General features: G+C 66.0%; 49 protein-coding genes (1 of these 49 running past the window's edge). 19 read left to right on the plus strand and 30 right to left on the minus strand.

The window, feature by feature from the left end:
- Window positions 1-161 precede the first annotated feature (161 nt).
- Entirely contained in the window at window positions 162-833 is a 672-nt protein-coding gene (leuE, locus tag B447_RS14450) for a leucine efflux protein LeuE (protein ID WP_002941806.1), read from the plus strand.
- Window positions 834-864: 31 nt separating this feature from the next.
- On the opposite strand, the gene B447_RS14455 is transcribed toward leuE, so the two are convergent.
- The gene (locus tag B447_RS14455; protein WP_232431643.1) at window positions 865-3,882 is read right to left on the minus strand and encodes an EAL domain-containing protein; all 3,018 of its coding nucleotides are present in this window, start codon (window positions 3,880-3,882) and stop codon (window positions 865-867) included.
- Between the two features lie 208 nt (window positions 3,883-4,090).
- Here B447_RS14455 and B447_RS14460 point away from each other — a divergent pair, with 208 nt between their 5' ends.
- Together B447_RS14460 and B447_RS14465 are read left to right on the plus strand one after the other, a co-directional pair.
- The gene (locus B447_RS14460) at window positions 4,091-5,080 is read left to right on the plus strand and encodes an ABC transporter ATP-binding protein (RefSeq protein WP_002941813.1); all 990 of its coding nucleotides are present in this window, start codon (window positions 4,091-4,093) and stop codon (window positions 5,078-5,080) included.
- Window positions 5,077-5,838 (plus strand): ABC transporter permease, encoded by a 762-nt coding sequence (locus B447_RS14465; RefSeq protein ID WP_002941815.1) that lies wholly within the window; start codon window positions 5,077-5,079, stop codon window positions 5,836-5,838. The genes B447_RS14460 and B447_RS14465 overlap by 4 nt, the downstream gene beginning before the upstream one ends.
- A 138-nt stretch (window positions 5,839-5,976) precedes the next feature.
- Here the strand turns inward: B447_RS14465 and B447_RS14470 are convergent, their stop codons facing one another.
- Genes B447_RS14470 through ccoG form a run of 3 tightly spaced genes read right to left on the minus strand, consistent with a single transcriptional unit; the run spans window position 5,977 to window position 9,569 of the window.
- Complete coding sequence (locus B447_RS14470; protein ID WP_002941817.1) at window positions 5,977-6,504, minus strand: DUF934 domain-containing protein; 528 nt, start codon at window positions 6,502-6,504, stop codon at window positions 5,977-5,979.
- The gene (locus tag B447_RS14475) at window positions 6,488-8,158 is read right to left on the minus strand and encodes a nitrite/sulfite reductase (protein WP_002941822.1); all 1,671 of its coding nucleotides are present in this window, start codon (window positions 8,156-8,158) and stop codon (window positions 6,488-6,490) included. The genes B447_RS14470 and B447_RS14475 overlap by 17 nt, the downstream gene beginning before the upstream one ends.
- 13 nt (window positions 8,159-8,171) lie before the next feature.
- Complete coding sequence (ccoG, locus tag B447_RS14480) at window positions 8,172-9,569, minus strand: cytochrome c oxidase accessory protein CcoG (protein WP_002941825.1); 1,398 nt, start codon at window positions 9,567-9,569, stop codon at window positions 8,172-8,174.
- Window positions 9,570-9,782: 213 nt separating this feature from the next.
- Between ccoG and B447_RS14485 the strand changes: the two genes are divergently transcribed.
- Complete coding sequence (locus B447_RS14485) at window positions 9,783-10,373, plus strand: cytochrome c oxidase subunit 3 family protein (RefSeq protein ID WP_051018825.1); 591 nt, start codon at window positions 9,783-9,785, stop codon at window positions 10,371-10,373.
- A gap of 2 nt (window positions 10,374-10,375) precedes the next feature.
- On the plus strand, window positions 10,376-10,684 hold the full coding sequence (locus B447_RS14490; RefSeq protein WP_002941831.1) for a hypothetical protein: 309 nt from the start codon (window positions 10,376-10,378) through the stop codon (window positions 10,682-10,684).
- On the opposite strand, the gene B447_RS14495 is transcribed toward B447_RS14490, so the two are convergent.
- Window positions 10,679-12,091, minus strand: coding sequence for an aminotransferase-like domain-containing protein (locus B447_RS14495; protein WP_002941834.1), 1,413 nt, complete (start codon window positions 12,089-12,091; stop codon window positions 10,679-10,681). The two genes, B447_RS14490 and B447_RS14495, sit on opposite strands and share 6 nt — an antisense overlap.
- A gap of 198 nt (window positions 12,092-12,289) precedes the next feature.
- Between B447_RS14495 and acuR the strand changes: the two genes are divergently transcribed.
- Genes acuR through B447_RS14510 form a run of 3 tightly spaced genes read left to right on the plus strand, consistent with a single transcriptional unit; the run spans window position 12,290 to window position 14,589 of the window.
- On the plus strand, window positions 12,290-12,928 hold the full coding sequence (gene acuR / locus B447_RS14500) for an acrylate utilization transcriptional regulator AcuR (protein WP_443080985.1): 639 nt from the start codon (window positions 12,290-12,292) through the stop codon (window positions 12,926-12,928).
- Window positions 12,929-12,977: 49 nt separating this feature from the next.
- Entirely contained in the window at window positions 12,978-13,961 is a 984-nt protein-coding gene (acuI, locus tag B447_RS14505; RefSeq protein WP_002941836.1) for an acrylyl-CoA reductase (NADPH), read from the plus strand.
- A 49-nt stretch (window positions 13,962-14,010) separates the two neighbouring features.
- On the plus strand, window positions 14,011-14,589 hold the full coding sequence (locus tag B447_RS14510; RefSeq protein ID WP_002941838.1) for a peroxidase-related enzyme: 579 nt from the start codon (window positions 14,011-14,013) through the stop codon (window positions 14,587-14,589).
- A gap of 81 nt (window positions 14,590-14,670) precedes the next feature.
- On the opposite strand, the gene B447_RS14515 is transcribed toward B447_RS14510, so the two are convergent.
- The 7 genes from B447_RS14515 to uraH all read right to left on the minus strand — a co-directional run bounded on the left by B447_RS14515 (window position 14,671) and on the right by uraH (window position 20,847).
- On the minus strand, window positions 14,671-15,918 hold the full coding sequence (locus B447_RS14515) for a sensor domain-containing diguanylate cyclase (protein WP_002941839.1): 1,248 nt from the start codon (window positions 15,916-15,918) through the stop codon (window positions 14,671-14,673).
- 111 nt (window positions 15,919-16,029) lie between these two features.
- Window positions 16,030-16,542 (minus strand): ureidoglycolate lyase, encoded by a 513-nt coding sequence (locus tag B447_RS14520; RefSeq protein ID WP_002941840.1) that lies wholly within the window; start codon window positions 16,540-16,542, stop codon window positions 16,030-16,032.
- Between the two features lie 85 nt (window positions 16,543-16,627).
- Entirely contained in the window at window positions 16,628-17,674 is a 1,047-nt protein-coding gene (alc, locus tag B447_RS14525) for an allantoicase (RefSeq protein WP_002941842.1), read from the minus strand.
- Between the two features lie 63 nt (window positions 17,675-17,737).
- The gene (gene puuE / locus B447_RS14530) at window positions 17,738-18,688 is read right to left on the minus strand and encodes an allantoinase PuuE (RefSeq protein WP_002941845.1); all 951 of its coding nucleotides are present in this window, start codon (window positions 18,686-18,688) and stop codon (window positions 17,738-17,740) included.
- Window positions 18,689-18,704: 16 nt separating this feature from the next.
- Window positions 18,705-19,229: a 2-oxo-4-hydroxy-4-carboxy-5-ureidoimidazoline decarboxylase gene (uraD, locus tag B447_RS14535; RefSeq protein WP_002930235.1), complete on the minus strand. Its 525-nt coding sequence runs from the start codon at window positions 19,227-19,229 to the stop codon at window positions 18,705-18,707.
- Between the two features lie 37 nt (window positions 19,230-19,266).
- Entirely contained in the window at window positions 19,267-20,460 is a 1,194-nt protein-coding gene (locus tag B447_RS14540; RefSeq protein WP_002941853.1) for a urate hydroxylase PuuD, read from the minus strand.
- 36 nt (window positions 20,461-20,496) lie between these two features.
- Entirely contained in the window at window positions 20,497-20,847 is a 351-nt protein-coding gene (gene uraH, locus B447_RS14545) for a hydroxyisourate hydrolase (protein WP_002930226.1), read from the minus strand.
- 185 nt (window positions 20,848-21,032) lie between these two features.
- On the opposite strand from uraH, the gene B447_RS14550 reads away from it, so the two are divergent.
- Window positions 21,033-21,971 (plus strand): LysR family transcriptional regulator, encoded by a 939-nt coding sequence (locus tag B447_RS14550; protein ID WP_002941863.1) that lies wholly within the window; start codon window positions 21,033-21,035, stop codon window positions 21,969-21,971.
- Between the two features lie 46 nt (window positions 21,972-22,017).
- Here the strand turns inward: B447_RS14550 and B447_RS14555 are convergent, their stop codons facing one another.
- Window positions 22,018-22,491 (minus strand): universal stress protein, encoded by a 474-nt coding sequence (locus B447_RS14555; RefSeq protein ID WP_002930200.1) that lies wholly within the window; start codon window positions 22,489-22,491, stop codon window positions 22,018-22,020.
- A gap of 41 nt (window positions 22,492-22,532) precedes the next feature.
- Window positions 22,533-23,870, minus strand: coding sequence for a uracil-xanthine permease family protein (locus B447_RS14560; RefSeq protein WP_002930198.1), 1,338 nt, complete (start codon window positions 23,868-23,870; stop codon window positions 22,533-22,535).
- A 246-nt stretch (window positions 23,871-24,116) separates the two neighbouring features.
- Between B447_RS14560 and B447_RS14565 the strand changes: the two genes are divergently transcribed.
- Window positions 24,117-24,737: a glutathione S-transferase family protein gene (locus B447_RS14565; protein WP_002941873.1), complete on the plus strand. Its 621-nt coding sequence runs from the start codon at window positions 24,117-24,119 to the stop codon at window positions 24,735-24,737.
- 14 nt (window positions 24,738-24,751) lie between these two features.
- Here B447_RS14565 and B447_RS14570 read toward each other — a convergent pair whose 3' ends face one another.
- Genes B447_RS14570 through B447_RS14580 form a run of 3 tightly spaced genes read right to left on the minus strand, consistent with a single transcriptional unit; the run spans window position 24,752 to window position 28,350 of the window.
- The gene (locus tag B447_RS14570) at window positions 24,752-25,684 is read right to left on the minus strand and encodes an ABC transporter permease (RefSeq protein WP_002941875.1); all 933 of its coding nucleotides are present in this window, start codon (window positions 25,682-25,684) and stop codon (window positions 24,752-24,754) included.
- Window positions 25,685-25,697: 13 nt separating this feature from the next.
- Window positions 25,698-26,762, minus strand: coding sequence for an ABC transporter permease (locus B447_RS14575; protein ID WP_002930187.1), 1,065 nt, complete (start codon window positions 26,760-26,762; stop codon window positions 25,698-25,700).
- Window positions 26,755-28,350, minus strand: a complete 1,596-nt coding sequence (locus B447_RS14580) for an ABC transporter ATP-binding protein (RefSeq protein ID WP_198291817.1) — start codon at window positions 28,348-28,350, stop codon at window positions 26,755-26,757. The genes B447_RS14575 and B447_RS14580 overlap by 8 nt, the downstream gene beginning before the upstream one ends.
- 272 nt (window positions 28,351-28,622) lie before the next feature.
- On the opposite strand from B447_RS14580, the gene B447_RS14585 reads away from it, so the two are divergent.
- Window positions 28,623-28,970, plus strand: coding sequence for a hypothetical protein (locus B447_RS14585; RefSeq protein WP_002930182.1), 348 nt, complete (start codon window positions 28,623-28,625; stop codon window positions 28,968-28,970).
- Window positions 28,971-29,009: 39 nt separating this feature from the next.
- On the opposite strand, the gene B447_RS14590 is transcribed toward B447_RS14585, so the two are convergent.
- The 4 genes from B447_RS14590 to B447_RS14605 form a co-directional block, all read right to left on the minus strand.
- On the minus strand, window positions 29,010-29,828 hold the full coding sequence (locus B447_RS14590; RefSeq protein WP_002941881.1) for an SEL1-like repeat protein: 819 nt from the start codon (window positions 29,826-29,828) through the stop codon (window positions 29,010-29,012).
- 13 nt (window positions 29,829-29,841) lie between these two features.
- Entirely contained in the window at window positions 29,842-30,081 is a 240-nt protein-coding gene (locus B447_RS14595) for a hypothetical protein (protein WP_232431641.1), read from the minus strand.
- 114 nt (window positions 30,082-30,195) lie between these two features.
- On the minus strand, window positions 30,196-33,081 hold the full coding sequence (locus B447_RS14600) for an adenosylcobalamin-dependent ribonucleoside-diphosphate reductase (RefSeq protein ID WP_002930173.1): 2,886 nt from the start codon (window positions 33,079-33,081) through the stop codon (window positions 30,196-30,198).
- Between the two features lie 215 nt (window positions 33,082-33,296).
- Window positions 33,297-34,148 (minus strand): HDOD domain-containing protein, encoded by an 852-nt coding sequence (locus B447_RS14605; protein ID WP_002941886.1) that lies wholly within the window; start codon window positions 34,146-34,148, stop codon window positions 33,297-33,299.
- A gap of 498 nt (window positions 34,149-34,646) precedes the next feature.
- On the opposite strand from B447_RS14605, the gene dsrO reads away from it, so the two are divergent.
- From dsrO to B447_RS14620, 3 genes are read left to right on the plus strand one after another with little or no spacing between them, the layout of a single operon-like run.
- Window positions 34,647-35,405, plus strand: a complete 759-nt coding sequence (gene dsrO, locus B447_RS14610) for a sulfate reduction electron transfer complex DsrMKJOP subunit DsrO (protein WP_002941889.1) — start codon at window positions 34,647-34,649, stop codon at window positions 35,403-35,405.
- Window positions 35,406-35,427: 22 nt separating this feature from the next.
- Window positions 35,428-36,525, plus strand: a complete 1,098-nt coding sequence (gene nrfD, locus B447_RS14615) for an NrfD/PsrC family molybdoenzyme membrane anchor subunit (protein WP_002941892.1) — start codon at window positions 35,428-35,430, stop codon at window positions 36,523-36,525.
- 25 nt (window positions 36,526-36,550) lie between these two features.
- On the plus strand, window positions 36,551-39,646 hold the full coding sequence (locus tag B447_RS14620) for a molybdopterin dinucleotide binding domain-containing protein (RefSeq protein WP_002941895.1): 3,096 nt from the start codon (window positions 36,551-36,553) through the stop codon (window positions 39,644-39,646).
- Between the two features lie 106 nt (window positions 39,647-39,752).
- Here B447_RS14620 and B447_RS14625 read toward each other — a convergent pair whose 3' ends face one another.
- Entirely contained in the window at window positions 39,753-40,382 is a 630-nt protein-coding gene (locus B447_RS14625) for a response regulator transcription factor (protein ID WP_002941897.1), read from the minus strand.
- Window positions 40,379-42,142 carry a sensor histidine kinase gene (locus tag B447_RS14630; protein ID WP_002941899.1) on the minus strand — a complete coding sequence of 588 codons (1,764 nt, stop codon included), beginning with the start codon at window positions 42,140-42,142 and terminating at the stop codon, window positions 40,379-40,381. The genes B447_RS14625 and B447_RS14630 overlap by 4 nt, the downstream gene beginning before the upstream one ends.
- A gap of 125 nt (window positions 42,143-42,267) precedes the next feature.
- On the opposite strand from B447_RS14630, the gene B447_RS14635 reads away from it, so the two are divergent.
- Window positions 42,268-43,152 (plus strand): endonuclease/exonuclease/phosphatase family protein, encoded by an 885-nt coding sequence (locus tag B447_RS14635; RefSeq protein ID WP_002941901.1) that lies wholly within the window; start codon window positions 42,268-42,270, stop codon window positions 43,150-43,152.
- Here B447_RS14635 and B447_RS14640 read toward each other — a convergent pair.
- The 6 genes from B447_RS14640 to B447_RS14665 all read right to left on the minus strand — a co-directional run bounded on the left by B447_RS14640 (window position 43,131) and on the right by B447_RS14665 (window position 50,239).
- Window positions 43,131-43,913, minus strand: coding sequence for an alpha/beta fold hydrolase (locus B447_RS14640; protein ID WP_232431642.1), 783 nt, complete (start codon window positions 43,911-43,913; stop codon window positions 43,131-43,133). The genes B447_RS14635 and B447_RS14640 overlap by 22 nt on opposite strands.
- Before the next feature lie 125 nt (window positions 43,914-44,038).
- Complete coding sequence (locus B447_RS14645; protein ID WP_002930158.1) at window positions 44,039-44,254, minus strand: YdcH family protein; 216 nt, start codon at window positions 44,252-44,254, stop codon at window positions 44,039-44,041.
- A 149-nt stretch (window positions 44,255-44,403) separates the two neighbouring features.
- Window positions 44,404-46,038 (minus strand): methyl-accepting chemotaxis protein, encoded by a 1,635-nt coding sequence (locus tag B447_RS14650; RefSeq protein ID WP_002941903.1) that lies wholly within the window; start codon window positions 46,036-46,038, stop codon window positions 44,404-44,406.
- Window positions 46,039-46,180: 142 nt separating this feature from the next.
- Complete coding sequence (locus B447_RS14655; RefSeq protein WP_002941904.1) at window positions 46,181-47,182, minus strand: DUF6976 family protein; 1,002 nt, start codon at window positions 47,180-47,182, stop codon at window positions 46,181-46,183.
- 1 nt (window position 47,183) lies between these two features.
- On the minus strand, window positions 47,184-47,903 hold the full coding sequence (locus tag B447_RS14660) for a hypothetical protein (protein ID WP_002941905.1): 720 nt from the start codon (window positions 47,901-47,903) through the stop codon (window positions 47,184-47,186).
- Window positions 47,904-48,217: 314 nt separating this feature from the next.
- Window positions 48,218-50,239 (minus strand): methyl-accepting chemotaxis protein, encoded by a 2,022-nt coding sequence (locus B447_RS14665; RefSeq protein WP_002941906.1) that lies wholly within the window; start codon window positions 50,237-50,239, stop codon window positions 48,218-48,220.
- Between the two features lie 166 nt (window positions 50,240-50,405).
- Here B447_RS14665 and greB point away from each other — a divergent pair, with 166 nt between their 5' ends.
- The 3 genes from greB to htpG all read left to right on the plus strand — a co-directional run bounded on the left by greB (window position 50,406) and on the right by htpG (window position 54,805).
- Entirely contained in the window at window positions 50,406-50,963 is a 558-nt protein-coding gene (gene greB / locus B447_RS14670; RefSeq protein WP_002930147.1) for a transcription elongation factor GreB, read from the plus strand.
- A 171-nt stretch (window positions 50,964-51,134) separates the two neighbouring features.
- Window positions 51,135-52,766: a methyl-accepting chemotaxis protein gene (locus B447_RS14675; RefSeq protein ID WP_002941907.1), complete on the plus strand. Its 1,632-nt coding sequence runs from the start codon at window positions 51,135-51,137 to the stop codon at window positions 52,764-52,766.
- Between the two features lie 95 nt (window positions 52,767-52,861).
- Window positions 52,862-54,805 carry a molecular chaperone HtpG gene (gene htpG / locus B447_RS14680; protein WP_002941918.1) on the plus strand — a complete coding sequence of 648 codons (1,944 nt, stop codon included), beginning with the start codon at window positions 52,862-52,864 and terminating at the stop codon, window positions 54,803-54,805.
- A gap of 58 nt (window positions 54,806-54,863) precedes the next feature.
- Here htpG and B447_RS14685 read toward each other — a convergent pair whose 3' ends face one another.
- On the minus strand, window positions 54,864-56,414 hold the full coding sequence (locus B447_RS14685) for a chloride channel protein (protein WP_002941920.1): 1,551 nt from the start codon (window positions 56,412-56,414) through the stop codon (window positions 54,864-54,866).
- 201 nt (window positions 56,415-56,615) lie between these two features.
- On the opposite strand from B447_RS14685, the gene B447_RS14690 reads away from it, so the two are divergent.
- Window positions 56,616-56,684, plus strand: partial view of a MarR family winged helix-turn-helix transcriptional regulator gene (locus tag B447_RS14690; RefSeq protein ID WP_002941926.1) — the 5' end (the start) only. 393 nt of this gene lie beyond the right edge of the window; only the first 69 of its 462 coding nucleotides appear in the window; its start codon is at window positions 56,616-56,618; its stop codon lies off the right edge, out of view.

Here is a 56,684-nt window from a genome sequence, read left to right on the forward strand (position 1 = left end):
GGCTGGCGCCGCTCCTACGACGGGTGACGCGCGTGGTGGTTTTCGGTAGGAGCGGCGCCAGCCGCGAGCTTTTCGTCGGCCGACAGCCACCTGGACTCTGGCGGGGCGCCGGTCGGCGTGGCAAAGTGAGCACCGGTTCACACTTGCGTGCGAGTACCCAAATGTTCTACGGCATCACCGACCTCACCACCTTCATTCTCGGCACCATCTTCATCGTGCTGCTGCCCGGGCCCAACTCGCTCTACGTGATGGCAGCGGCCTCGCGCTGGGGTACGCGCGCCGGCTACCAGGGGGCGGCTGGCATCTTCGTCGGCGACACCATCCTGATGCTGCTGGCGGTGATGGGCATGGCCTCGGTGCTGCGTGCCACGCCCGAGCTGTTCATGGTGATCAAGTATGCAGGTGCGGCCTACCTGGCCTGGGTGGGCATCAGCCTGCTGCGCGGTGCACTTGCCACCTGGCGGCGCGGGGACGAGACGGCGGAGCAGGTTGGTGACGGTAAGCCGGATTACCCGCCGGTGCGCAGTACTCCGCACCCGTTCCGCACTGCGCTCGTCATCAGCCTGATGAACCCGAAGGCGATCCTGTTCTTCGTCTCCTTCTTCATCCAGTTCGTCGATCCGACCTACGCACACCCGGCGCTGTCCTTCGTGATCCTGGGCGTGATCGTGCAGGTGTGCAGCGTGCTCTACCTGTCGGTGCTGATCTTCGCCGGCGCGCGCCTGGCCGCGCAGTTCCGCCGCCATCGCCGCGTCGCTGCAGGGGCGACCGCGGGCGTGGGCGGGGTGTTCATCGGCTTCGGGGCAAAGCTGGCGACGGCGACGCTGGGCTGAAGGGTAGCGCTGCCGGCATTCCGCCGCGCGCTCAGCCCACCGGCCAGGCCTCGATCGGCACCGGTTTGCCGAACAGATAGCCCTGGAACATGACACAACCGCGTTGAAGCAGCCGTTCGTGCTGGGCACTGGTTTCCACGCCTTCAGCCACGACCTCCAGGTCGAGCGACTGGCTGATGGCCAGGATGGCACGCACGATCGCATCGCTGGAGTTGCCGTCGTCCATGTCGCGCACGAAGGCCTGGTCGATCTTGAGTTGGTCGAAGGGCAGACGTTTGAGGTAGGACAGGGACGAGTAGCCGGTGCCGAAATCGTCGAGTGCGAAGCGGACGCCGAGCGCCTTGATCTGCTTCATGCGTGCCACCGTTGTTTCGATGTCGCCGATCACCACGCTCTCGGTGAGTTCGATCTTGAGCAGGCCTGCATTGACGCGGTGGCGCTCGATTGCCGCGGTGACCTTGGCGACGAAATCCGGCTGGTGAAACTGTTTGGCGCTGACGTTGATGGACAGGCTCAGGTCGCCTGTCGCCACGTGTGCCTGCCAGACCCGCAGCTGCGCGCAGGCTGCCTGCAGCACCCAGTCGCCTATCGGTACGATCAGCCCCGTTTCCTCGGCCAGGGGGATGAAGCTGGCCGGCGAGATCATGCTGCCGTGCGTGTCGAAGCAGCGCAGCAGGGCCTCGGCGCCGATCAGGCGACCAGTGCTGTCGAGTTGCGGTTGGTAGAACAGGCGGAACCGGTTTTCGGCCAGGGCCGCGCGCAGCTTGAGCTCGAGGCTCGCACGTTCGGCAACGACGGCCTGCATTGCCTCGCTGAAGAAGCGGTGCAGGTTGCGTCCGTCGTGCTTGGCGCGATCGACGGCGACTTCGGCCTGCTTGAGAACGGCCTCGGCGGGGTTTGCGCGCCCATGAAAGAGGGTGAGGCCCAGGCTAGCCGTGCCATGGTAGGGGCCGCTCGGCAGGCCAAGGTCGAAGGGTTGTGCAATGCAGCCATGAAGGTGCTCGGCGATGCGACCGGCATGGGCAATGGCGTCGTCGCGTTCTGCGCCCAGACCCTCAACGACGATTGCGAAGTCGTCGTCGCCCAAGCGCGCAACCGTGTCCTCCTCGCGCAGCGCTGTGCGCAGGCGCTGCGCCACTTCACGCAGCAAGGCGTCGCCGGCCTTGTGCCCCTGCGTGTCGTTGAGCAGCTTGAAGTAGTCGATGTCCAGCAACAGCAGCATGCCGTGCATGCCGCTGCGCTCGCTGGCGACGATGGCGTGGCGCAGCCTGTCCCACATCAGACTGCGATTCGGCAGCCCGGTCAGAGAGTCGTAGTACGCCAGTTGCCTGATGCGCGCCTCTGCGGCACGCCGCTCGGTGATGTCTTCCTTGATCGCCACGTAGTGGCTGACGCTGCCGTCGGGCTGCTTGATGGGAGCGATCGTGGCAAGTTCGATATACGTGCTTTCGTCCTTGCGCGAGTTGATGAACTCGCCGCGCCAGACCTCTCCGCGCTCGAGCGTCGCCCACAGGTCGGCATAGGTGGCCGGCGGTGTCTTGCCGGCATTGAGCAGACGCGGATTCTGTCCCAGCACCTCGTCGGCGGCGTAGCCGGTGGTGCGGGTGAAGGATGCATTGACGTACTCGATCTGCGCCTGCGTGTTGGTGATGACGATGGTGTTGGGGCTTTGCTCGACTGCAAGTGCAAGCTGACGCAGGCGTAGTTCGTTTTCCTTCTGCGCGGTGATGTCCTGGCCGATGGAGCGGATTTCGACGCAGCGGCCCTCGCTATCGAGAACGGGCAGATCCACCCAGCGGATCCACCGTATGCTGCCGTCGATGTGGTGCATGCTGCGGTCGGTTGCGAGTGCGCCGGCTCCGCTGGTGAGGTGTTCGATTGCCGCGGCTGTTGCCGGGCGCTCGTGTTCGGGCAGGTAGTCGAGCCAGCGGTGACCTTCCAGTTCGCTGGGCGATCTACCTACAAGAGCAGCATAACGCGCGTTGCAGGACAACAGGGTGGTGTCTGGCTGCCAGGTGCAGCTTGCCTCGCGCCGACTCTCCACCAGCGCGTCGAAGTCCCGCTCGCTGCGTGCCAGGCGGGCGCGGCTGCGGCGCAGGCCGGCCTGCATCGCCAGCAACAGGGTCAGGGTGGCGGCTGCGATCGCCATCGCGGCCACGCCGGTTCGCCTCCAGACCGTGAATTGCTCATCCACCGAGCGTCCGACGATCACGAAGAAGGGGTAGTCCTGCAGTGCTTGGAAGGCGAAGATGCGGTCGACGTCATCCACTGCGCTTGCGTAACGCACGACACCGCGGCGTTTGCCGTCGAGGATCATCCGGTAGGGTGGAATCCACGGGTCGGCCGTGTTGATCCTGGCCGGTGCGGCGGGCCTGCGCATGACCAGGCGGCTGTCATCGCTGCGGCGCACGGCGACCACGCCTCGTTCGCCGGCATCGATGCGGTCCAGAAACGCGTCGAAGCTGGCGAGGTTCAGGCCGACGGCTACCACGCCGGCGAAGCTGCCGTCAGCGCGCAGGCGGGCGCGGTATGCGACCACGGTGGGGGTGGGGGCGGCCTTGCTGGTGAGGACGTTGGAGAACTGCAGGGCGGTGGTTGGGGCAGTGCGTGCGTGCTGGAAGTAGTCCCGATCGCCGATGCCCCAGGTGGGCAGTTCGTCATAGCTGCTCGCGATCACCCGTCCTTCGGTATCGGTGATGAGGATGACGAGCGCTTCGGGGAAGTGTCTCGTAAGCTGTGCGAGGTTGAGGTTCAGCGGCGCCACCGTGGCGGCCCAAGAGGCCGAACCGACGCGGTCGTGCGCACCGGGCTCTACGGCATTGTCGGCCGCGAAGGCCGCGCTCATGTCGACGCGGCGCAAAGCGCCTTCGATCTTGGTCGCCAGCACGCGCGCCTCGTTGCTGGAGGCGGTTGCAGTCGTGGCAACGGTGGAGCGGAAGGTGAATACCAGGAAGGCGACAAGCAGCCCAAGTACAAGCGCGGTGGCGAACAGGGCCTGTGCCAGCGGGTGCGCGAGCCAGGTGGATGCGTGCCTGCCGAGGCTGCTCACCTTGGCCAAGTGGACACGATGGGCATGCGTTGCCGTCGGCCAGGCATTGAAGCGGGGGCGCAGAGTGGGCTGTTCATGCGGGTCGTGATCGCAGGGTCCTGTGAGTGCCCATTATGGGGCGTTTCGGTATGGCTGCTCTGACATAGATCAGAATGAGCACACGTTCATCCGCGCTTGCCTGCGATCTCGATCTGTTATCTTCGACGCCATGGACTCCATCATCTCGATCTCGGCGCTCTCCAAGACCTATGCATCCGGATTCACTGCGCTGAAAGGTGTAGATCTCGACATCCGCCGCGGCGAGATCTTCGCGCTGCTTGGGCCGAACGGTGCGGGCAAGACCACGCTCATCAGCGTGGTCTGTGGACTGGTCAACGCGACGGCCGGCAGCGTGCGGGTCGATGGCAACGATATCGTGCGCGACTACCGTGCCGCACGCGCGCAGATCGGCCTGGTGCCCCAGGAGCTCACCACCGAGGCGTTCGAGACGGTGTGGAACACCGTCTGCTTCAGCCGCGGGCTGTTCGGCAAGCCGCCCGATCCGGCCTACCTCGAGCGTTTGCTCAAGGCGCTGTCGCTGTGGAGCCGGAAGGACAGCAGGATGCTGACCCTGTCCGGCGGCATGAAGCGCAGGGTGCTGATCGCCAAGGCCTTGTCGCATGAGCCCAAGGTGCTGTTCCTCGATGAGCCGACCGCGGGCGTCGACGTCGAGTTGAGGCGTGACATGTGGCAGCTCGTGCGCCGTTTGCGTGACGAGGGCGTGACGGTGATCCTGACCACCCACTACATCGAGGAAGCCGAAGAAATGGCCGACCGCATCGGCGTGATCGCCAAGGGCGAGCTCATCCTGGTCGAGGACAAGGCGGTGCTGATGGACAAGCTCGGCGGCAAGCAGCTCACCCTGCAGCTGGTGGCGCCGATCACCGAGATTCCGCCCGCGCTGGATCGTTACGGGCTGACGCTGGGCAAGGGGGGCAGCACGCTGGTGTATCGCTACGAGACGGGCCGGAACGGTGAGTCCGGCGACAGCGCGATCGCCGGCCTGCTGCAGGACCTTGCCGGCGCGGGCATTGCCTGCGCCGACCTGCACACCACCCAGCGCTCGCTCGAAGATATCTTCGTCAGCCTGGTCAACGAGCCTGCGCTTGCGGGCGAAAACGGCAGCGAGGCCCGGGCGGCCGCGGAGGGCGCACGATGAACTGGCACGCCGTTCGCGCGATATACCTGTTCGAGATGGCTCGCACCAAGCGCACCCTGCTGCAGAGCGTGCTGGCGCCGGTGATCACCACCACCCTGTACTTCGTCGTCTTCGGTTCGGCAATCGGCGCGCGTATCCCCGAGGTGGAGGGGGTGAGCTACGGCGCCTTCATCGTGCCCGGGCTCATCATGCTCAACCTGTTGACGCAGAGCGTGTCGAACGCCTCCTTCGGCATCTTCTTTCCGAAGTTCTCGCGCACGATCTACGAGATTCTGTCGGCCCCGGTTTCGCACTTCGAGATCGTGCTCAGTTTCGTCGGGGCTGCGGCGACCAAGGCGGTCATCCTGAGCGTGATCATCCTTGTCACCGCGACCCTGTTCGTTCCGCTGCGCATCGAACACCCGGTATGGATGATCGGCTTCCTGCTGCTCACCGCGGTCAGCTTCAGCCTGCTCGGCTTCATCCTCGGCATCTGGGCGGACAACTTCGAGAAGCTTCAGCTCGTCCCTTTGCTGATCATCACGCCGCTGACCTTCCTCGGCGGCAGCTTCTACTCCATCGACATGCTGCCTGCGGCGTGGCGCACGGTATCGCTGTTCAACCCGGTGGTGTACCTGGTCAGCGGTTTCCGCTGGAGCTTCTACGGCAGCGGCGACGTGCCGGTGGGCGTGAGCCTGGCGATGACGCTGCTCTTCCTCACGGTGTTCGTGGCGCTCGCGACGTGGATGCTGAGGACGGGATATCGGTTGAAGCCCTGAGCCGCCGGGCAGGCTGCGTCATCTGCCATCTTCGTGCAGGACACGGGCAAGGCAGACTGGGACAGCCCTGAGCGCCACTGGGGCGACAGCGGGTGGGTCCGCGAGCCGAGCCGCGTGCATTTGCGATGTCAACACCGATCACTTGTCTGCGGCAGGATCTCGAAGTGGGAGGGCGCCCTTCGGGGCGGTGCGAGGAAGAGCGCCGAAATCGGGCGCCCACGCGTAGTCGTCGAAGGCACTCAGTGCGGCGTTAACATCCTGGTCTGCGCGCAGCGAGAATGCATCGAAGCCGCAGCGGTGCAGGAAGTACAGCTGGTCGCGAAGGATGTCGCCGACCGCGCGTATTTCGGCTGAAAAGTTGAAGCGGACTCTCAACAGACGCGCCGTCGAATAGCCTCGCCCATCGGTGAAGCTCGGAAAATGGATGGCGACGAGAGCGATGTCCGCCAGATACGGCGCCACGGCGTCGGGTTCATCATCGGGGCCGAGCAGGATCGCGATGCGGTGCCCTTGCGTCCGCAGCACTTCGGCGTGCGTGCGGTAGTGCGCAAGCGGCACGATCTGCCGAGGGCCGGCGGGGGTCAGGTCGATGTCGTCGAGGGGCTCGTGCGAGAGCAGGCTCCATTCGTCGGCGACGATGCGCCCATCCTTAATGAGCGGCTTCATGGCGTTCTCCATAGACGGCAAGCTTGAAAGGAGTGAGGCCGATACGATCGAAGGTGTCGATGAAGCACTCTTCGGCGAGGCGCTCGCGCAAATAGGCTTGCAGGATTCGTTCGATGACGTCGGGAATGTCGCTGGCCGCGAAGGACGGCCCGATCACGCGCCCGAGGCGGGAGTGCTTGCCTTCGCTGCCGCCCAGCGTCACCTGGTACCACTCCTCGTTGTTCTTATCGACGCCGAGGATGCCGATGTGCCCGATGTGGTGATGGCCGCAGGCATTGACGCAGCCGGAGATGTTCAGCTCCAGCGGGCCGAGGTCGAACAGATAGTCGAGGTCGTCGAAGCGCGCCTGGATTGCGGCGGCGACCGGCAGGGATTTTGCGTTGGCCAGCGCGCAGAAGTCGCCCCCAGGGCAGCAGACAACGTCGGTCAGCAGGCCGATGTTTGGCGTTGCGAGCCCGCTTCTCCGCGCGAATTCCCACAACGGATACAGGTCACGCAGCGGCACGTTGGGCAGGATCAGGTTCTGCTCGTGGCTGACGCGGATCTCGCCGGCGCTGAAGCGCTCGGCCAACTCGGCGACCCGGTCCATCTGGTCGGCTGTCGCATCGCCTGGCGGCACCCCGGTCTTCTTCAGCGACAGGGTGACGATGCCGTACCCGGGGTGCCGATGCGGTGCCACGTTACGCTCGACCCAGCGCGCGAACGGGCGATTCTCGGCGCGAGGGGCAACGAAAGCCAGATCGGTTGCCCGCGCGTCGGCGTACGCAGGTGGCGTGAAGAACGCTTCCATCGTTGCGAAGGTGGATTCCGGGATCAGGCTTCCCGCGCCGCGCGTATGACGCCATTCCGCGTCCACCTCGCGTGCGAAACCTTCGACGCTCAGGTCCTTGACCAGGATCTTGATGCGCGCCTTGTACTTGTTGTCGCGACGTCCATAGCGGTTATAGACACGCAGGATCGCCTCGAAGTAGTTCAGCAGCTCGGCGCGTGGCAGGAAGGGCTTGATGCAGTGCCCCACCATCGGCGTGCGACCGAGACCGCCGCCGACGAAGATCTCGAAGCCGGGCTCGCCTTGGTCGCTCCGACACGCCTTTGCGCCAATGTCGTGGAATCGCACCGCCGCGCGGTCCTCCTCACCGCCGGCGATGGCGATCTTGAACTTGCGCGGCAGGAACTGGAACTCGGGCGCCAGCGCCGACCACTGACGGACGATTTCGCAATAGGGGCGAGGATCGAGGATCTCGTCGCGTGCAACGCCGGCGAACTGGTCGGTCGTGATGTTGCGGATGCAGTTGCCCGAAGTCTGGATTGCATGCATCTGGACCGTGGCTAGAAGGGCCAGGATGTCCGGCACGTCGGCAAAGCGGACCCAGTTGAACTGGATGTTGCTGCGCGTCGTGAAGTGCCCGTAGCCGCGGTCCCAGGTGCGTGCGATGTGTGCAAGCATGCGCAACTGCATGCTCGACAGCGTGCCGTAGGGGATGGCCACGCGCAGCATCGGCGCATGGCGCTGCAGGTACAGCCCGTTCTGCAGGCGAAGTGGGCGGAAGTCGTCCTCGCTGAGCTTGCCGTCGAGGTGGCGCTGCATCTGGTCGCGGAACTGGCGGACGCGGTCATCGACCAGGCGCTGATCGGTTTCGTTATAGCGGTACATGATGGCTGACTGTTCAGTGGGTGGGCAGGATGAAGGTGCTCTTCTCGCGCACGGCAAGGCTTTGGTCGTGCAGTGCCACCGTCTCGAACACGATCGGCTGCACGCCTGACGGCATGCCTTCGAGCGGGGACGACAGGGTGAGCGTGACGGTGCGGACGCGCCCCGGCCCGACCATGAACTCGCTGGTGCCTTCGATTCGCAGCCCCGGCAGGCCGCTCACACCGATCCGGAAATGGCGGGCCACCTCCTCCATGTTGATGAGCTTGAGGATGTAGTTGTTTTCGATTCTTCCCTCGGTGCTCTCCTGCATCAGTGCACCGCGATCGCGGTGCACTTCCACCCGCAGCAGCACGCGATCGTTCAGTGTCCACAACCCGAGCGCAGTGAACACGAGCAGCAGGCCGACATAGACCAGAGTCCGCGGCCGCCACCGGGCCGTTGCAGCCTGCGGTCGGCCGGCAAGTTCGCGCTCGCTCGTGAAGCGGATCAGGCCGCGCGGTGCACCGATCCGGTCCATGACCTCGTCGCAGCCGTCGATGCACAGGCCGCAGTTGATGCACTGGTATTGAAGTCCGTCGCGGATGTCGATGCCGGTCGGACACACCTGCACACAGATGCCACAGTCGATGCAGTCGCCCTTGTTGGTGGATTGCCGCAGGGCACCACGGGGTTCGCCGCGGCGGCTGTCATAGCTGACGTTTGCCGTATCCGGATCGATCATCACCCCCTGGAAGCGCGAGTACGGACACATGTGCTGGCAAACGGCCTCGCGTGCCAGCCCCGCCTGCAGATAGGTGAAGGTCGCGTAGAAGATCAGCCAGAAGGTCTCCCAGGGGCCGGTCTGGAAGCCGGCGATCGCCGGAAGCAGTTCCCGGATCGGGGTGAAGTAGCCGACGAAGGTGATCGCGGTCCACGCCGCCACCAGCGCCCAGATGCCATGCTTGACCGACTTGATCAGCAGCTTGCGCGCCGACATCGGGCTCTGGTCGAGGCGCAGGCGGGCAAGGTGGTCGCCCTCGACCTTGCCCTCGATCCACACGAAGATGGACGTATAGACCGTCTGCGGACAGGCAAAGCCGCAGAACAGGCGCCCCGCCATGGCGGTGGTGAAGAACAGCGCGGTGGCGGCCAGGATCAGGATGAAGGCGAGCAGCAGCGCATCCTGCGGCCACAGCACCAGGTCGAAGAGATAGAGCTTTTCGTCGACGATGTCGAACAGGATCGCCTGCCGCCTGCCTGCCGCCGTCGTCCATGGCAACCAGCACGCACCGTAGAACACGATCTGGGTAAGCCAGACCATTGCCCAGCGCAGGCCGTTGAAGCGGCCCTGCACCGCCTTGGCGTGGACCTTTCCCTTCTTGCGATAGAACTCCAGCCGGGCTTCGCGCGCCTTGCTGACGGGTGGGTTCATGGGTGTACTCCGGCTTCAAAGATGGCCGGCAGTACATCATCCCGGGTGGGATAGGTGCAGATTCAGATTGTTTGATTTAGAGCAGGTACAGATTCTGGCTGGCCGTCTTGCTGTGCCGGATGACTATCGGCCCGACTGTTCCTGTCTGCGCATCGGCAGGCGGTGACAATGAAGGTGTCGAGTCAGGAGTTGAGTACCGTGATTGCCAGTACGATGAGTCTTCCCAATGCAGCGGATCTGCCCCCCAGTGCGGGCAGGGTGCCCGGCAACAAGGGTATCTGGGTCGGGATCTGCTGCGAGTTTGTCGAGTTTCTGGTGCTGTTCATCGTGTACTTCGTCGCTCGCGCGCACTTCCCGGAGGATTTCCATGCGGGGGCCGAGCGTCTTTCGCAGACGGCGGGCGTGCTCATCACGCTGCTGATGGTGAGCAGTAGCTTCTTCATCGCCTGCTCGGTCACCCGCCTGCGTGCCGGGCGCAGGCGCGAATCGATCGCTTGGCTGATTGCGGGCCTGGTCGCCGCACTCGGCTATCCGGTGGTCAAGTACTTCGAGATCCAGTGGAATCTTGCGCAAGGGATCGATGGACAGTCGGGGATTTTCTTCACCGTCTATTACTACCTGACCTTCACCCACATGGTGCACGCCTTCTGGGGCATCCTCGGCATCCTCTGGGTCCTCACCCGACACGGGTTCGGGATCTACACTGAGGAAGAACACAGCGGCCTGGAGGCGCTTGCCAGCTACTGGCATGCCACCGACATCATCTGGCTGGTCATTTTCCCCTTCTGTTACGTTCTGGCCTGATCATGGATACCTCCGCACGCAAGCCCGCCACCTCGCTGCAACCCCTGGTCCTGGCCTGGCTGGGGCTTGTCGGCCTTACCTTCGTCAGCCCGCAGCTCGGCGCCGGCCTCGGTGGGCAGGACACCGTGCAGCTCATCGTCGCCGCGATCATCTGGATCAAGGGCCAGCTGGTCGCACGCTACTTCATCGAGGCTGGGCTGGTGCACCCCTTCCTTCGCAATGTGCTGCGCTTCTTCATTGCCTCCACTCCGATCGCGATCGTGCTGACGACCTTGTTCGGCGACAGCATCACCCGTCTCGCCAGCCTATAGCTGGCGTTTGATCAGCCTGCCGAGCGTGGCCAGTGCATCGTCCTGGCGTGCCGTGGCGGGGTGGCCGAAATTGAGTCGGAGGTAGCTGGAGAACTCGCGTTTCGCCGAGAAGATCGGCCCTGGCGCGGTGCTGATGCCGTGTGCGAGCGCTGCCTCGTGCAGTTGCAGCGTGTCGACCCGGGCAGGTAGCTCCAGCCACAGGAAGTAGCCGCCGTCCGGCCTGGCCAGGCGGATGTCGTGGGGCAAGTGCGCCTCGATGCCGGCCAGGAGTTGTGCCTCTTGAGTGGCAAGCTGCCTGCGCAGCTGACGCAGGTGGTTGTCGAAGCCGCCGTGCTTGAGGTAATCGGCCAGCGCGATCTGCACCGGCACGGCAGTCGCCAGGCTGGTCGAGTATTTCTGCCGCTGAACCTTCTTGGCGAACCGCCCCGCCGCGACCCAACCTACGCGGTACCCCGGGGCGAGGCACTTCGAGAACGAAGATACGTGCAGCACCAGTCCGTCGGTGTCCATTGCCTTGCTGCACAAGGGGGCCTCGCGGCCGAAGTACAGCTCGGCATAGACGTCGTCCTCGATCAACGGAACCTGGTACTTGCGCAGCAGCTCCAGCAAGGCGCGCTTGTTCTCGTCCGCTACGCGGCTGCCCGTCGGGTTGGCGTAGTTGAGCATGAACAGGCAGGCCTTGACCGGATGATGGCGCAGCGCATCGGCCAGCGCATCCAGGCTCACGCCCTCGCGCGGGTGGCTCGGGATCTCGATCACCTTGAGCCCAAGGCGTTCGCTGGCCTGCAGCCCGGCGTAGAAGGTGGGTGATTCGATGGCAACCAGGTCGCCGGGCTGGGTCAGGGCCTGCAGGCAGAGGTTGAGCCCTTCCATTGCCCCTGACGTGATCACGATCTCCTGTGGCGACACCGAGGCGCCATGCGCCAGGTAACGCAATGCGATCTGTCGGCGCAACTCCTCATTGCCCGGAGGCAGGTCGGTCACCGTGGCCAGCGGGTCCAGGTGACGTGCGGCCGCGGCGAGGAAGCGCCCGAGCTTGTCGAGCGGATACAGCCGCGCGTCCGGAAAGCTCGATCCTAATGGGACGATCGCAGGATCGCGAACGCTGTCGAGGATCTGGAAGATGAAGTCGCTGACCTCGAGCGCCGTGGAGCCGCCCACAGGGTGCGTCATCTCGGGCTCTGGCAGCTTGCGGCCGAGCCGGGCGCGCACGAAGTAGCCCGACTTCGGTCGCGCCTCGATCAGGCCCCGGCTTTCGAGCAGGTGGTAGGCCTGGGTGACCGTGATCGGGCTGACGCCATGGGTCTTGCAGGCCTGTCGCACGGAGAGGAGCTTGTCGCCGGGACGTAGTACGCCCGATGCAATCAGTGCTGCAGTTCGCTCGGCAAAGTCTTGGTAGAGGCTCATGGGGTGATGCTAGCAGCGGGTTGCCCGCAGCGCCTTGGCATGGATCATTCCTCGCAGCTGCGCTGCGGCTGGCGCAGGTGCAACTCCTGGTTGAGGTCGGTGCCTGGGTCTCGTGTGTTGGCGGGCCAGCGGTGCGTGCCGAGGGTGTCGTCGGGAGTTTCCTTGCATTTATAAAGACGATCGGTCTAATATCTGCCCATGGTTCCGGAACAGCAGACTCCCCGTCGGCGCGGCAGGCCGCCCAGACAGCGCGCAGACCTGATGGAGACGCGCGAGCTGTTGCTGCGTGCGGGCCTGGAGGTGTTCACCGAGAAGGGCTTCTCGGCCACCGGCATCGAGGAGATCCTTGGCCGCGTAGGCGTGCCCAAGGGCTCCTTCTACCATTACTTCGACAGCAAGGAAGACTACGGCCTCGAGGTGATCGGACGCTACGGTGTGTTCTTTGCCCGCAAGCTGGATCGCCATCTGCTCGATCCGGCACGCCCACCGCTGGCGCGCCTGCGCGCTTTCGTCATCGACGCGGCAGAGGGCATGGCACGCCATGAATTCCGCCGAGGTTGCCTGATCGGCAACCTCGGGCAGGAGATGGGCGCATTGCCGGAGAGCTTTCGGGTCCGGCTCAGGGATACTTTCGAGGATTGGCAGGCCCGTTTTGCGGCCTGCCTGAACGAGGCACAGCGGGCAGGGTGGCTGGCACCACAGGCCGACTGCGCGGGACTCGCTGCAGTGTTCTGGATTGGTTGGGAAGGCGCAGTCCTGCGTGCCAAGCTCGAGCGCAGTGCGAGGCCGCTCGAGCTGTTTGCCGATTTCTACTTCGCCGGGCTGCCCAAGGGCTGACTTTTTTCGTGTTTTTATAGACGTTCGGTCTAAATCTGGAGGGGATGACATGTTCAAGGGCGTACTGATCGAGAAGGACGATGCGGGTTACCGCGCGAGCGTCAAGACGCTTGACGAAGCGCAGTTGCCCGAGGGCAACGTGACCGTGCGCGTCAGCCACTCGACGCTCAACTACAAGGACGGGCTGGCCATTACCGGCAAGGGGCCGGTGGTGCGCAAGTTTCCGATGGTCCCGGGCATCGATCTGGTCGGGGTGGTCGAGGACAGCACCCATCCGGAATACAAAGCCGGGGACGCAGTGGTGCTCAACGGCTGGGGTGTGGGCGAGGTGCACTGGGGCGGCCTGGCGCAGAAGGCGCGTCTGAATGGCGACTGGCTGGTGCCGCTGCCCGCGGCCTTCGCGCCGCAACAGGCGATGGCGATCGGCACCGCGGGCTATACCGCCATGCTGTGCGTGCTGGCGCTCGAACGCCACGGGGTCCAGCCCGGGGACGGCGAGATTCTGGTCACCGGCGCTGCCGGCGGTGTCGGCAGCGTCGCCATCGCGGTGCTCGCCAAGCTTGGCTACACGGTGGTGGCGGCGACCGGCCGCACGCAGGATGCCGACTACCTCAAGGCGCTCGGGGCGGCGGAGGTGGTCGATCGCGCGCTGTTCTCGTCGCCTGGCAAGCCGCTGGGCAAGGAGCGCTGGGCCGGCGCTGTCGATGTGGTCGGCAGCCATGTGCTGGCCAACGTCTGCGCCACCACCAAGTACCGTGGCGTGGTCGCGGCCTGCGGGCTGGCGGCGGGCATGGACCTTCCGGCGACGGTCGCGCCCTTCATCCTGCGCGGCGTCACCCTGGCTGGCGTCGACAGCGTGATGTGCCCGCGTGCGGACCGGCTGCTGGCCTGGCAACGCCTGGCAAGCGATCTGGATCCGGCCAAGCTCGGGCAGATCAGCCGCGAGGTCGGGCTGGCCGAGGCCATCCCGCTCGCCGACAGCTTGCTCAGGGGCGAGGTCCGCGGCCGCATCGTCGTGGACGTCAATCGCTAGAGCCGTCCCGTCAGGATCAACCGTTTCATCATTCCAAGGAGAAGAAAGCATGACCCAGGCACAGCAATCCGCAGTGAGCCGTTTCCCTGTCCCCGAACTGAAGGACATGCCCGAAGACATCCGCGCGCGCATCGAGGCCGTTCAGGAGAAGTCCGGTTTCATCCCCAACGTGTTCCTTACGCTCGCCCACCGGCCCGACGAGTTCCGTGCCTTCTTCGCCTACCACGACGCGCTGATGGAGAAGCCGGGCAACCTGAGCAAGGCCGAGCGCGAGATGATCGTGGTGGCGACCAGCAATGCGAACCAGTGCCAGTACTGCGTGATCGCCCACGGCGCGATCCTGCGCATCCGCGCCAAGAACCCGCTCATCGCCGACCAGGTTGCAGTCAACTACCGCAAGGCCGATCTGAGCGCTCGCCAGAAGGCGATGCTCGATTTCGCCATGAAGGTCTCGCAGACCTCGCACCTGGTGGGCGAGGCCGATTTCGAACTGCTGCAGGCGCACGGCTTCACCGAGGAGGACATCTGGGATATCGCCGGCATCGCGGCCTTCTTCGGCATGTCCAACCGTCTTGCCAACGTGACGAGCATGCGGCCCAACGCGGAGTTCTACGCGCTCGGCCGCTGAGCGCAGGGCTTGCCAGCCCCGCGCGGTGCATGCGAGCGCGGGGCGGTGACGAGACCTTGTGCAGCCTGAGTGCGGTCGCGCTCAGGCGAGCGACAAGCGGTTGCGGCCATTGCGCTTGGCCTCGTAGAGCGCAGCGTCGGCGCGTGCGAAGAGGGCATCCGTCGTCTCGCCTGGCTTCCGCAGCGCAAGGCCAAACGACACCGTGCATGCGCCGACCTGGGCATCGCGGTGGGCGGCGACGCGCAACCTGATGCGTTCGGCTAGCTCGACGGCTGCCGCCTGGGGGCAGTCCTCGAGCAGGATCAGGAACTCCTCGCCTCCCCAGCGCATCACCTTGTCGCGACTGCGCACCGAGTGGCGGAGGATGTGTGCGATGTCGCGCAGTACGCGATCGCCTGCGGGGTGGCCGAAGCGGTCGTTGATCTGCTTGAAATGGTCGATGTCGCAGACCAGCAGGGCCAGCGGCGTGCCCTGCACCTGCGCTCTGCGCTGGGCCTCTTTCAGCAGTTGCTCACCGTGGCGCCGGTTGTGCAGGCCGGTGAGGGTGTCCTCGGTCGCGGCCTGGCGTAGCGCATGCTCGATGTCGACGCGCTCGGAGATGTCCTTGCTTACGCTGACGTAGTGGCTGATGCGGCCGGCGTCGTCGCAGATCGGCGAGATGCTTTGCTCGGCGTGGTATAGCGAGCCGTCGCGCCGGCGGTTGGTGAAGGTGGCGCGGAAGTCATTGCCGCTGGCCAGAGAGGTGTGCAACTCGGCATAGAACTTTTCGTCGTGCTCGCCGGAGCGGAACAGGGCCGGCGTCATGCCGATGACCTCGTTGACCGCATAACCGGTCACGTTGGCGAAGGCGAGGTTGGCGAAGATGATGCGCTTGGCGGTGTCGGTGATGATGATCGGATCGCTGGCGGCATCGAGCGCGCGCGCGAGCAGGCGGTTCTCGCGGTCGGCGCGGACATGCTCTGAGATGTCCTGCTGTATCGACACGAAGTGCGTGAGCTTGCCCTCGTCGTCGCGGACGGGGGTGATGCTCCAATGCACGGTGTAGGGCGTACCGTCCTTGCGGTAGTTGATCGCCGTGCCTTCGAAGAAGCGCCCTTCCTGCAGACAGATGCGCAACTCGTCGATCACTGCCCGGTCGGTCTCCGGGCCTTGCAGGCGCTTGAGCGTCTGGCCTTTCAGCTCTTCGAGCGTATAGCCGGTCATCGCGCAGAAGGCTGGGTTGGCGATTTCCACCCGCCCGCCGACGGTGAGGTCGGCATCGGTGATTACGATCGCGTTCCACGACTGCATTACGGCGGCCTGGAACAGCCTCGACTCGCAGGTGCTCATTGGGCAGGGCAGAAGCCAAAACACCCTATCCTAGCAGCGTGGCGCGGTAGTGCGGGCTGCTATTGTGTTGCGGATGTGTCGCGAGTCACGTGCCGGTGCCGGCCGATGGGTTCATGTGGGCGCTGCGATCCTGCCCGGGGTCTCGAGCTGGATCTCGTCGCAGTTGTGCCCTGGTCCGCTGCGGTCGATGACGATGAAGTCGCAGATTTCGTCGAGTGCGAGCAGGGGGTGGTGCCAGACGCCGGGGGCGTAGTTGACGCCCTGGTCGCCGCGGGCGAGGAAGACCGTCAGGTCTTCTGCGGTGGGCGGTGCGCCGGCGGGGGCGACGACGACCAGATAGGGCTTGCCCGACATGGGGATGAAGGCCTGTGAGGCGAGCGGGTGGCGCTCCATCATGTTCACGGTGAAGGGCAGGGCGCGGGGCTGTCCGCGGAAGATGGAGACGATGACGCGGCCCTCGGGCCCGGGCTCGATGCGAGCGAGGTCGTGGTAGCGCTCGGTGTTGCCGGCGTTGATGGTGAAGTGCTGTGCGGCGTCGCTGGCCTCGATGAGCTGGCCGAAGGGTGCGAAGGCCTCGTGGGTGAGGGGCGCGACGGCGAGGGGGAGGGCGGGGTGCGCGGTCATGGTGTGCTCTCGGGTGAGGAAGGGGGCGACACGCCGGTCGGGCGCCCGGGCGCAGGGCTGCGCCCGCGAAGCGCCGGTCTTCTTATTAGGCCTCGACCTTGCCCCACAGGCGCAGTCGCGAGACGCCGCCGTCGGGGAAGATGTTCAAGCGCACGTGGGTGATCGGCCCGAGCTTGGCCACTTCTTCGGTGAAGCTGTGGATGGCGTCCATCTCCAGCTTCTGCTCGGGCAGCAGGGTGTGCCAGAACATCGACTGGGTGGTGATCGAGCGGTCGGTGCCGCCGGTGACATAGGCGGCCTGGATCGAGCAGCGATCGGGGTAGTTGCCCTTGAAGAAGGCGGTGTCGACCTCGATGCGCTCGACCGTGCCGGGGGCGCCGAGCTCGAGCACGCACCAGTCGTTGCCCGGTTCGCGGCGGCGGCGGGTCTCCCAGCCATCGCCCATGTTCATGCCACGGCCCGGCAGCAACAGCGCAGCGGCCGAAGAGCCGAAGCTGGCGTCGTTCCACGACACGGCGCGGCCGCCATTTTCCATCGCCACCAGATCGACGAGTTCGCCCGCGGCGGCCTTGGCCGCGAGCGAGCCCAGCGGGCGGCCATAGACGCGCAGGCGCGCGATGCCGCCGTCCGGATACATGTTCACGCGCAGGTGGGTCCAGGCCGCGGTGCTGGCGCACTCGAGGAGGTGATGGCTGTTGGGCCCCATCGGGGTGGCCGGAAGGATCTCGGTCCAGGTCGCGGCCTGGAGCGCGGCCACGTCATCGGCGTCGGAGACGCAGGCCTCGATCGAGACGGCGGGCGGGTAGTTGCCGGTGAAGTGAGAGGTGTCGACGTCGAAACCGCGGATGACGCCCCTGACGCCGAGTTTGACGAGTGCCCAGTCGTGACCGGCGACGCGCTTGCGGCGCGACTCCCAGCCATCCATCCACTTGCCGTTGGTGTCGAACTTGCCGGGGACGAACTGTGCGGGCTCGGGGTTGAGCATGCGTGCGACCTCGGCGAAGAAGTCGTCGGAGGCGGCGATTGCCTTGGCGCCCAGGCGCGGGTTGGCGAGGTCGACCGAGCGCAGCGCCCAGTCGGGCAACTCGGCAGGGGGGGCGAAGACGGGGGCGCCGGGAGTGTGGCTGGCCATGTGTGTTCTCCTTGTCAGAGTTGGAGCAATGCGTTGGATCAATGGGGTCTGACCCCATTGAAATCATTTCGGGTTGTAGGGGTGGTGCTCGATCCAGTGGCGGGCGATGTCGACGCGGCGGCACACCCATACGCGGTCGTGCTTCTCGATGTGGTCGAGGAAGCGCTGCAGCGCACGGAAGCGGCCCGGGCGGCCGAGCAGGCGGCAGTGCATGCCGATGCTCATCATCGCCGGGCGCTCCTCGCCCTCGGCATACATCACGTCGAAGGCGTCCTTCAGGTACTCGAAGAACTCGTCGCCGTGCGAGAAGCCCTGCGGCAGCGCGAAGCGCATGTCGTTGGTGTCGAGGGTGTAGGGCACGACCAGGTGCGGCACGGTGTCGCCGTTGGTCTTGCGCACCTCGGTCCAGAACGGCAGGTCGTCGCCGTAGTAGTCCGAGTCGTACAGAAAGCCGCCGTAGTCGGCCACCAGGCGCCGGGTGTTCACCGAGTCGCGGCCGGTGTACCAGCCCACTGCGCGCTCGCCGGTCAGGCGCTCGATGATCTGCATGCCGATCTTCATGTGCTCGCGCTCGAGCTCTTCCGGCACGTTCTGGTAGTGGATCCAGCGCCAGCCGTGGCAGGCGATCTCGTGGCCCAGTTCCTTGAACGCGGCGGTGAGCTCGGGGTGGCGCTCGAGCGCCATCGACACCCCGAAGATCGTCATCGGCAGGCCGCGGCGCTCGAACTCGCGCAAAAAGCGCCACACGCCCACGCGCGAGCCGTACTCGTAGATGCCCTCCATCGACAGGTGGCGCTCGGGGTAGCTGGCGGCGTTGAACAGCTCGGACAGGAACTGCTCGCTGCCGGCGTCACCGTGCAGCACGCAGTTCTCGCCGCCTTCCTCGTAGTTGAGCACGAACTGCACGGCGATGCGGGCGCGGCCCGGCCAGTCGGCATGCGGCGGGTTGCGGCCGTAGCCGACGAGGTCGCGGGGGTAGGGGGCGTTCGGAGTGCTCGGGGTGTTCGGTTTCATGCTCGGCTCCGGTGGGTCAGGCGAACAAGGCATCGAGGCGGAAGCGGGCGATCTTGCCGATCTCCTGCAGGCAGCGGGCGAACTCGGTGTCGCGATCGTTGCTCAGGCGGGCCTCGACGCCATCCATGATCTGGTGGCGGCTGAGCCCCTTCACGGCGACGACGAAGGGGAAACCAAAGCGCTCGCGGTAGGCCTTGTTGAGGCTGCGCAGGCGCTGCAACTCGTCCTTGCTGCACTGGTCCAGCCCGGCGCCGCGCTGCTCGCCGGTGGAGGCGGTGGTGAGCGTGCCTTCCTCCGCTTCCTTGCCGGCAAGCTCAGGGTGCGCGCAGATGAGGGCGAGTTGCTCGGCCGTGCTGGCGGTATCGAGCACCGCGAGCATGGCGGCGTGCAGGCCGTCGATACTGTCGAACGGGCGTTGGGCCCAGGCGCGCTCGGCGATCCAGGGCGAGTGCTCGAAGATGCCGTCCAGGTGGCTGACGAAGTCAGGCTGGGACAGGGCGGAAAGCGCCTGTAGGGTGAGGGTGTTGGGCGTAGCGTTCATGGCGTGGGTCTCTTGCGATGCGTTCTCGGCGGCGCGCTCAGTCCTGCGTCCTCGCGCCCTGGGCGAACCAGATGGCGATGGCCTGGCGTTCTTCATCGGTGATGCCGGTGAGGTTGCCCAGCGGCATGTAGCCGCTGGCGACCGTCTGCGCGCTCATGACCGCGTGCTGGGCGATCTGCTCCGCGCTCTCCAGCATGACGCCCTTGGGGGGTTGGGCGAAACCCTCGAAGGTGGGCGAGGCGGCGTGGCAACTCACGCAGCGCTGGTCCATGATCTGCTTGACGGTGGCAAAGGACACTTGCTCGCCGCTGGCGTCGACCGGCTTGGGAGCCATCAGCACGATCAGCAGCAGGATCAGCGCGCTGCCGGCGGCCGGCAGCCACCACTTGACCTGGCCGCGATGGCGCAGCACGAAGAACTGGCGGATCAGAACGCCGGCCATCATCAGCACGCCGAGCACGAGCCAGCCGTTGGCATGCGCATAGGTCATCGGGTAGTGGTTGCTGATCATGATGAACAGCACCGGCAGGGTGAAGTAGGTGTTGTGCACCGAGCGCTGCTTGCCGACGATGCCGGGCATGGTGTCGACCTCTTCGCCGCGGCGGATCTGCTCGACCATCTTTTTCTGGCCGGGAATGATGTGGAAGAACACGTTGGCCGCCATCATCGTGCCGAGCATTGCGCCGACGTGGATGTAGGCGCCGCGGGCCGAGAACACCTGATGCAGCGCGTAGTTGGCCACCATCACGAAAACGAACACGATGGCTGCGAGCACGCCGTCCTTGCCGATCATGTTGCGGCACAGCAGGTCGTAGAACACCCAGCCGGCAACCAGGAAGGCGATCGAGATGGCGATTGCCGCGGTGGGCGACAGCGCCATGACGCTGTTGTCGATCAGGTAGCTCGAGGCGCCGATCCAGTAGATCAGCGCCATCATGCCCATGCCTGACAACCAGGTGCTGTAGGCCTCCCATTTGGACCAGTGCAGGTCCTGGGTAAGCGGTTCGCCCTTGGGGCCGGTGAGGTACTTCTGGCTGTGGTAGAACCCGCCGCCATGCACGGCCCACAACTCGCCGAACACGCCGCGCTGTGCGTCTTCGGGCTTTTTCGGGGGCTTCAGAGAGTTGTCCAGCATGACGAAGTAGAAGGAGGCGCCGATCCAGGCAATGCCTGCGATCAGGTGCACCCAGCGGACCAGCAGGTTGGCCCAGTCGAGCAGGTAGGCTTCCATGTTCTTGTCTCTGTGTCAGTGGGGGAAGCGCGAGGCTCAGCTGCCGCGGTAGGTGGAGTAGCTCCACGGCGAGACCAGCAGGGGCACGTGGTAGTGCTGCTCGGTGTTGGCAATGCCGAAGCGCAGCGCAACTTCGTCCACGAACAGTGGCTCGGGCAGATCCAGCCCCTGGGCGCGGAAGTAGTCGCCGGCGGCAAAGATGATTTCGTACTTGCCGGCCTCGAGCGCGGCGCCTTCGAGCAGGGGCTGGTCACAGCGGCCGTCGTGGTTGGTGACGGTGCGCGCGACTTCGCGGCGCCCGCCATCGAGCCTGTAGACGATCACCGCAATGCCGCTGCCCGGCTTGCCCTTGGCGGTGTCCAGAACGTGGGTGGTCAGGCGTCCCATGGTGTTGTCTCCTGCATGCTGTCTGGTGTAGGGCGGGCCCGTGCTCAGGCCCTTGATCTGAGTTGCAGTTTAAGCCCAGGGTGTATTAAGTAATCGCATATATGTTTATAAGTGATATATGCTGGCGCATATCTGACTCGGCGACCACAGGCCGGGCTCCCATCACCGTGGACGAGGAGACGAGCATGACCCTAAGGCGTAGCGATGACCCGCTCGATACCTACCTGCTGCGCGTGTTCGTGCTGCTCATCGGCGAGCGCAGCGTGTCACGTACGGCGCTCAAGCTCAATCAGTCGCAACCTGCGATCAGTGCTGCGCTCAAGCGCTTGCGCGACATCCTTGGCGATCCGCTGCTGGTGCGCGAGAAAGGCGGCATGGTGCCCACCGAGCGCGCGCTCGCGCTGGTGTCGCATGCCAAGGGGGCGCTCGCCGAGATCGACCGCATGGTCGACGGGCCAGAGGCCTTCGAGCCCGACAGCACGCGTCATGAGTTCCGTATCGGCTCGCCCGATTACCTGGCGCCGGTGTTCATCGCCGGAGTCGCCGAGCGTTTCCGCAGCGAGGCGCCGCAGGCGCGCCTGACACTGCACTCGCTCGGGCCGAACTTCGACTTCGAGCGCTCACTTGCAGAGGGCGACCTTGACGTCGTGATCGGCAACTGGCCCGAGCCACCGCATCGCATGCACCTGTCGATGCTGCTCGAAGACGAGATCGTCTGCCTGGTGGCGGCCTCACACCCGTTTGCGCGCAAGGGCATGAGCGCGGAAGACTATGCGCGCGCGGTGCATGTGGTGCCGATGCCCTATTCGATCAGCCAGCGCGGGGTGATCGACAGCGTGCTGGCGTCGATGCGCATCCACCGCGAGGAACGCGTCGTCGTCCAGTCCTTCACCGCGGCCCCCTACCTGCTGCAGGGCACCGACCTGGTATTTACCACCACCCGTCACTTCGCCCAGTTCTATGCCAACCTGCTGCCGCTGGCGATCGTGCCCTCACCGATCGCTTTTCCGCCGATGCGCTTCTATCAGCTCTGGCACGAGCGCAATCATCAGTCCCCGGGGCATCGCTGGCTGCGCCGGCTGCTCAGCGACTGCGGGCGGCGTATCGTCTCGCCGACGACCTAGCAGGAGCGGCCTGCGTCTGCAGGCCGCATCGGGTCTGGTGGAGCGCTCAGCGGTCGATCGGCACCAGTACCACCGGTACGTCGGCCTTCATGGTCACCTTGTGTGCCACCGAGCCGATCAGCAGTTCGCCGATCGCGCTGTGACCGCGCGAACCCATCACGATCATGTCGGCCAGGGTGTGCTTGGCCATGTCGAGGATCTGGCGGGCGGGTTCGCCCTCCAGTGCGCGCACGCTGGTGAGCACCGACTTCACGTCCATGTCGGGGTGAGCCTCGGCGAAGATGTCGATGCGCTGCTGCAGCAGGGATTCAGCCTGGTTGCGGCCGGCGACCTTGATCTCGTCCAGCGTTTCCTTCTTGATGAACTCGGTGAAGGGCAGGGAGGTGGTCGGCGTGGTCACGGTGACGGCGTGCAGCTTGGCGCCGAATCTGAGCGCGAGGCCTACGGCATGACGGAACACGGCAGGTGAGCGCGGGGTCAGGTCGGAGGCGTAGAGGATGGATCTGATCTCGTAGGACATGGATGTCTCCGTGGAATCTCGTGGGCTGGCGTGGCGGTTTCTCAATGGCGCGGTTTGGGCAGCACGGCATCGAGGACGAGGGCAGCGAGCGCAGCCGGGATGAGGCCGGACTTCAGCAGCAGGGCGACCTGCTCGGGCACGGCGGTGCTGATCTCGGGCACCAGCGGCAGGCCCACGCCCAGGCTCAGCGAAACGGCCAGGATCAGCATCGAGCGCTGATCGAGCTCGTTCTCGGCGAGGATCTTGACGCCCGCCGAGGCGATCATGCCGAACATCACGATGGCGGCGCCGCCGAGCACGGCCGGGGGCATGGCCGAGGCCACCGCCGACAGCTTGGGGAAAAGGCCGAGCACGATCAGCACGATGCCGCCGATGGTGACCACGTGGCGGCTGACCACGCCGGTCAGCGCGACCAGGCCGACGTTCTGCGCATAGGCGGTGTTGGGCAGGGTGTTGAAGACCGAGGCAAAGGCGGTGGCCACGCCATCGCCCATGACGCCGCCCGAGAGCTCCTTGTTGGTGGCGGCACGCTTGGCGCCGCTGACGGTGATCGCCGAGATGTTGCCGATCGTCTCCAGGCCGACCACGAACATGATGATGCACATGCCCAGGATCGCGGTGGGCGAGAACTCCATGCCGAACACCATCGGCTGCGGCACGGCGAACCAGGCGGCCGTCTCGACCCGTGAGAAGTCCACCCAGCCCAGCACGATCGCGACGATGTAGCCGCTGACGAGACCGACCAGCACCGAGGCGAGCTTGATGAAGCCGCGGCCGAACTGGTGGCAGCCGATGGTCACGATCAGAACGAACAGCGCCAGCAGCAGGTGATGCGGCGCGGCAAAGTCGGGTGCACCTACGCCGCCAGCGGCGTAGCGCAGCCCGACCGGCATCAGGATGAGCCCGATCAGCAGCACGACGATACCGGTCACTACCGGCGAGAACAGGTGGCGAACGCGGCCCAGGAAGGCACCCAGGAACACCTGCAGCAGGCCGGCAACCAGCGATGCACCGAGTACCGCCGGCAGCCCGAAGGCCTTCGCCAATGGCAGTGCCACCGGCAGGAAACCGAAGCTCGTGCCCTGCACGATGGGCAGGCGGGCGCCGATGGGGCCGATGCCGATCGACTGGATCAGGGTGCAGATGCCGGCGACGAAAAGGGCTACCTGGATCAGGAAGATGCGCTCGTCCATGGTCGCGCCGATCACGCCGGCGATGATGATCGGGGGGGTGATGTTGCCGACGAACATCGCCATGATGTGCTGGATGCCGAGCGGAATCGCGCGCGACAGCGGCGGCATGTAGTCGGGTGAGTGCTCGTCGACGGCCGGGCGCGGCGGGTTGGCCGGGTCGGGGTAGGCTGGGGTCGTCCCGCTCATTGTGGTGTCTCCGTGTCTCTGGCGCTGTGGCCTGGTTTGTCGTTGTCGGCCTGCTCGCAGGCGTGTTGCTTCCAGTCGTGCAGTACCCGCAGTTTAGGAGCGGACCCCGATTCGGAAACTGGCGGCCTCTGATAGCACTTATACGTTCCGGCTTATAGCTGCATAAGCAACATGCACGCGCTACCATCGCGCACTGGGCCGGGCGTCCGTCGAAGCGGGCGCTGTCTTGCGCCCCGAGGACAACACATGAAGCTCTACATTTCGCCGCGCGCACCCAATCCGCGCCGGGTCCAGATGTTCATCGCCGAGAAGGGCATCAGGGGTATCGAAGAGGTGGTCGTCGAGATCGGCAGGAACGAGCATCGCAGTTCGGACTTTCGTGCCAAAAGCCCGCTGGCCAAGGTGCCGGTGCTCGAACTCGACGACGGTCGCATGCTCGGAGAGACGCGCGCCATCTGTTCCTATCTCGAGGGCTTGTATCCCGAGCCCAACCTGATGGGGGCAAGCTTCGAGGAGCGCGCCTTCATCGAAATGGCGGACCGGCGCATGGAGTTCTACCTGTTCGGTGGCATCGCCAACTGCATCCGCCATACCCATCCCGGCCTGGCTCCTCTGGAGCAGCCGCAGTTCCCCGAGTTCGGCCGTTCGCAAGGCGAGAAGGTACGCGAGGTGGCGCGCTGGCTGGATGAGGAACTCGCGACGCGCGCCTTCGTCGCCGGCGAGCGCTTCACCATTGCCGACATCACTGCCTTCTGCGCGATCGAGTTCGCCCGCGGCCTGATGAAGTTCAGGCCGGGGGCCGAGGGGCTGGACAACCTTCAGGCATGGCGCGACCGCATCGCCGAGCGACCGAGCGCGAAGTGCTAGGACCCGCGTGCCCGTCAGGCATCAGGCCGATAGGGCTTTCCGAGCGAGAGCGGCGAGTTCAGCCGGATCGTGTTCACGTTGCGCGAGATCACCACCAGGACCACGATCGTTGCCCAGTAGGGCAGCGATGACAGGAACTGCGATGGGAAGTCGATCTGCAGCCCGGAGCCCTGGATGAAGAGTTGGGTGATCATCACGCCGCCGAACAGGTAGGCGCCGATCATCACCCGCAATGGCCGCCAGGTAGCGAACACCACCAGCGCGAGCGCGATCCAGCCGCGGCCGGCGACCATGCCTTCTGCCCACATCGGCGTGTAGAACACCGACAGGAAGGCGCCGCCGATGCCCGCCATGGCGCCGCCGAACAGGACTGCCAGATAGCGGATGCGGATCACCGGGTAGCCGATGGCATGCGCCGAAGCGGGCGATTCGCCTACCGCGCGCAGCACCAGGCCTGCACGGCTGCGGTAAAGGAACCACAGCAGGCCCCAGAACAGCGCCCAGGAAAAGTACACCAGCAACTGCTGGTTGTAGAGCGCCTCGCCGATGAGCGGGATGTCGGCGATGAACGGGATGCGGATCGGCGGCACTGCCTGCAGCGCTACGGCCTCATACGGTTTGCCCACGAATGCGGCCAGGCCGACGCCGAAGATCGCCAGCGCCAGCCCCGAGGCGACCTGGTTGGCCATCAGGGTGAGTGTAAGCACGCCGAACAGCAGCGCCATCGCCATGCCGGCGCCCATGCCGGCCAGCACGCCCAGCCAGGGGCTGCCGCTGTGATGGGTGATGGCGAAGGCAGTCACTGCGCCCATGGCCATCATGCCCTCGGCGCCGAGGTTGAGCACACCGGCCCTCTCGCTCACCAGTAGTCCCAGGGCAACGATGATGAGCGGAGTGCCGGCCACCACGGTGGCGAACAGCATCGAGGTGAATAGGTTGGCGTCCATGGGCGTTCCCGCTTCAGGCGGCGCGGCGGCGCAGCCGCAGGCGGTAGTTGATGAAGACGTCGGAGCCGAGCAGGAAGAACAGCAACATGCCCTGGAACACCATCGAGATCGAACTCGGCAGGTTGAGATACTGCTGCGCCTGCTCGCCGCCGATATAGAGCAGCGCCATCAGCAGACTGGCGAGCAGGATCCCGAAGGCGTTCAGTCGCCCGACGAAGGCAACGATGATGGCCGCGAAGCCGTAGCCGCTGCCGACCTTGTCGGTGAGCTGGCCCATCGGCCCTGCGACCTCGCCCATGCCTGCGATGCCCGCTGCTGCACCGCCCGCGAGCAGGCCGGCCCAGATCATGCGCGAAGCCGAAAAACCCGCATAACGCGCCGCTGCCGCGGCTTCGCCTGCCACCCGCATGCGAAAGCCCGTGAAGCTGTGGTTCATGAACACATGGCCGGCGACCAGCAGGCCGATCGCGATTGCGAAGCCCATGTGCAGCCGCGTGCCCTCGAGCAGCATCGGCATGGTGGCGGCGTCGTCGAACATCTTGGTCTGCGGAAAGTTGAAGCCGTCCGGGTCCCGCCATGGCCCGAACACCAGCCAGGACACGAACAGTTGCGCCACGTACACCAGCATCAGCGACACCAGGATCTCGTTGGCATTGAAGTGCGTGCGCAGGAAGGCCGGGATGCTCGCCCACAGCGCGCCGCCGAGCGCCCCCGCGGCCACCATTGCCGGCAGCAGCAGGCTGCTCTGGCTGCCGTCGAAGTACAGAGCCACGCCGGTTGCCGCCACTGCCCCGAGCATGAACTGGCCTTCCGCGCCGATGTTCCACACATTGGCGCGGAAGCCTATTGCCAGGCCGATTGCGCACAACATCAGCGGCGTCGCCTTGAGCAGCAGCTCGGAGACGGCGTAGAGGTCGCGTACCGGGTTGAGGAAGAAGATGCGAAAGCCCTCGATCGGATCCTTGCCGAGCGCAAGGAAGAGCAGCATGCCGCCGACCAGGGTGAGTGCCACCGCGAGCAGCGGCGACAGCCAGGGCATCAGCCGCGAGGGTTCGGCACGGGCTTCGAGTTCAAGCATGCAGTGACTCCGCAGGCGTTGGCGCAGCAAGTGGTTCGTCGGTCTCGGCCCCTGGCCACAGGCCGCTCATCCACACGCCGATGTCCTCGACCGTCGTCTGCGCAGTGGGGCGGGCGGGAGACAGCCGGCCCTTGGCGATGACGGTGATGCGGTCGCAGATCTCGAACAGCTCGTCGAGCTCTTCCGAGATCACCAACACGGCACAGCCGCGGTCGCGCAGGTCGATCAGGGCCTGGCGGATCAGCGCTGCGGCGCCCACATCGACGCCCCACGTCGGCTGTGCGCACACCAGCAGCCTGGGTGCTTGCAGGATCTCGCGGCCGACGATGAACTTCTGCAGGTTGCCGCCCGACAGCGACTTTGCGGGTGCGCCAGCGCCGCCGCACTTGACCTTGAACGCCTCGATGCAGCGCTCGGCGAAGGCGCGCGCACGGCCCGCGTCTACAAGACCGCCGCGCACCAGGCCCTGTGTGTGCGAGGCTGTGAGCAGGGCGTTGTCGGCCAGTGCCATGCCGGGTACGGCGCCGCGCCCCAAGCGCTCTTCCGGAACGAAGCACAGGCCGAGCTTGCGGCGCTGGCCAGGCTTGAGGCGGCCTGCCTCGACATTGCAGATCTGCACCGGGAAGCGTTCGGCCAGCGGCTCCTCACCCGAGATTGCGCGCAGCAGCTCCTGCTGGCCGTTGCCCGACACGCCGGCAATGCCGACGATCTCGCCAGCATGTACCTCGAGGTGGATGTCCTTCAGGTCGACGCCGAAAGGGTCGTCGGCAGCGTGCGACAGACCTGCCAGGCGCAAGCGCACTTCGCCGCTGGCGGCGGCCTGCGAATGCTCGCAATGCGGCAGCTCCTTGCCGATCATCAGGCGTGCCATGGACTGAGGGGTTTCCCGGGCGGGTTCGCATTCGCCGGTGACCTTGCCGGCGCGCAGGACCGTGGCCGTGTGGCAGAGCTCGCGAATCTCGTCGAGCTTGTGGCTGATGTAGAGGATCGAGCAGCCTTCGTCCGACAGCTGGCGCAGGGTCTCGAACAGCTTGCGCACCGCCTGCGGCGTCAGTACCGAGGTGGGCTCGTCCATGATCAGCAGGCGCGGGTCCTGCAGCAGGCAGCGGATGATCTCCACGCGCTGGCGCTCGCCTACCGAGAGTGCGTGGATGTGGCGGCGCGGATCGACCGGCAGGCCATAACGCGTCGACACCTCGGTGATGCGTTCGGCCAACTCGTCCAGAGCCTGGGCGCCGGGCAGGGCGAGGGCAACGTTCTCCACCACGGTCAGTGTTTCGAACAGCGAGAAATGCTGGAACACCATGCCGATGCCCAGGCTGCGCGCATGCGCCGGGCTGGTGACCTGGACGTCCTGCCCCTCCCAGAAGATCTGGCCGGCGCTGGGGCGTGTGACGCCGTAGATCATCTTCATCAGCGTGGACTTGCCGGCGCCATTTTCGCCCAGGATGGCCCGGATTTCGCCGGGTCGGACGCTGAGGTCGACGCGGTCGTTGGCGACGACAGTCGGATAGATCTTGCTGATCCCGCTCAGCTTGAGCCGCGGGTTGCTGGCCGCGCCAGCGATGCTGGCAGGGGGGTGGGTCATGGTGTTCACTGGGCTCGGTGAGTCATCCCGCGCGCGTCTGGACGGCGCAACGTCGCGACGATACGCGTCCAGTAGCCGCGTAGGCAAGTCGTCGCCAGGTCACGGCGGCGTCGCGGCTTGTGTCACGCGGGCAGTGCCTGGAAGGGGTGTGCGTTTTCGGCTTGAGGAATACCTTGTTTCTGCTACCATCCGGGTTGTGATGTTGCGCTGCAACATATTGCTGTCGTTTGCCGATGGCGCGACCTGATCCCGTTTTTTCAAGGAATACCCCCATGCATGTCCGTCGTTTTCCGGGCGTCGCCTCGCTGGCTGCGCTCGTCATTGCCGTTTCTGCGCCCGCTGCGCTGGCTGGTGAGTCGGCAGCGGCCGTCCGTGTCAAGCTCGACCGGGCGGCCACTGCACCGCTGGCCGTGATGCTCGACCAGCAGACCGGCGGACGCTACGAGTACCTGGCCGACGAAGGCTGGCGTTTTGCCGGTCAACGCGCCGAGGCCGCCCTCGCACCGGCGCAGGCCGGTGAAAGCGTCAGCCTGTTCGTCGACGTACCGACCGGTTTCGTCTTCAATTATGTGGTGGAGCAGGGCTGGGTATTCGCCGGTACCATCGGCGAGCCACAGTGATGGGCTGAGGCCTTGCGCCGCGGGCGCACGCGACTGCCTTCAGTCCGGCGTCGCCTTGTCATCCGCGTTGCGTTCTGCACTTGGGGTGACATGGGTGTCGTGTTCGAGCGACAGGGTCTGGGCGCGCTTGAGCTCGTCCGGGCTGAGCTTTATGGCGATGCTGTCGCGCTCCTGAACGCCATTCATGTTGAGTGCGGCGGCGGCGCGGTTGAACCACACATACGCTTGTACCGCGTCCTGCGGCACTCCGATCCCGGCGCGGTGCAGGCGCCCCAGTTCGACCATGCCCTCGGGGTCGCCCGCCTCGGCAGCGGCCGCGATCCAGCGTGCTGCGAGGTCGTAGTTCTGGGTAATGCCCACACCGTTGCGGTAGAGCTTGCCAAGCAGGATCATCGCGCCCGTGTGCCCGCCCTCAGAGGCGCGCTTGAGCCAGCCCAGGGCTTCCAGCGTTGCCTCCTTGCCACGCGCAGTGTCGAGCAGCGCCGCGCGTCCGGCGCGGAACTGAGCCTCTGTATCGCCGCGTGCAGCGGCCTCGATGTGTGTGCTTGCCGCAGCGCCGACGGGCATTCCGGCGGACGGCGCCTCCGGCACGGATTTGCGCCCCTCGAGCAGGACCACGACCACGCCCGCGACCAGCGCAACGACCGCAAGTCCAGCCAGGCCCGCGAGCAGCAGGAAGCTGCGCCGTCCGGCAATACTGCCGGTGTGCCTGCCGACGAAGCGGTTGGCGCAATTCAGGCAGCGGTATGGATGCTGGCCCGGGTTGTCCACCTTTTCCTGGTGCGAGCGCCAGCGCGACTCGCGACAGTCGGTCGAGCCGCACTTCGGGCAGGTGATCGTGAGGGGTGTGCTGCTCATTGCGCGACTCCGCTCAGGATTTCCAGGCCCACATGATCAGCACCACCGCAATGACCACCAGCAGCGTGCTGCCACCGATGGCGGCGATCAGGGGGTTGTGTTGCAGAAGGTTCCTGCGGCCTGGCCCGAAGAAGCGATGCACGCAGGACATGCAGCGGTAGGGCGTTTCACCCTTGTGTTCCCGGCGCTCGTCTTCGGAGCGCCAGGGAGATTCGCGACAGTCCGTGCCGTCGCAGCGGGGACAGGTTGGCATGGTGCAGGAGCGCATGCGCCCCGGCCAGCAACTGGCCTGGGGCGCTTCGTGTAGTTATGGGCAGAACGCATTATATGAGATGCGACCTGACCTCTGCGAACTCCCGCGTTGGGCTCAGCCGCAGGTTCCAACCGCGCCGCAGGCGGTGCAGAAGTCGCAGCCGTCCTTGCGGATGACGGTATGGTTGCCGCACTCGTTGCACAGCGCGCCCTGCATCAGCTTGGGCTCGTTGTCGTCGCGCGGCGACTCGAGGATGCCCATCTCGCGCGTCGGGTAGCCCTTCTCGTCGAGCACGCCGAGCATGGCGTAGCGGTGGATGATGAGCTGGGCCAGGTAGGCGACCGTGCTGGGCCAGTTCTGCTGGCGGCGGGTGCCCGGCACGAAGGCCATGAAGTCGCCCAGCGGCTCGGGGTAGTCGAGCAGCTTGCGCAGCTTCATGCCGATCCAGGCCGGGTCCATGACGCGCATGTCGAGCGACAGTATGCGGGTCAGACCGTCCAGCGCGCGCGGATAGTTGCCCGACAACCACACCGAGTACGGGCGGGTGACGCCGTCCGGCAGGGTGATCTCCTTCAGGCCGAGCACGAAGTCTTCACCGGTGGCCGGGTTGTAGATGTCCACCGTCCACGACAGCGTGCCGTCGGTGCCGGTCTTGGGCTCTTCGAGGCTGAACAGGGTGTCGAGCACCGAGTTGCTGTCGTCTTCCTTGTCAAAGACGCCCAGCTTCTCGCAGCGGTAGTTCACCGCCTGGGCAAAGGCCGAAACCACGCCGGGCACCAGCTTCTTCTCGCCGTGCGGCGGGAAGGGCATCTCGAACGAGCGCTCGCCGACGGTGCGTGCCAGGGTGTCGAGCTTGAGCTTGAGCCAGCCGCGGTCGTTGGCGCGCATGTCCATCGACAGCGTCTTGGCCACCGCACCCAGGCCGCGCGGCTGGTCGGCACCGTTTACCCACACTTCGAACGGGAAGCTGCCGCCGTTGTTGCCGACCTGGCCGACGAAGAGCGCGAAGCCGCCGCTCGGGGTGTTGAGCATGTAGGTCCACGCCAGGTTGCCGTCGGGCAGATCCGGACGGCCCGGCCAGCGCAGGCTGGACAGCACCGGTGCGGGCAGGTTCTTGATCGACAGGCGCTTGTTGGCGTCGGCAATCTCGACGTCGTGCGGCTGCTTCTGCTCGGCGGTCGGGGTCACCGACAGCACCGAACCCAGCACGTTGTTGGGACGGTAGGTGGCCAGCCCCTTGAGGCCCGCCTTCCACGCGGTGAGGTAGAGGTCTTCGAACTCGGCGTAGGGGTAGTCCTCGGGCACGTTCACCGTCTTGGAGATGGACGTGTCGACATAGGGGGCGACGGCGGCGACCATGTCCTTGTGTGCCTGCGCGGAGATCTCCAGCGCAGTGACGAAGGATTCCGGCAGCTTGTCGACGTTGCCGCCGAGGTGGCGGTACAGGCGCCACGCGTAGTCCTCGACCGCATACTCCTTGAAGGTGCCGTCGGCCATGCGCTTGCGACGGGTGTAGGTGTAGGAGAAGGGCGGCTCGATGCCGTTCGAGGCGTTGTCGGCGAAGGCCAGGCTGATGGTGCCGGTCGGCGCGATCGACAGCAGGTGCGAGTTGCGGATGCCGTTCTTGCGAATCTTGTCCTTGACCTCGGCCGGCAGGCGCGAGGCGAAGTTGCCGCCCGACAGGTACAGGTCGGCGTTGAACAGCGGGAAGGCGCCGCGTTCCTTGGCCAGGTCGGACGAGGCCAGATAGGCGCGGTTGCGCATGAACTCGGAGATCTTGCGCGCTTCCTCGCGTGCTTCGGGCGTGTCGTAGCGCTTGCCGAGCATGATCAGCGCGTCACCCAGGCCGGTGAAGCCCAGGCCCACGCGGCGCTTGGACTGCGCCTCGGCATGCTGTTGTTCGAGCGGCCAGTGGGTGGCTTCGAGCACGTTGTCGAGCATGCGGATGGAGACGTCGACCACCTTGCCGAACCCTGCATAGTCGAACTCGGCCTTGTCGCTGAACGGGTTCTTGACGAAGGGCGTCAGGTTGATCGAGCCCAGGCAGCAGCAGCCATAGGGCGGCAGCGGCTGTTCGGCGCAGGGGTTGGTGGCCTCGATGGTCTCGCAGTAGTACAGGTTGTTGTCCTGGTTCATGCGGTCGAGGAACAGGATGCCCGGCTCGGCGTGATCGTAGGTCGAGCGCATGACCTGGTCCCACAGGTCGCGTGCACGCACCTTGCGGTACACCCACAGGCCGTCGTCGCGCTGGTAGGCGCCGGCTTCCTTCAACTCATCGGTGGGCTCGGCCTTGTGCACCAGCTCGACATCGCCGTTGGCCTCGACGGCCTGCATGAAGGGGTCAGTGACGCCGACCGAGATGTTGAAGTTGGTGAGGTCGCCGTGGTCCTTGGCGTGGATGAACTCCTCGATGTCCGGATGATCGCAGCGCAGCACGCCCATTTGCGCGCCGCGGCGTGCACCGGCGGATTCGACGGTTTCGCAAGAGCGGTCGAACACGCGCATGTAGGACACCGGGCCGGAGGCGTTCGATGCCGTGCCTTTCACCAGCGCGCCCTTGGGGCGGATCGACGAGAAGTCGTAGCCGACACCGCCACCGCGACGCATGGTCTCGGCGGCCTGGGCCAGCGCGGTGTAGATGCCGGGGCGGCCATCGACGGCCTCGGTCACCGAGTCGCCGACCGGCTGCACGAAGCAGTTGATCAGCGTGGCGGCCAGCGTGGTGCCTGCGGCGCTGTTGATGCGGCCAGCGGGAACGAAACCTTTCTCCTGCGCTTCGAGGAACTTCGCCTCCCAGTGGGCGCGCTTGTCTTCGGACTCGATCGCGGCAAGCGCACGGGCAACCCGGCGGCGCACCTCGGCAACGGTCTGCTCGTCACCCTTGGCGTACTTTTCGACCAGAACCTCGCCGGAGATCTCCTGCATCGGCAGGTTGGCGGCAGAGGGTTTGATGGTGCCTTGGTTGTGTGCACTCGTGGACGCGCTGGTGGTCTCGCTCATGGCTTTTTTCTTCATCCGTGGTGGGTCTTGGAACGGACTGAAGAATAGCGCGGAAAGCGGGATTTCGCAAAAAAATAAAATCCTTTTAAAACATGTATTTATATTTTTAGTTTGTGTTTCAAATTTTACGAATGCACTACATGTAGTAGCTCTGTGTTCTCTTTTTTGGGCAGGAAAGCCAGTGTTTACGCGGGTTTTCGGCTGCCGTGCGCCAGCTAGTGTGCAGAGGAGAAGAACAGGTTCACATAGGCCGCCAGGTGCAGTTCGGCTTCCTCGCGAATGTCGGCGAGTTGCTCTGGCTCGAGCTCGAGCAGTGGCCAGATGTCCGCCTCGAGGCTCGCCGCCGCATCCGCGCTCGACTGATTGCGGCGTTCGGCCTCGACCACGCAGCGGGCCAGGCTGAGGAGGGCCGCTTCATTGCCATACTCGCCACCCAAGCGGGGGCAGAGCTGGGTACCGATGGCCCCAGCAAAGCTTGGCGGCAACTGCCACAGGTCGGCCAGCGCAGCCCCGATCTCGCTGAAGTCGCAGCCGACGACTTCGCGCTCGCTCACCTCCAGGGCCTTTCCGTCGCGCTCGGCGGATTCGCGTGCGGTTGCGGCGAGTTCGGGAACCGTCTGGTACATCACCAGGTGGCCGATGTCGGCCAGGAGTCCGATCACGAACAGACGTTCGCTGCCGGGCAGGCCGCGGCGGCGGGCGGCCGCCCGTGCCGCCAGCCCGTTGAGCATGCTGTCGCGCCAGAAACGGCGCATGTCGAGGCGGGCAGGGCGCACGCCTGCAAAGATTGCATGCAGCGACATCGCCAGCACGAGGTCATGTACCTGCTGCAGGCCAAGCAACTGGACGGCGCGATCGACGTCGGCAATACGTCCGCGGTAGCCGTACATGGCACTGTTGACCAGCCGTAGCAGGCGTGCCGTGAGCGCGGGATCGGCCGCCACCAGTCGTGCCACCTCGCCGATCGAGCCGGCGGGCGAGTCGAGTTGCTGGCGAACGCGTTCGTAGACGTCGGGCAGGGCGGTCAGCGCCTCGACCTGGCTGACGAGTTCCTGTGCGGAGTGCATGGCTCAGTCCTTTACGGCAGTGGCAGCATCGGCGGCGCCGGGCGCTTGCGCTGCACATGGTCGCGTGGTGTCCGTGCCTGTCGGTGCGCGTCGGCGTACGTCTCGGCAATCGGAGCTTTCCTCCCTGGAGGCGGGTCCGATTATGCCCGAGGACGCCGGCCAGGGCAGTCGTACGAGGCGATGGAGGTCCTTCCCGCACTGGCAACCCTCGGCCGTCTGCCGCAACTGGTGCATGAGCCCATGAGGAGACCCATATAAACAAAGGAGTATCGACGGGGTCATGGTTGCCTTGAGGATTTTTTCGAGGCCGCTCACATGAGCAGGGCAGGCGGCTGATGAATTGACGCATGTAGCGTGCAGCGCCTGTCCCTGATCGCCGTGGGGGCAGCGGAACGCAATAGGTAGAACCATCTAGCGTTCTGCCTTATTTCCCCAATTTCTGTATGGGTATCGGAAGCCTAAAGTGTCATCCACGTCAACGGCCCGTGGAGTACTGAAATGAAAGAGGCTTTGGAAACCCCGCCATGCGCAGCGCCAGCCTCGGCTTCACGCCGCAACTTCCTGCGCGGCGTGCCGGTAGTGACTGCGGCGGCGGTAGCGGTGCCCACCCCAGCGATCGCCAGCACAGCCAAGCACCAGTGGGCGATGCTGATCGACGTCCGCAAGTGCATCGGCTGCCAGGCCTGTACGGTGTCCTGCATCCAGGAGAACGCGGTGCCCGAGGGCAGCTTCCGCACCGTGGTGTCGACCTACAGCGTCAAGCTCACCGACAGCGCCCAGCCCGCCGGCACCTACGTGCTGCCGCGACTGTGCAACCACTGCGACAACCCGCCCTGCATCCCGGTATGCCCGGTGAGCGCCACCTACAAGCGCGAGGACGGCATCGTCGCCGTCGACGGCGACCGCTGCGTGGGCTGCGCCTACTGCGTGCAGGCCTGCCCCTACGACGCGCGCTTCATCAACCACGACACCGGCAAGGCCGACAAATGCACCTTCTGCGCCCACCGCGTGGATGCCGGCCTGTTGCCCGCTTGTGTCGAGACCTGCGTCGGCGGCGCGCGCATCTTCGGTGACATCAACGACCCTGAGGGCGAACTCGCCCGCCGGCTGAAGGAGGCGCAGCCGCAGCTGAAGGTGCTCAAGCCCGAGCTCGATACGGCGCCGCGGGTGTTCTACATCGGCCTCGACGAGCGCTTCACAGGCAAGGTCGAGGGCCAGGGCTCGCTGTGGAAGCCCCGCAGTCTGCCGCACGCCTGAACCGCACGCGAGGAGATCCAACATGAACCCGAACATCGTCGAAACCATCAACGTTGCGCGCGAAGTTGCGTGGCTGCCGTGGGCGGTGCAGTACTTTTTCCTCATCGGCCTGTCCTACGGCGCGTATCTGCTGTCGCTGCCGGGCGTCGTCTTCCGCCGCCCGGGCTGGGCTGGTATCTCGCGTCTGGCCCTGCTCGGCGCACTGGTGTGCGGCCTGGCCGCACCGGTGGCGCTGCTGGCGGACCTGCACCAGCCCGGCCGCTTCTGGCATTTCTATGCTTATTTCACGCCGACGTCGTGGATGTCGTGGGGCGCCTTCTTCATCCCGGTGTATCTGGGCGGGCTGCTCACCTACGCTTGGCTGGCCTTCCGCCCCGATCTGGCGCGCCATGCGCAAAGCGGTGGCAAGCTCTCCGGCTTGGCCAACGTACTCGCCTACGGCGGCCACGACAGCCGTGGCGCGCTCAAGGCGGCGGCGCTGCTCGCCTTCGTCGGCGCAGCGCTGGTGGCGCTTTACACCGGCGCCGAGGTTGCGGTCGTGCAGGCTCGTCCGCTGTGGAACACGCCGCTGCTGCCACTGCAGTTCTTCGTCACCGCCTTCGCCGGCGCGGTCGGCCTGGCACTGCTGTTCAACCGCTTCAGCGTGCGTGACCAGGCTGCCAATCGCCGCATGGCCGGAGTGCTGGCCGCGACCCAGGTGGTGGCCCTGGCGGTGGGAGCATTGTGGCTGGCGCTCGGGCTCTCCGGCGTGTCGCCGGTCCATGCCCAGGCCCTCGCCGAAGTCGGTCCCTCGGCCAACTGGCAGTTCTCGGCCGCCTGGGCGGTGACGGCCACCGTGCTCACCCTGTTGCTGGCGTGGAAGTGGCCCGGGTCCGGCCTGCTGATCGGCCTGCTGGCGCTGCACTCGGCGTGGATGATGCGCTGGTCCATCTTCATCGGCGGCCAGGAAGTGCCCAAGACCGGCGCCGGCTACTACACCTATTCGCTACCGCTCGGCCCCGAGGGCCTGATGGGCATCGTCGGCACCGCCGGGCTGTGGGTCTTCCTCTTCGTGCTCATCACCACCTTGCTGCCGCTCGACCGCCTCGCGGCCGGCAACACCGACAAGGCTGCCGCCTGAGCGCGGGCGACCAAGGAGATACATCATGAAAATCGAACGTCGTGAAATCATCGCCGCCGGTGGCCTCGCCGCCTTTGCCGCAGGCTTCTCGCAGACCCTGGGCCGCATGGTGGCCAACTTCACCGGCCCCGAAGAGAAGAAGATCGCCGAAGGCCGGCACATCCACGGCCGCTCGGCCGAACCGGAATTCACCGTCGATCCGGTGAGCGGCGAGTTCACCCCCAACCCCAACCAGCAGGTCAGCTACACCGCCTGCCTGGGCTGCACCACCCAGTGCGGCGTGCGCGTGCGCATCGACAAGGCCAGCGGCCAGGTCATCCGCGTCGTCGGCAACCCCTACAGCCCGCTGTCGACCGAGCCCCACCTGCCGATGAAGGCGTCGGTCAAGGAGAGCCTGGTGGCGATGTCGCGCTTCCAGGACAAGGGCCTGGCCGGGCGCTCGACCGCCTGTGGCCGCGGTAACGCGGCGATGGACCAGATGAACTCGCCCTTCCGCGTGCTCACGCCGTTGAAGCGCGTCGGCCCGCGCAATTCGGGCCAGTGGCAGCCGATCTCCTTCGAGCAGCTGGTGAAGGAAGTGGTGGAAGGCGGCGACCTCTTCGGCGAGGGCCATGTCGATGGCCTGGCCGCACTGCGCGACCTCGAGAAGCCGATCGATGCCGAGGCGCCCGAACTGGGCAAGCGGGTGAACCAGGTGGCGGTGCTGACCAGCGTCAATGACGGCCGCGAGAACTTCAGCCGCCGCTTCTGGAACCAGGCCTACGGCACGCTCAACCACGTCGGCCACGGCTCCTACTGCGGCGGCGCCTACCGCTCCGGCTCGGGTGCGTTGTTCGGCGACGTCAAGCGCATGCCGCACGCCAAGCCCGACCTGGCCAACGCCGAATTCGTGCTCTTCATCGGCACCGCGCCGGGCAACGCCGGCAACCCCTTCAAGCGCACCGGCGGCATGCTCGCCAAGGGACGTGCCGAAGGCCGGCTGGATTACGTGGTGGTCGACCCTGTGCTGAACAACTCGCACAACCTTGCCGCCGCCGAGCACGGGCGCTGGGTGCCGATCCGTCCGGGCACCGACGGTGCGCTGGTGATGGGCATGATGCGCTGGATGTTCGACAACGAGCGCGTGAACACCGCCTACCTTGGCTGGCCCAACCTCAAGGCCGCTCAGGCCGCGGGCGAGCCGTCCTTTACCAACGCCGGCTGGCTGGTGATCGCCGAGGACGGCCACCCGCGCCAGGGCCGCTTCCTGCGCGGCTCCGACATCGGCATGGAAGTCGCGGCGGAGGAGAAATACAAGGACGCCGACCCCTACGTCATCGCCACCGCCGGCGGTGAGCTGGTTGCGGCCGAAACCGCGACCGTGGCGGCGGTGCTGGAGGCCACGCGGGTGATCGAGCTCGGCGGCAAGCCGGTGACGGTGAAGACGCCCTTCGAGCTGCTGCGAGAATCGGCGCGTGCGCTGTCGATCGCCGAATACTCGGCCGTCTGCGGCATCCCGGAGGACGTGATCGTCGGCCTGGCTGACGAGTTCACCCGTCACGGCCGCAAGGCGAGCGCGATTGCCCACGGCGGCATGATGGCCGGCAACGGCTTCTACAACGCCTACGCCGTGGTCACGTTGAACGCGCTGATCGGCAACCTGAACTGCAAGGGCGGCTTCGTGATGAACGGCGGCGGCTTCAAGGACAATGGTGCCGGCCCACGCTACGATCTCGAGACCTTCCCGGGCGAGCTGAAGCCGTCCGGCACCCCGCTTGGGCGCAACGTGGCCTATGAGCGCTCGGCCGAGTTCAAGCGCCGCCAGGCCGAGGGCAAGCCCTATCCGGCCAGCGACGCCTGGTTCCCCAACGCGCCGGGCTTGGGCACCGAATGGTTCACCGGTGCACTGCGCGGCTATCCCTACAGCCTCAAGGCCTTGGTGCTGTGGAGCTGCAACCCGCTGTACGGCATCACCGGTGTGCGCCCGCTGATCGAGCGCGACCTCGCCGACCCGAAGAAGCTGCCGCTGATCATCTCGGTCGACCCGTTGATCAACGAGAGCAACGCCTTTGCCGACTACATCGTGCCCGACTCGATCATGTACGAGAGTTGGGGCTGGGCCGCGCCCTGGAATGGCGTGCCCACCAAGGCCACGACCGCGCGCTGGCCGGTGGTCGAACCCAAGGCTGACAAGACCCCCGACGGTACGCCGATCGGCATGGAGACCTTCTACATCGCGCTCGCAAAGGCGATGAAGCTGCCCGGCTTTGGCGGCGAGGCGATCGCCGACATGGACGGCAAGCGCCATCCGCTTGAGACGCCCGAGGACTGGTACCTGCGCGGCGGCGCCAACATCGCTTTCGCTGGCAAGGCGCCGGTGGCCGACGCCTCCGACGAGGATCTGCAGCTCTCCGGTGTCGATCGCCTGCGCCCGCAGCTGGAGGGCGTGCTCAAGCCCGAGGAGTGGCGCAAGGTGGCCTTCCTGTTCACCCGCGGCGGGCGCTACCAGCCGGCCACCGAGGCGCAGGATGCGGAGCAGCCCGAGTGGCAGGCCAACCGCTTCACGAAGCCGCTGTGGCTGTGGAACGAGATGATCGGTAGCGCGCGCAACACGCTCTCCGGCGCGCGCTTCCTCGGCTGCGCGCAATGGACGCCACCGGCCTTCTATGACGGCACGCCGATGCGCGAGGTGCATACGGAGGCGGACTGGCCGCTGCAGATCATCAGCTACAAGTCGGCGCTACAGAACTCGTACAGCATCGCTACCCGCATCACCGGCCTGCACCCGGACAATCCGGTGGTCGTGCATCCGGTCGATGCCGAAAAGCAGGGCCTGAAGACCGGCGACGCCGCGCGTATCCGCACCCCGGGCGGCGCGGCGGCATGCACGGTGATCGTGCATGAGGGTGTGGTGCCCGGGGTGATGGCGATCGAGCACGGTTACGGCCACCTCGAACTGGGCGCACGGGCGCATCGGATCGGCGACCGGGTGCAGCCGGACCGCCCCGACCTGCGGGCGGGCATCAACCTCAATGACCTCGGCCTGTCCGACCCGACGCGTGGTGGCAAGGGCATCTGGGTGGATGCGGTGTCGGGCACCTCGGTGCGCCAGGGTATTCCGGCCCGGCTTGAGCGGGTGTGAGGCCAGAAGTCCGCGACTCGACCGGTTCGATTCGCGGCTGCCGCCGTGCCATGGGATCGATGCAAACGCAGGCGCGCCGGCAGAGGTGTGATTGGGCGGTAGCGTCTCAGTCCAGGCCGGTGGGGTCCGCGCGCAGCATCAGGCGCGCGAGCTCGGCGGCGCTGCCGACTCCGGTCTTTTCCATGACATGGTGGCGGTGTACATGCACCGTCTTCTCGCTGATGTCGAGCTCTCGCCCGACCAGCTTGTTGGGTAGCCCCAGGGCCACCAGGCGGGCGACCTCGCGCTCGCGTGGCGACAGGCGCTCGAGAACCAGCCTGGCCTCCTCGCAGCGCGCGCTGCGGGCGCGGGCCTCACAGCCGAGCTTCACCGCACGGCCGACAGCATCGATCAGGGCCTGGTCCTTGAACGGCTTTTCGAGAAAGTCGCAGGCGCCGTGCTTCATCGCTTGGACCGCCAACTCCACGTCACCATGTCCGGTGATGAACACGATCGGCGCCTCGAAGCCGCGCTGGTGCAGCACCTGCTGCAGCTCCAGTCCGCTCATCATGGGCATGCGGATGTCGAGCACCAGGCAGGCCGCCTGGGTGGGGGCGGCTACGGCGGAGAGGAAATCCTCGGCAGAAGCGTGGGCAGCGACCTGCCAGCCCATAGATTCGAGCAGGAAGACGGTCGAGCGGCGAAAGGCGGCGTCGTCGTCGATGACGTGGATCAGAGGTTCTTCGTTCGGGCTCATGCGTCGGTGGGTTTCGCTGTGGATTGAATGTACCGCTTGGCTTGCGGCAGGGTGAGCACGAAGATGGCGCCCGGTCCGTCGTCCGGAATATCCGCGCTCAGCCGACCGCCGTGGGCTTCGGCGATGCCGCGGCAGATCGACAGGCCGAGTCCCATGCCGTCGGCCTTGGTGGTAAAGAAGGCCTCGAAGAGCCGGTTACGCGTGGCTGCGTCGATTCCGACGCCGTAGTCGCGTACGCGGATGTGCAGGCTGTCGGCGTCGGTGTCGAGCGTCAGCACGATGCGCTGGCGTGCGACGGGCAGCCCGTGGCTGGCGTCCCAGGCATTCTTGAGCAGGTTGAGTATCACTTGCTGGATCTGCAGGCGGTCGAACTCGGTGCATGCATCGGCCGGTAGCTCGTCCGCGATCCGAACCTCGGGTGCGTGCGCCAGCATGCCGCGAAAGAGGGCGACAGTCTCATCGACGACGTCGCGTACGGGCTGGCGTTCGCGGCTCGCGGCACGCTTGCGTGCGAAGACGCGGATTTGGCCCAGGATGCCCGCGGCGCGTTCGGCCTGGCCGGCAATCTCGCCACCTGCCTCGCGCACTGCAGCTTCCGTCAGGCGCTGGTTGTCGGCTCGGCGCACCAGGCTGTTGGCGTAGTTTGCGATGGCGGCCAGCGGCTGGTTGAGTTCGTGGGCGAGGGTGCCCGACAACTCGCCCAGTACCGACAGGCGCGAAAGGTGCTCCGCCTGCTCCTGTGCGGCATGCATGTGTTGCGTCAAAGCCTCCCGCTCGGCGAGAGCATGGCGTAGTTCGGCGGTGCGGCGCTGCACCAAGTGTTCGACACGGACGGTATAGATGATCCAGCCCAGGAGCAGCAACGCAAAGCCTGCTACCCATGGCCAGTAGCGTTCGGCCAGCGCCATCAGCGTGGGGGCACGCAGGTAAGCGTAGGGACCGATCTCGAGGCGCCGGAACAACTCGTGGACCGCCTGGTAGTCCGCCGGTACCGCCCATGCCAGGCCGTCACGCTCGGTACGCATGCCGAGCAGCGCGATCGCGACCATACGTGAAAGCTCGGGTGACGTGTGGCGCAGGGCGGCGAGTGGCCAGTCGGGGTAGAGCGGGGTGGAGCTGGCGCAGGCGAAGCCAGGCTCGTTGCGCGGCGACAGTACGCGAAAACGCTCCTGCCAGTCCGCCCGGTTCTCGAGCAGGCAGCTGCGCAGCACGCCCGCATCGGCCAAGCCGGCGTCAAGCGCTGCGACTACGCCGCTCATCGGGAAGCCGACTTCGTGCAGGGCGGCGAGATGCCGCTCGGGCGACAGGCCGAGTGCGTCGAGCTCTCCCCACAACATCTGGAAGCCGCCGAAGCCTTCACGGCCGACGATGGCCAGGCGCTTGCCCCGCAACTCGGCGAGGCTATGAAGCGGGCTGTCTGCCGGTACGATCACCGCAGAGCCCAATGCACGCTCGGGTGATCGTCCCCCGCCGGCGTCGAGCGTGAGGATTCGACTGGCGCCGAGTTCAGCTTCGAGCTCGACGTAGTGTCCCGGGTTGGTGATGATGAAGTCGAGTTCGCCTTGGCTCGCAGCAAGGCGCAAGCCATCATGGTCGAGATGGACGAGTGCGGGGGTGTGTCCAGGCAGGCTGGCCTGCAGCCGGCGTAGGACGGGTGACCATTCTTCGACTGCGGCTTCCGAGCCCAGGAAGGCGAGCACGCCAATGCGCAGGGGCTGGGCTGCACAGGCGGGTGCTAGGGGCAGGAGGGCAAGCAGCATGTACCCCAGGGCGGCGCAGAGGCGAGAAACGTAAAGAGGCCTGGACATGGGTGCAAAATCGCTGTTTGCGGCAGAGGCGTCAAGCCCGCTGGCGCATGGATCTCGGAGCAGGGGAGGAGCAGGGCATGAAGCTGCTGAGTTGGAACATCCAGTGGGGGCGTGGGGCTGATGGGCGGGTGGACCTCGCCCGCAGCGCGGCGGCGATCCGGGCGGCGGGAGACTTCGACGTCATTTGCCTGCAGGAGGTTGCGTGCAATTTCCCCGGGCTGGCAGGCGGGGCGCGGGAGGATGAAGCCGCTGCGCTGGGCGCGGCCTTTCCGGGGTATGAGGCTGTCTATGCGGCGGCCGTCGATCTGCCGGACGGCGAGGGCGGGCGTGCCCGCTTCGGCAACCTGCTGCTGTCGCGCCTGCCTGTCGGACAGGTGTTCAGGCACCTGCTGCCTTCGCCCGCGGACCCGGCGTACCCGGCGATGCAGCGCGTGTGCGTGGAGGCCGTGGTGCAGGCGCCGTGGGGCGCGCTGCGGGTGATGACCACGCACCTGGAGTACTACTCGGCGGTCCAGCGTCGCGCCCAGGTCGAGGCGCTGCGCGGTCTGCAGGCCGAGGCAGCCGATCTGGCCGCGCGCCCGCCCGCACTCAAGGAGGCGAATCCGTCGTTTGCCGCGCCGCAGCGCCCGGCAGCGGCCGTGTTGTGCGGGGATTTCAACTGCGAGCCCGGTTCGGCCGAGCATCTTGCCATGCTGCAGCCGCTACCGGCGGCACCCTGGGGCGATGCGCGTGCGCACTGGGTAGACGCTTGGCAGCTCGTTCATGGCGCACAGCCTCATGCGCCCACAGTCGGCCTGCATGGCGCCGAGTGGCCCGATCGCGCCTATTGCTGCGACTACTTCTTCGTCACCACCGACCTTGCAGCCCGCGTGCGCGAGCTGGAGGTCGTGGCGGACACGGCGGCGTCGGACCACCAGCCGGTGGTTCTCACCTTCGAGGCTCAGTCTTCGAGTAGGGCCTGAACCACGGCAGCGGGGTTCTCGTCGAGCATGCCGTGGCCGCAGGCTGCAAGCACGACCAGGCGCACATTGCCCTCTGCCTGGAGGGCGTCGGCGAGCGGGGTCACGGCCTTGAGCGGGGTCATGCGGTCGACCTCGCCGCACAGCAACAGGCTTGGGCCGCGGCGTCTGGCGGCGGCGGCCAGGCCGTTCTGCCAGGCGTCGCAGGCCGCCAGATCGGAGGCCAGTACTGCTGCGCCATTGCGTTGCATGCGCGCGGTATTGGCTTCCTCCAGCGCCTGTCGCCGGGCTTCGCCGATCAACTCCGCCGGAGCGAAGGAGAATTTGTTGATCAGGGCGTGCGCCTGTTGAGGGTCGTTACGCGCAGCATCGAGCACGAAGGGGGCGACCGGCATGGGCGCCAGGCTGCCGATCAACACCAGGCGGCCCACCCGTGTAGGGGCCGAGTCCGCTGCGGCGAGTGCGACCAGCGAGCCCATGCTGTGACCGCCGAGGTCGAAGCGACCCAGGCCAGCGGCGTCCGCGAATGCGAGCACCCAGTCCGCCATGGCATCGATGTCGAGACACGCGTCGCCGCTTGAACTGCCATGTCCGGGAAGGTCGACGGCGATCGTGCGCCTGCCGGCTTGAGCCAGGCCTTCGGCAACAGCTTGCCAGATGCCGCGGTCGTGTCCGGCACCGTGGACAAGGAGCAGGGGGTGGGCCGTCGTCGGGCCAAAATCGTCATAGGCGGCCATATGGCCGCGGAGAGGAATCGTAGGCATGGATGTCTCTGGTGACTTGCAGCTTGCATCAATGCGCCCGGCAGCTTGTGCGGCAGGGCTTGATGCACGGTGAGTGGGGTGCGGAAGGTAGCCGGGCTGCGGCTCGAAGTGCAAGGCCCGATGCGTCAGGCGTATTCGTCAGGGTCCAGCATGTGCTCGATGGCGGTGATGCGATCCTTGAGCGCGAGTTTGCGTTTCTTGAGCCGGCGCAGCATCAGCTCGTCTTCTGATGGCTGCTGCGCAAGGCGCGTGATCGCATCGTCAAGGTCCCGATGCTCGCTGCGCAGCTCCTCGAGGCGCCCGCGCAGGCTGGTGACCTCGTCGAATTGCTCGTCCGTCATGAATACGCTCCCCCGATCTGGATCTGCATGCGCTCAAGCGCACGTCTGCCCCGCCATTGTTTGCCAATGGTATGCGGGGCAGGCGGGCCTGACAATGCGCAATGAAGCGCAGGAGGGTGGGCGCCGATGACGGCGCCTCAACCGTCCGCTCAGTGACGGAAGCGTGACACCAGCTCTCCGAGCTCTCTGGCGATGGTGTCCAGGGACGTTGCCGACGAGGCGGTCTGTTCGGTGGATGCGCTGGTTTCCTCCACCATCTGGGCAATGCTCTCGACCTGCTGCGCGATGGCCGTGCTGGCGGCGCTTTGTTCCCGGGTGGCAAGCGCCACCTCGCGGATGCGGTCGAGCGTCGTGTGCGCGCCTTCGCGGATCTTGCGCAGCGACTGTTCGGCCTCGCGGGCAAGCTCCACGCCGCGCTCGACCTGGGGCAGCGCCTTGTCCATGGATTCGACGGCGCTGCCCGTGTCGCTCTGGATGGCGCCCGTCATCGCACTGATCTCTTCGGTCGCGGACGAGGTCCGTTCGGCAAGCTTGCGGACTTCGTCCGCGACCACCGCGAAGCCGCGGCCTTGCTCGCCTGCGCGAGCGGCCTCGATGGCAGCGTTGAGCGCAAGCAGGTTGGTCTGTGCTGCGATTTCCTTGATTACCTCGGTGATCTTGGAGATCTCGTTGGCACGCGTCTCGAGCGAGCGGATCATTCCCGCAGCGGCGGAGGTCTGTTCGGAGATCACGGTCATCTCGCGCGCCGCCTCGGCAACCTGCGCCTCGCCGCCCTGGGCCAGTTGCGCTGCCGAAGAGGAGTACTGCTCAGTGTCGCGGGCAAGGTCGGAGATGTGGTTGATGGAGACGGTCAGTTCCTCGATCGCGGCAGCCATGGCTGCCGTGGAGTCGGACTGGCGGAGCGAGGCTTGGGCGACCTGGCCCGACGAGGTCGAGATGTTCTCGGCGGTGTGCCGCACGACGCCGGACTTTGCCGAGATCTCGCCCACCATCTGGCGAATCGCGCTCAGCATGCGCGACAGCTCGGAGAGCAGGCTTCCGCGTTGCGCGTTGGGAATGGCAACGGTGAGGTCTCCCGAGGCGGCGAGGTCCATCAGGCGCATTGCTTCGGTTGGCTCGCCGCCGATCTGGCGCAGCACCGAGCGGCCGATCTGAACACCGAGCGCCACCACGACCAGCATGATCACCAGGCTGACAAGCATATCGACCAGCACGCTGTTCCAGAACTGGGTCTCGACGTCATCCATGTACACCCCGGTACCGATGACCCAGCCCCAGGGCGCGAAGGTGGCGACGTACTGCAGCTTGTCGACCGGGTCGGTGCTGCCCGGACGGGGGAAGGCGGTATCGACGTAGCCGGAGCCGTTGCGGCTGGCTGTGCCGACCACGTCCTTGATGGTGTAACGCCCCTTGCCGTCACGGACCTCGTTGCTCACATCGCGCCCTTTCCACTCCGGGCGGAAGGGGTGCATCACCGTCGTCGCCGACAGGTCGTAGATGTAGAGGTATTCGGTCTTGCCGTCGTCGCCGCCGTAGCGCATTGCCTGAATGGCCTGGATGGCCCTCGACTGGGCTTCCGGAGCGCCCAGCTCGCCACTGCGGGCGTGAAAGGCAGCCGAGACCTGCACGGCGCTCTCGACGATGGAGCGGACCTGGAGCTTGCGTGTTTCGGTGAGCTCGGCCTTGAGCTGGATCGCATCCAGGACCATGACGGTAGCCAGGCCCAGGAAGGTGGCGGCGATCAGCAGGATGATCTTGGTTCTGAACTTCAGGTTGTCGAGCATGGCTGTCCCCAGGCACCGTTGATGTACTCAACGCCGGTATCGGCGATAAGCCTGGAGACTTTAGCAGTTTATTGCGAAATGCTACGGCTCGCTCCGCCACGACCGAGGCGGCGGGGGGGGGCGGGCTTTAGCGAGCCTTTGGTCACATGCGATCGATCACGAGGTAGACCAAGGTCTGGTTGAGCAGCAGATAGGCGATCTCGCCGAAGGTCATCGGTCCGGTGAAGGCGCCTGTTCGGCGCCCCTCCAGGCCGTCATGCACGTAGTTGAGAATGCAGTTGCACGAGAACGCCGCGTGTCCGCCCTCTGCGCTCGAGTGCGTCGGCGGCAGCCGGCGGGCCAGGCGATAGGTGGTGTCCTTGAATACGGGGGCGTAGAAGTCGACGCGCCCGGTGCTGGCATCGATGCTCTTGAAGGACACGTTGACCATCGCCCCGCAATGGTCGGCGACCAAGGGCAGGCGCAGATCGCCGCCATGTGCTTCGAGGTAGTCCGCAAGGAGCGCCGGAGCGCCATTGACGAGGCATTCGTGCGCCGAGAAGCCCGTTTCCGGAAAGCGGATGTCGTCGCCCCGGCCTTGCTCCAACAGATTGATGATCTCCACCCGTGCGTAGCAGTCGTCCGGGAGAGTGACATGCATCACCACCGCGCGCTCGGAGTCGAACTCTCCCGTTTGCCCGTTGATCACCATGGGGGTGGCGCGTTCGATATCGTCGAGGTGGCAGCCCGATACCCAGCCGACGAGGGGTTTCACGAACATGTCGTCGAACCCCGGCGCGTTGCGCGCGTAATGCGAGTGCACCGCAGAGAACGCCGGAATGATCAGTATGGAGTAGCCGTTGTCCGGGGCTTCCACACATATCTGGTCGAGCGAGGTCACGTCATGGAAGCGGATCCGCGGTGCTGGCGAGACGTGTGCGATCTCGCTCACGAATACGCGATTGCGGCTCATCTCGCCGCCGTCCTGCGCCATGAAGTACGGAATCGTGCCGCCGATCCAGTTGCCGCGCGGCAGCTGGCGCAGCAAGTCCTCGTCGCCGGCAATGGTCAGGAAGGCGCCACGTTCGATGCGCCGTGCTGCCTCGACAAGGCCGAGTAACGAACCGTGTGCGGAGGCGCTTTGCTCAAGAGGAGTCCCGGCCACGTCATTCGCTCCTGATCTGGCTGAGTTCATGCGCGAGCAGGCGCTTGTTCTTGAGGAAGTACCGGTGCAGTTCCTGCAACTTGAGCGTGCGCACCTCGACGTCGGAGATCATCTCGAACTGCGCGCGCAGCCGTGACAGCAGCAGCTTCAGGCCGAGGACGCGGATGTCGAGTTGTCGTCCGCCTTCCAGCAGCGCGACCCACACCGGGTCTGCCACGTCGGGCACGTCCGGGTCCGCCGCCGCGCCTGCGTCAGTTTCGCTGCCATGCGCTGCGATACGCTTGGCCGGGGTGCGATCGAAGCCCCAGCGGCCGCTGTCCATCGCATAGCGCAATCGCCAGAGTTCGGTGATCGGCAGGTCGAGCAGGGTGCAGATGCTCTGCAGGCTGCAGCCCTCGCGCAGAAAGGTGAAGATCCGCTCGTTGAGCGCGCGCGTGAATGGCAGGTCTGGTTCGCCGGCCCACGGTTGGCGCGACAGGTCGGCCGTGCCTGGCGCCTGGACGTGGATATGGATCTGCCAGGCGCCGAAGTTGGCGTGCCGCCAGGACAGTGTCCGCGTACCCGGCACAGGCCGCGCGCGTACGATGCCCAACCAGGGGCGAGGGGTTTCCAGTCCGATCCAGATGTCGTGGCGACGGCCACCATTCTCCTTGCAGTCGGTAACCGTCCACGGCGCCTCGACATCCAGCAGTGTTTGCCACAGGTGTCGCTCGTTATTCATTGTCGGCGGGTCTCCAGCCATCGGATCGAGTGATCAAGTGCGCCGCCGTGACGGCTGCGCCACGTGCGCTGGAGAGCGCTCAGGCAACAATCATGCCATTGTTGTGCAGATAAATGCGTTATGAAAAGTGCCGGGCGCGCTGAAACCCCTGCAGCCGAGGGCCGGCGAGCGCTTCGGGCGCCCGCCGGCCCTGTACGATGCCGCGGTGCAACTGTTTTACGCAGTAGCCTGTGCCAGGTGCGCCTGCTCCACGCGTGTTCCGAAACGATGCGCGCTGCTCATGAATGCTGCTCCCCAATTTGCGGGGGGCTGTCTTAGGCGCTGCCCTTGGTGAGCGCCCTCAGGCTATCGGCCACCGCCTTGGTGTGCACCGCCGTGTCCGCGGTGCGGCGGCTCGACTGCTCGATGCTCTCGAGCAGCTTGGTGAGGTCGGCCACGCCGGACGATTGGCCTTCGATCTCGCGCGCCACATTGCTGATTGCATCCGCGAGCCGGGAAATGTCGCCACCGATCTCGGTCGCACTGGTACGCGATTTCTCCGCGAGCTTGCGCACCTCGTCTGCGACCACGGCGAACCCGCGCCCCTGTTCTCCGGCCCGTGCCGCCTCGATCGCGGCGTTGAGCGCGAGCAGGTTGGTCTGGTCGGAGATCTGCTGGATCACGCCTGCGACGCTCTTGATGCGGGCACTGGCTTCGGCCAGGCCGCGCGCGCTGGCGGCGACCTCGCCCGCACGCGCGGCAAGTTCGACGACCGTACTGCCGGCGCGATGGACGACCTCGTCCTGCTCGACGATGTGTGCGGACAGCGCATCCATCGACCCGTAAAGGTCGCCGGCACAACCATCCAGTTCCCGCGCCGTGTGCTCGCGCAGCGTGTTCGCCTCCCGGAGCACCCGCCCAAGATCGTTGAGTCCGGTGAAGACCCTCGCCATCGATTCATCCAGCCCGCTGGCGTCGAGCGAGCTGTCGAAGTGCTGGGCCTCGAAACTCTCGATCTGCTGCACCACGACACGCGACAGGCCCGCGAGCTTGGCGACCTGGCGGCGCAGGAAGAAGGCCTTGAACTCGCCGTAGTGGGCCACGAACTGGTCCACGAAGCCGTCGCGGAAGCCTTCTCCGGTGCGCACACGGAAAAAGAAGATGGCAGTCAGGGTCTGGTTCAGATTCAAGCCGAGAATTTCGCCAAAGGTGGAGAAGCCGGCGAGCGGCACGCCCTCCATGACCTTGCCCATGTCGCCGAGCTCGCGCTCGTTGTAGAGCCTGCGCAGGATGCAGTCGTTGAGGATGCCGGCCACCGGCAGTCCCGGCTTGCCTTCCAGGAAGCGCTGGAAGTCCTGCCGTGTGCGTTCGGCCAGCCCGGTGCGGCGGACCATGACCAGTTCCTCGCCCGGGGCGACGTCGCAGTAGAAGTGCACGCGCCCGCTATCCAGGTCCATGCGTGCGATCGAGCGCACGTAGATTTCCTTGCCGACGCGAATGGCGAAGGAGTACTCGGCCAGCTTGGCCTCTAGCGAGCTGCGATCGCATTTGAGTCGGTCGCACAAGGCGTCGACCAGGGTGCCGATGCGGCCCTGCTGGTCGAACACCTGGCTGACGTAGCGTTGCTCCAGCGAGGCGGACAAGACGTTGAACACGACATCCGTGGGCTCGAAGTTCTGGCTCTTGAACACGCCGAAACGCACGCCCGGCGCCGTTCTGACGAAAGTGACGAGGGCGTGGTTGTCCAGGCGCCGCTTGCCGTCGTGCAGCCAGGACACCTTGAAGTCGAGCGTGCCGCCGGCGGAGCCGCCCACGAACAGACAGGGGAAGCGGCCGCTCTCATACAGGGCCTCCATGAAGAACGACTCGGATGCCGACAGGCCGTCGAACAGCACGTAGGCGAAGGTGTCGCGGTGATCGATGTCGAGGGCGATGCCGGCGTTCTCGATGTTCCTTGCCAGTCGCGCCACGCGCTCCTTCATCGGCACGGCAACCGAGCCGCGGCGCAAGTCCTCGCTGCCGAGGGGGATCGCCACCACTTCGGCGCGGGCCACCAGTGAGGCGTCGAAGCACTGGAGGACGATGCGATCCCAGCTTCCGCCGGTCGTGCAGTAGAGCTGGCCCTGTTCAGAGCAGAGCTCGCCTGCGGTCGTGCACATGGCCAGCGCCGCATCGGGAAAGCGCCTGCGCACTTCGGCCGCGCTGCGGTCGATGTCGACGTGCGGCGACACGAAAGCGACCACGAATGTGGGCTTGATGCGCAAGGCGTCAAGCTCCGCCCCCAGCGTCGCCGAGGATGCCTGCAAGGTCACCACCCCTGCCGCATCGGCGGCTTGTTTGCGCAAGAACAGTCCCATGATCTCCTCGACCTCCGTTCATTCGGGTTCGTTGTTGTCCGAGCATCCGCGCCGCGCTCGTTTGTAAGCACTCGGGCCAGGCAAAGCACGAAATGGGCCTGCCGTCCGGCTTGGCGCAAATCTGGACCAGTCCGTAACATCGGCACTTTTTGCGGACCGCTTGAGGATGAACAAAGCCTTTGTGAAGGAAAGTGACGGCGACGGCGATGGCGACGAGGATCTGGCGCCGGGCCTGCGTCTGCCGGCCGGCAGCAAGAACTACATGACCCGGCGTGGTTACGACGCCTTGCGTGCGGAGCTCGACCAGCTCGTGCGCTTCGAGCGTCCGAAGCTCGTCGAGACGGTGGCGTGGGCGGCAGGCAATGGCGACCGTTCGGAGAACGGAGACTACATCTACGGCAAGAAGCGGCTGCGCGAGATCGATCGGCGCATCCGTTTCCTGATCAAGCGCATCGAGAACGCCGAGGTGGTGGACCCCGAGCGCCAGCGCGAGCTGGAGCAGGTGTTCTTTGGCGCTACGGTGAGTTTCTGCGACCTGGACACCGGCGAGGAGCAGACCCTGCAGATCGTGGGAGTGGATGAGGCTGATGCGACCCAGGGCCGGATCAGCTGGATATCGCCGCTTGCACGTGCCGTGCTGAAGTCGCGGGTCGGCGACGTGGTGCGCTTCCAGAGCCCGGCCGGGCTGCGTGAGCTGGAGATCGTCGGCGTGGTCTACGTTTGAGGCAAGTCAACGTTATCTCTTTGTATTTCATTGGAGTATCTGCGGTGGTGTGGGCGCGATGCAGCTAAAGTCGGAGGTGTATTTGGCCGATAGCAAACGCACAGGTTGCAGCCGCTGGCCGTGCAGGGGGGCTGACAGACCGAAGAAATCATAGCGAGGGAGGGAAGGGATATGCGCCTTGGATCATTGACCGTCGTGCAGCGTGTCTCGCTGCTGGTCGTGGTGGCGATGGCTGGCCTGGCATTGCTTACTGCAGTGGCATTGCGTGATGCGCACCGCCACATGACCGAAGGCTATGAGCGCAACGTCAAGAGTCAGGTCGAGGTAGCCCACGGTCTGATCGCGCATTTCCACGCCCTGGAGCGCAGCGGCGCAATGAGCCGGGCCAATGCGCAGGAGGCCGCCAAGGCGGCGTTGCGCGGCCTGCGCTATCAAGGCAACGAGTACTTCTGGGTCAATGACAGCGGTCCGGTGATGCTGATGCACCCGATCCGTCCCGATCTCGAAGGCACGGATCTTTCTCAGAACCGCGATCCGCAGGGCAAGTACCTGTTCCGCGAGTTCGTGCGCGTGGCGCGTGCCGATGGCGCCGGTTTCGTGGATTACCTGTGGCCGCGCCCGGGGTCGGAGACGCCCCAGCCCAAGCTGTCCTACGTCAAGATGTTCGCGGAGTGGGACTGGATCGTCGGTACGGGCGTGTATGTCGATGATATCGATACCGCCATGCGTCGCGCGGCGACCGGCTTCGGTATCTTCGTGCTGGCGGTGCTCGTCGTCCTCGGCCTGATCTCGTGGTGGGTGGTGAGGGGCGTGGTCCGTGCACTCGGCGGCGAGCCGGCCTATGCCAACGAGGTCATGCGCCAGGCCGCTGCGGGTCAGCTCGATGTCAGGGTCGCCAATCGCGCGGGCGCAGACAGCCTGCTTGGTACGCTGTCGACCATGCTTGGCCAGTTGCGCGCCATGGTGGGCGAGATCGGCCAGGGTTCGGGGCGGCTGACCGATACCGTGCGGGACATCTCTGAGGTCGCGCGGGTGGTGTCCAAGGCGTCGGCCGTGCAGACCGACTCGACCGCTGCCATCGCAGCCGCGGTCGAGGAGATGACGGTGAGCGTGGAGCACATCTCGGATGGCGCCCGCCATGCCGAGGAGAACTCGGCGGCGACGTCCGAGCTGGCCCATGAGGGCGCGGCGCGGGCCGAGCGTGTGGTCACGGAGATGAACTCGATCGCTGCCAAGGTCGGAGCCGCCGCCGACAAGCTGCAGAACCTGGTCCTGCGTGCGGACGAAGTGGGGTCGATCGCCAACGTGATCAAGGAGATCGCAGGGCAGACCAACCTCCTGGCCCTCAACGCGGCGATCGAGGCCGCCAGGGCCGGCGAGCAGGGGCGTGGCTTTGCGGTCGTTGCCGACGAGGTGCGCGGCCTGGCCGAGCGCACGGCCGCGGCCACGATCCAGATCGAGCAGGTCATCGAGGGCATCCAGACCGAGACCAAGGGCACGGTCGATGCCATGGCCGAGGTGACGGCGCAGGTCGAGGGCGGCGTGGTGCTCGTCGATGAGACGTCCGAGTCCCTGCATCAGATCAGGTCCGGCGCCGGCGAGGCGCTGGAGAAGATCCGCGGTGTGGCCTTCGCCACCCGCGAGCAGCGCGCCGCAGCAACCGAGATCGCCCAGCAGGTCGAGCGGATCACCTCGATGGCGCAGGACACCACGGCCGAGATGGCCTCGATGGCTCAGCTGGCGGAGCGCATGGAGCAACTGGCAGGCGACCTCAACCAGCTCGTCGGCCGCTTCCGCTGCTGAGCGCCCGCCCCGCATGCGCGGGCAGGCCCTTGAAAGTGGGAGCACCGCCCCCATCTGCGGCTCCGTCCTGATCAAACAGACGGAGCCGCAGTCACATGTCCGAAGTACAGAACCCGAACAACGCGTCGTCCCAGACCCTGAACTTCCAGGCCGAGGTGAAGCAGCTGCTTCACCTGATGATCCACTCGCTGTATTCCAATCGCGAGATCTTCCTGCGTGAGCTGGTCTCGAACGCATCCGATGCCTGCGACAAGCTGCGTTTCGAAGCCCTCGACAACGGCAGCCTGTACGAAAACGACGCCGAGCTGAAGATCCGCATCGGCTTCGATGCCGAGGCCAGGACCATCACCATCGCCGACAACGGCATCGGCATGAGCCGCGACGAAGCCATTGCCCACCTCGGCACCATCGCCAAGTCCGGTACGCGCGAGTTCTTCGGCCAGCTCACCGGCGACCAGAAGAAGGACGCCAACCTCATTGGCCAGTTCGGCGTCGGCTTCTACTCCGCCTTCCTCGTCGCCGATCGCGTCACCGTGCTCACCCGTCGCGCCGGCCTGGCTGCCGGCGAGGGTGTGAGGTGGGAATGCTCGATGGCCGGCGATGAAGCTGGCGCCTACACCGTGGCGCAGGTCGACAAGGCCGGCCGCGGCACCGAGATCACCCTGCATCTGCGCGAAGGCCAGGAAGACCTGCTGTCGTCGTGGAAGCTCAAGAGCCTGGTCCGCAAGTACTCCGATCACATCGTGCAGCCGATCGTGATGAAGAAGGAGGAGTGGAACGACGAGCAGAAGAAACAGGTGCTCACGGACGAGGACGAGACCGTCAACCAGGCCAACGCCCTGTGGGCCCGGGCCAAGAACGACATCACGGATGACGAGTACAAGGCCTTCTACAAGCACGTTGCGCACGACTTCGACGAGCCGCTGGCGTGGACCCACTCGCGCGTCGAGGGCCGCCATGAATACACCAACCTGCTCTACATCCCGAAGAACGCGCCCTTCGACCTGTGGGACCGCAACGCCAAGCACGGCATCAAGCTGTACGTGAAGCGCGTCTTCATCATGGACGACGCCGAGAAGCTGATGCCGACCTACCTGCGCTTCGTGCGCGGCGTGGTCGATTCGGCCGACCTGCCGCTCAACGTGTCGCGCGAGATCCTGCAGGAGTCGAAGGACATCGACACCATCCGCTCGGGCTGCACGAAGAAGGTGCTGTCGATGCTGGAAGGTCTGGCCAACAGCGAGGAGGCTGCCGACAAGGAGAAGTACGCCGACTTCTGGAAGGCCTTCGGCAAGGTGCTGAAGGAGGGCGTGGGCGAGGACTTCGCCAACAAGGAGAAGATCGCCGGCCTGCTGCGCTTCGCCTCGACCCAGCTCGACACGGCGGACGAGGTCGTCTCGCTGGCCGACTACATCGGCCGCATGAAGGAAGGCCAGGACAAGATCTACTTCGTCACTGCCGAGACCTTCAACGCCGCGAAGAACAGCCCGCATCTCGAGGTCTTCCGCAAGAAGGGCATCGAGGTGCTGCTGCTGTCGGACCGCGTCGATGAGTGGGTGACCGGCAACCTCACCGAGTTCGACGGCAAGCCGCTGGTCTCTGTCGCCAAGGGCGGCCTGGACCTGGGTGCGCTGGAGGACGAGGCCGAGAAGAAGGAAGCCGAGAAGGCCGCCGACGAGTACAAGGAACTGCTCGACAAGATGAAGGCGAGCCTGGGCGAACGCGTGAAGGACGTGAAGGTGACCCTGCGCCTGACCGATTCGCCCGCCTGCCTGGTGGCCGACGAGCACGATCTGGGCATGAACCTCGCCCGCATCCTCAAGGCCGCGGGCCAGAACGCGCCGGTCTCCAAGCCCATCCTCGAGATCAACCCGAGCCATCCGGCGGTGCTGCGCCTGAAGTACGAGGACAAGCACTTCGACGACTGGGCAGCGGTGCTGTTCGACCAGGCTCTGCTGGCCGAGGGCGGCACGCTCGACGACCCGGCGACCTTCGTCAAGCGCATCAACCAGCTGATGATGGCGATGAGCGGCAGCTAAAGCGGGCCCGTACCGGCGCTGCGGGTCAGGCCGCCGGCTTTACGGGAGGGGGTGTCCGTCAGGGCGCCCCCTCCTTGTTCCTGGCGGTCGAGGGCATGTCCTGCATGTTGCCCGCAGTCTCGGCATTGGCTGCGCCCAAGGGAGAGGTGGGCGCCTCCTGCGTAGCCGGGGCCGCTGGGGACTCGGCTGTCGAGGGCGCAGCGGTGTCTGGTACGGGGGGCTGGACCCGTCCTTCCGCCCGCCGCAGCCAGGGGTAGGCGAGTGCATGGTAGAGCGGGACCGGGGCGACCGAGCGCGATACGCCATGCGCCACCACCGCCGTCGCCATCAGCGGCAGCAGCATCTGGTGGTTGGCCGTCATCTCCATGACGATCACGAAGGAGGTGATCGGCGTCTGTGTCATGGCAGCAAGAAAGGCCACCATGCCCAGGACCAGGATGGCCGGGTCGGGTTCGCCGGGCAGCAGCATGGCGATGTCCGATCCCAATCCGGCGCCCACGGCGAGCGCGGGTGCGAATACGCCGCCCGGGATGCGCGACACGAAAGCCAGCCAGATCACCGCCATCTTCATCAGCATGAAGGCCATCGGCAGCGCGGCGCTGCCTTCGAGCGCAGCCTTGGATTCGGCATAGCCCGTGCCGTAGGTCAGGCCGCCGCTGGCGACGCCGATCAGGCCGGTGAGCAGGCCGCAGAACGCGGCAAAGCGCACCGGCTGCGTCTGCGCGATGACGCCCACTCGCCCGGGCAGGCCGCGCGCCGAGGCGATCAGCACGCGTGAGAAGCCGCCGCCGAGCAGGCCGCCGACCACGCCGCACAGCAGCACCGGCCAGATGCCGTCGGGCCAGCCGATCGTGGCCAGGGTGCGGCCGAAGTAGGTGTAGTTGCCAAGCACGGCCAGTGACATCAGACCGGCGAAGATGACCGCGGTGAGCGTGGTGCTGTTGGCGCGGAAGGCACGGTAGCGGCACATCTCCTCGATTGCGAACATGATGCCGCCGAGCGGGGTGTTGAAGGCCGCGGCCACGCCTGCGCCGCTGCCGGCGACGATGAGGTCGCGGCTCGACGCGATGCGCCGGTGCCGCTTTCGGCTCGCCAGCATGTGCATGATCGAGGCACCGATCTGGATCGAGGGGCCTTCGCGCCCGATCGAAGCGCCCGACAGCAGGCCGCCCAGCGTCAGGAATACCTTTGCGATCGCGATGCGCAGCGACAGCAGCTGCTTGCGTACCCGCCCGTCGTCGGAGAGGGAGGCGGCGATGGCCTGTGGGATGCCGCTGCCTTCCGTCCCGGGAAAGAAACGCCGTGATACCCAGGCGAGCGCAGCAAAGCCTGCTGGCGCGACGATCAGGCTCAGCCAGGGGCGCTCGCGCATCACGCCGGCGTGGGCCTCGATGGCAAGCTCGGCACCGATCGCGAAGGCGATTGCGAGCAGCCCCGCGAACAAGGCGGCGCCAACCAGCAGCAGGCGGACACGCCAGCGGCGCAGCGAGAGCCAGGGCAGGGCGTAGCGGCGACCGCCGCGTAACAGCCGGCTCAGGCTCCAGCGAGTTCGGGTCGGCGTATCGAGTTTCGGGTCGGGGCTCATGAGGGCTCTGTTGCGGTACAGCATGGCGCCGTTCCGGAGGGGCGCTGACGACTGAACCGGGCTCGTTGCGTGCATGCTGCACATGCGAAAGGTGAACGATACCGTTACCATAGACGCCGTGGCAGGCAATGATGTTTTTTTGACAATGAAGCTTTGAGCAAATATAGTCCGAGCGAGATTCAGACAGTGGAAAACCAAGCAAGAGCAAGCAAGCCGGCCGCGCCGGTGACCCCGCTTTCGGTGCTGCAGCGTTTCAGGATCCTGATCCGCACGGCGCAGCGCCACTCCCAGTGG

This window comes from Thauera sp. 27, from assembly GCF_000310125.2.
GTDB lineage: Bacteria > Pseudomonadota > Gammaproteobacteria > Burkholderiales > Rhodocyclaceae > Thauera > Thauera mechernichensis.

Coding starts and splice junctions, on each gene's coding strand:
- B447_RS14580 (WP_198291817.1), bottom strand. CDS start 28,350: ATGACCCACCCCCCTGCCAGCATCGCTGGCGCGGCCAGCAACCCGCGG.
- B447_RS14515 (WP_002941839.1), bottom strand. CDS start 15,918: ATGAGCACCTGCGAGTCGAGGCTGTTCCAGGCCGCCGTAATGCAGTCG.
- B447_RS14630 (WP_002941899.1), bottom strand. CDS start 42,142: ATGCTGCTTGCCCTCCTGCCCCTAGCACCCGCCTGTGCAGCCCAGCCC.
- acuI (WP_002941836.1), top strand. CDS start 12,978: ATGTTCAAGGGCGTACTGATCGAGAAGGACGATGCGGGTTACCGCGCG.
- B447_RS14540 (WP_002941853.1), bottom strand. CDS start 20,460: ATGGAAGCCTACCTGCTCGACTGGGCCAACCTGCTGGTCCGCTGGGTG.
- B447_RS14595 (WP_232431641.1), bottom strand. CDS start 30,081: ATGCCAACCTGTCCCCGCTGCGACGGCACGGACTGTCGCGAATCTCCC.
- B447_RS14465 (WP_002941815.1), top strand. CDS start 5,077: ATGAACTGGCACGCCGTTCGCGCGATATACCTGTTCGAGATGGCTCGC.
- htpG (WP_002941918.1), top strand. CDS start 52,862: ATGTCCGAAGTACAGAACCCGAACAACGCGTCGTCCCAGACCCTGAAC.
- B447_RS14600 (WP_002930173.1), bottom strand. CDS start 33,081: ATGAGCGAGACCACCAGCGCGTCCACGAGTGCACACAACCAAGGCACC.
- B447_RS14660 (WP_002941905.1), bottom strand. CDS start 47,903: ATGAATAACGAGCGACACCTGTGGCAAACACTGCTGGATGTCGAGGCG.
- B447_RS14645 (WP_002930158.1), bottom strand. CDS start 44,254: ATGACGGACGAGCAATTCGACGAGGTCACCAGCCTGCGCGGGCGCCTC.
- B447_RS14640 (WP_232431642.1), bottom strand. CDS start 43,913: ATGCCTACGATTCCTCTCCGCGGCCATATGGCCGCCTATGACGATTTT.
- B447_RS14590 (WP_002941881.1), bottom strand. CDS start 29,828: ATGAGCAGCACACCCCTCACGATCACCTGCCCGAAGTGCGGCTCGACC.
- B447_RS14635 (WP_002941901.1), top strand. CDS start 42,268: ATGAAGCTGCTGAGTTGGAACATCCAGTGGGGGCGTGGGGCTGATGGG.
- B447_RS14650 (WP_002941903.1), bottom strand. CDS start 46,038: ATGCTCGACAACCTGAAGTTCAGAACCAAGATCATCCTGCTGATCGCC.
- uraH (WP_002930226.1), bottom strand. CDS start 20,847: ATGGGACGCCTGACCACCCACGTTCTGGACACCGCCAAGGGCAAGCCG.
- B447_RS14555 (WP_002930200.1), bottom strand. CDS start 22,491: ATGTCCTACGAGATCAGATCCATCCTCTACGCCTCCGACCTGACCCCG.
- puuE (WP_002941845.1), bottom strand. CDS start 18,688: ATGAAACCGAACACCCCGAGCACTCCGAACGCCCCCTACCCCCGCGAC.
- B447_RS14460 (WP_002941813.1), top strand. CDS start 4,091: ATGGACTCCATCATCTCGATCTCGGCGCTCTCCAAGACCTATGCATCC.
- acuR (WP_443080985.1), top strand. CDS start 12,290: ATGGTTCCGGAACAGCAGACTCCCCGTCGGCGCGGCAGGCCGCCCAGA.
- B447_RS14665 (WP_002941906.1), bottom strand. CDS start 50,239: ATGGGACTGTTCTTGCGCAAACAAGCCGCCGATGCGGCAGGGGTGGTG.
- leuE (WP_002941806.1), top strand. CDS start 162: ATGTTCTACGGCATCACCGACCTCACCACCTTCATTCTCGGCACCATC.
- B447_RS14620 (WP_002941895.1), top strand. CDS start 36,551: ATGAAAATCGAACGTCGTGAAATCATCGCCGCCGGTGGCCTCGCCGCC.
- B447_RS14560 (WP_002930198.1), bottom strand. CDS start 23,870: ATGAGCGGGACGACCCCAGCCTACCCCGACCCGGCCAACCCGCCGCGC.
- B447_RS14520 (WP_002941840.1), bottom strand. CDS start 16,542: ATGACCGCGCACCCCGCCCTCCCCCTCGCCGTCGCGCCCCTCACCCAC.
- B447_RS14675 (WP_002941907.1), top strand. CDS start 51,135: ATGCGCCTTGGATCATTGACCGTCGTGCAGCGTGTCTCGCTGCTGGTC.
- dsrO (WP_002941889.1), top strand. CDS start 34,647: ATGAAAGAGGCTTTGGAAACCCCGCCATGCGCAGCGCCAGCCTCGGCT.
- B447_RS14565 (WP_002941873.1), top strand. CDS start 24,117: ATGAAGCTCTACATTTCGCCGCGCGCACCCAATCCGCGCCGGGTCCAG.
- B447_RS14570 (WP_002941875.1), bottom strand. CDS start 25,684: ATGGACGCCAACCTATTCACCTCGATGCTGTTCGCCACCGTGGTGGCC.
- B447_RS14585 (WP_002930182.1), top strand. CDS start 28,623: ATGCATGTCCGTCGTTTTCCGGGCGTCGCCTCGCTGGCTGCGCTCGTC.
- B447_RS14550 (WP_002941863.1), top strand. CDS start 21,033: ATGACCCTAAGGCGTAGCGATGACCCGCTCGATACCTACCTGCTGCGC.
- B447_RS14490 (WP_002941831.1), top strand. CDS start 10,376: ATGGATACCTCCGCACGCAAGCCCGCCACCTCGCTGCAACCCCTGGTC.
- ccoG (WP_002941825.1), bottom strand. CDS start 9,569: ATGAACCCACCCGTCAGCAAGGCGCGCGAAGCCCGGCTGGAGTTCTAT.
- B447_RS14470 (WP_002941817.1), bottom strand. CDS start 6,504: ATGAAGCCGCTCATTAAGGATGGGCGCATCGTCGCCGACGAATGGAGC.
- B447_RS14625 (WP_002941897.1), bottom strand. CDS start 40,382: ATGAGCCCGAACGAAGAACCTCTGATCCACGTCATCGACGACGACGCC.
- B447_RS14575 (WP_002930187.1), bottom strand. CDS start 26,762: ATGCTTGAACTCGAAGCCCGTGCCGAACCCTCGCGGCTGATGCCCTGG.
- uraD (WP_002930235.1), bottom strand. CDS start 19,229: ATGAACGCTACGCCCAACACCCTCACCCTACAGGCGCTTTCCGCCCTG.
- B447_RS14485 (WP_051018825.1), top strand. CDS start 9,783: ATGAGTCTTCCCAATGCAGCGGATCTGCCCCCCAGTGCGGGCAGGGTG.
- B447_RS14510 (WP_002941838.1), top strand. CDS start 14,011: ATGACCCAGGCACAGCAATCCGCAGTGAGCCGTTTCCCTGTCCCCGAA.
- nrfD (WP_002941892.1), top strand. CDS start 35,428: ATGAACCCGAACATCGTCGAAACCATCAACGTTGCGCGCGAAGTTGCG.
- B447_RS14605 (WP_002941886.1), bottom strand. CDS start 34,148: ATGCACTCCGCACAGGAACTCGTCAGCCAGGTCGAGGCGCTGACCGCC.
- greB (WP_002930147.1), top strand. CDS start 50,406: ATGAACAAAGCCTTTGTGAAGGAAAGTGACGGCGACGGCGATGGCGAC.
- alc (WP_002941842.1), bottom strand. CDS start 17,674: ATGGCCAGCCACACTCCCGGCGCCCCCGTCTTCGCCCCCCCTGCCGAG.
- B447_RS14685 (WP_002941920.1), bottom strand. CDS start 56,414: ATGCTGTACCGCAACAGAGCCCTCATGAGCCCCGACCCGAAACTCGAT.
- B447_RS14495 (WP_002941834.1), bottom strand. CDS start 12,091: ATGAGCCTCTACCAAGACTTTGCCGAGCGAACTGCAGCACTGATTGCA.
- B447_RS14475 (WP_002941822.1), bottom strand. CDS start 8,158: ATGTACCGCTATAACGAAACCGATCAGCGCCTGGTCGATGACCGCGTC.